The organism is Streptomyces sp. NPDC021096 (assembly GCF_040641275.1).
Taxonomy (GTDB): domain Bacteria; phylum Actinomycetota; class Actinomycetes; order Streptomycetales; family Streptomycetaceae; genus Streptomyces.
The window spans coordinates 1-57,671 of the sequence record NZ_JBFADG010000032.1; the positions used below are offsets into that span (position 1 = coordinate 1).

Sequence of the window (57,671 nt, forward strand, 5' to 3'; positions counted from 1 at the left end):
CACCCTCTCGGGCTTTCCTCCGGGCGCTTCCCTTCGGTATTTCGTGTTTCCAACCTTACCAGATCCGTTTTCCGTTCCGTTTCCGGTTCGGATTTCCGTTTCCGGCTCCCTGTTGGAGCGGGGTTCCGACTTTATCAGACTTATCTGATTCGGATTTCCCTCCGCCTTGCGAGGCCCCGTACACACGAGGTGTTCGGCGTTCCCGCTGCGGTGGAGTCGTAAACGTACTGGACGGCCGCGCCCGGATGCAAATCGGCGCAGGCACGGCCGTCCAAACGGCTGATGTGGCGTCAGACCTCGACGACCACAGGGAGGATCATCGGGCGCCGGCGGTAGCTGTCGGACACCCACTTGCCCACCGAGCGGCGCACGAGCTGCTGCAGCTGGTGGGGCTCGGCGACGCCGTCGGCGGCGGCCTTGGCGATGGCCTCTTCGATCTTCGGGACGACGGCCGAGAAGGCCGCGTCGTCGATGCCCGAGCCACGCGCGTGGACCTGCGGGCCGCTGACGACCTTGCCCGTGGTGCTGTCGACGACCACGTGGACGAAGATGATGCCCTCGTCCCCGAGGATGCGACGGTCCTTGAGGTGGACCTCGGTGACGTCGCCGACCGAGAGGCCGTCGACGTACACGTAGCCGGCCTGGACCTTGCCCACGATGCGGGCCTTGCCGTCCACCAGGTCCACCACGACGCCGTCCTCGGCGATGACGATGTGGTCCTTGGGGATGCCCGTGAGCGCGCCCAGCTCGGCGTTGGCGCGCAGGTGGCGCCATTCGCCGTGCACCGGCATCAGGTTCTTCGGCTTGCAGATGTTGTAGAAGTACAGCAGCTCGCCGGCCGAGGCGTGGCCCGAGACGTGAACGCGCGCGTTGCCCTTGTGGACGACGTTGGCGCCCCAGCGGGTCAGGCCGTTGATCACGCGGTAGACGGCGTTCTCATTGCCCGGGATGAGCGACGACGCCAGGATCACCGTGTCGCCCTGGACGATGCGGATCTGGTGGTCGCGGTTGGCCATCCGGGAGAGCGCCGCCATCGGCTCGCCCTGGGAGCCGGTGCAGACCAGCACGACCTCGTCGTCCGGCAGGTCGTCGAGCGTCTTGACGTCGACGACGAGGCCGGCCGGGATGCGCAGGTAGCCCAGGTCGCGGGCGATGCCCATGTTGCGGACCATCGAGCGGCCCACGAAGGCGACGCGGCGGCCGTACTCGTGCGCGGCGTCCAGGATCTGCTGGATGCGGTGCACGTGGCTGGCGAAGCTGGCCACGATGATGCGCTTCTGGGCGCCCGCGAAGACCTGGCGCAGCACGCCGGAGATGTCGCGCTCCGGCGGGACGAAGCCGGGGACCTCGGCGTTCGTGGAGTCCACGAGCAGCAGGTCGATGCCCTCCTCGCCGAGCTTGGCGAAGGCGGGGAGGTCGGTGAGGCGACGGTCCAGCGGGAGCTGGTCCATCTTGAAGTCACCGGTGTGGACGACCATGCCGGCCGGGGTGCGGATGGCGACGGCCAGCGCGTCCGGGATGGAGTGGTTGACCGCCACGAACTCGCACTCGAAGGGGCCGATCCGCTCGCGGTGCCCCTCCACGACCTCGAGGGTGTACGGGCGGATGCGGTGTTCCTGGAGCTTGGCCTCGATGAGCGCGAGGGTCAGCTTGGAGCCGATCAGCGGGATGTCCGGCTTCTCGCGGAGCAGGTAGGGGACGCCGCCGATGTGGTCCTCGTGGCCGTGCGTGAGCACGATGCCCTCGATGTCGTCGAGGCGGTCCCGGATGGACGAGAAGTCCGGAAGGATCAGGTCGATTCCGGGCTGCTCCTCCTCGGGGAAGAGCACTCCGCAGTCGACGATCAGGAGACGGCCGTCGTATTCGAAGACCGTCATGTTGCGGCCGATCTCGCCGAGACCGCCGAGGGGGGTGACCCGCAGGCCGCCCTTCGGGAGCTTCGGCGGCGGACCGAGTTCAGGGTGCGGGTGGCTCAAAAGACTCTCCTCACCACGCACGCCACATGTCCCCCTGGACACATGGCGCGCATGACATTCGTGCACGTGCGGTTTTCTTCTGCATTCCGTCGGTATTCAGTTGTGAAGTCTGGTGTTACAGCTGTACCCCGCCCGCGGCGAGATCGCGCTTCAGCTGCTCGGTCTGCTCTTCGGTGAGCTCGATGAGCGGGAGTCGCAGCGGTCCGGCGGGCAGGCCCTGGAGGGCGAGGGCGGCCTTGGTGGTCATGACGCCCTGGGTACGGAACATGCCGGTGTAGACCGGGAGCAGGCGGCGGTGGATCTCGGCGGCCTTGACGACGTCGCCGGACCGGTGGGCCTCCAGCAGGGCGCGCAGCTCGGGGGCGACGACGTGGCCGACGACCGAGACGAAGCCCGCGGCGCCGATGGACAGCAGCGGCAGGTTCAGCATGTCGTCGCCGGAGTACCAGGCGAGGCCCGAGCGGGCCATGGCCCAGCTCGCGGCGTCGAGGTCGCCCTTGGCGTCCTTGTTGGCGACGATGCGGGGGTGGTCGGCGAGCCGGACCATGGTCTCGGTCTCGATCTGCACACCGCTGCGACCGGGGATGTCGTAGATCATCACCGGGAGGTCGGTGGCGTCCGCGACGGCGGTGAAGTGCCGGCGGAGGCCCTCCTGCGGGGGCTTGTTGTAGTACGGGGTGACGACCAGGAGGCCGTGCGCGCCCGCCTGCTGGGCGGCGCGGGCCAGCTCGACGCTGTGGTGGGTGTCGTTGGTGCCGGCTCCGGCCACGACATGGGCGCGGTCGCCGACCGCCTCGACGACGGCCCGTACGAGCTGGGCTTTCTCCGCATCGCTGGTGGTGGGCGACTCGCCGGTGGTGCCGTTCACGACGAGGCCGTCGTTGCCTGCGTCCACCAGGTGGGTGGCGAGGCGCTGTGCGCCGTCGAGGTCGAGGGCGCCCTCGGCTGTGAAGGGCGTGACCATGGCGGTCAGGACCCGCCCGAAGGGCGTCTGCGGTGTGGAGGTCGGAGCCATGGGGCCCACGCTACTCGTTGCTCACCGTGAGGTGCTCCCTCGGGGAGTGCGAAAAGGGATCCCGGCACTGCCTGCTCGGGGGTTCAAGCAGTGCCGGGTCCGTCTTTTCAGCCTAGATGAAGGTGATGAAACGCCGCAATACGGACACCTGACCCGATGCTCCGGGTAGCAGCGCGTCACCATCACTTCAGTCACCGTACGGACGCGGTGGGTTACGGGGCGACGCGGCCGTTCTTGTTGAAGGCGGCGTAGGTGAGCGGCATGAGCTTGGCCCACTCCGCTTCCATCTTCTCGCCGACCATCTCGATCTCGCGCTGCGGGAAGGAGGGGACGGCCGCCAGCTCGTGCTGCGTCCGCAGGCCGAGGAAGTGCATCAGCGAGCGGGCGTTGCACGTGGCGTACATCGAGGAGAACAGGCCCACCGGCAGGACCGAGCGGGCGACCTCGCGGGCGACGCCCCCGGCCAGCATGTCCTGGTACGCGGCGTACGCCTGGCGGTAGCTGTCCTCCATGGCGCGGCTGGTCAGCTCGTACTGCTCCTGGCTGCCCTCGACGAAGACGTACTTGCCGGGGCGGCCCTCCTGGACCAGCTTGCGGGAGGCGCCCGGGACGTAGAAGACCGGCTCGAGCTCGCGGTAGCGGCCGGACTCCTCGTTGTAGGACCAGCCCACGCGGTGGCGCATGAACTCGCGGAAGACGAAGATCGGGGCGCTGATGAAGAAGGTCATCGAGTTGTGCTCGAAGGGGCTGCCGTGGCGGTCGCGCATCAGGTAATTGATGAGCCCCTTGGACCGCTCGGGGTCCTTGGTGATCTCTTCGAGGGACTGCTCGCCGGCCGTGGAGACGCGGGCGGCCCACAGCACGTCGGAGTCGGCCGCGCTGTGCTTGACGAGCTCGACGGTCACATCGCTGCGGAACGTCGGCGCGTCGGTCTTCGCGTCCTCGGTGGGGGTGTCGGTCACCGGCGGGGTCCTTCCATCTGCATTGCTAGGCCGCCGCCAAGCCTAAGGGCCGCCACTGACACCCGGCCGACACCGGGCCCGTCGGTCCCTTCCCACAGCGGGGCCCGGGACGCCAGTTGATATTTTTCACAGAAGTTAGGGAAAACGGGCACCTATGGGCGACTTCGCGCGTCCTTATGTGTGACACCGCACTTCGAGGTTCCTAGGAGAGCCCTTCATGTTCCGCCGGCGAGAGCCCGTACCGTTCGCCTTCGTCGCCGAGGCCGAGCGCTACCGCAGCAACGTCGCGCCGCCGCCCCGCAATCGCGCCAGCCGTTCGGAGATAGCCGGGCGGACCCTGGTGGGCCTGACCGTCGCGGCGGGCCTCGTCGGGGCGCTGCTGTTCGGTATGCCGTCCCTGGAGACCGGTCCGCAGAAGACCCAGAACGCCCAGCAGTCCGAAGCGGGCACGGGCCGCTGACGGACGCCCGCTGATCAGCGGGTACCCTCACCCCGCACGCCATTCGAGCGTGCGTGCGTATGAGTGAGGAACCGTCGTGCCCCTGCCCTTCCTGACAGCCGACCGCGACGGCGACGACCTCGCGACTGCGGCTCCGACCCCCAGTACACCCACGACCACGGGCGCGACCGGCACCGCTGCGGCCGCGCCCGCAACCGCCGCGTCCCCCTCCTCCGAGGACCCCGAGGACCCGTACGACACCCGCCACCGCTGGCGGCGTCCGTACTCCCCCGGCCCTCTGCGGGTGGGTGGCGCGGCGGTGGTGCTTCTGCTGGCCGGTTATGTGCTGCTCTCCGCGTTGATCATCGCCCTGGCCGGGTCCTGGATCGGCGCGGGCGTGTGCGGCGCCGTCGGCGCCCTGCTGATCACGCTCGCGGTGCGGCTGGTCCGTACCGGCATCTGGGTGGGTCCCCAGGGGCTGCGGCAGCTGCGACTGCTGTCGGGCACCACGCTGGCGTGGTCCGAGGTCGCGGGCGTGCGCATGGTGCAGCAGCCCGTCCGGCTGTTGGGGCTGCCGCGCACGGTCCAGGGCCAGGTCCTGCTCGTCGAGCGTGCCCAGGGCGAGCCGCTGCCCGCCCTGGTCAGCGACCACGGCGCCGACTTCCTCGGCCGCCCGCTGGCCTTCGCCGCGGCTACCTACGCCGTCGAGGACTGGGTGGCGGAGTTCAAGGGCTGAGCCCCGCCGGCGCCGGCTAGGCCAGGTCGGCCCGTACCGGCTTCCCGTCGTGCAAGGCGATCGCCCGCTGCATCGCCTTGCGCGCCCGCGGGGTGTCCCGGGCGTCGTGGTACGCGACGGCCAGCCGGAACCACGAGCGCCAGTCCCCCGGGGCCCGCTCCGTCTCGGCACGGCGCTTGTCGAAGACGGCGTCCGCCGAGTCCCGGTCGATCCGGCCGCTGGGGGTCCGGACGAGCTCGTCCACCGGAAGCCCGCCCTCGGCCTCCAGCTCCCGCGCCAGCCGGTCGGCGTCCCGCGCGAACTTGGTGGTCTGGTACAGGAACCAGGCGCCGATGAAGGGCAGCACCAGCACGGCGACGCCGAACGCCACCGTGACGACCGTGCCCTGCTGGATGAGCATCACCCCCCGGCTGCCGACCAGGACGAAGTAGACGGCCAGGACGGCGGCCAGGGCGAAGTAGACGACTTTCGCGCGCACGATGATCAGCCCAGATCCAGGAAGTGTTCCAGGCCGAAGGTGAGGCCCGGGGTGGTCACCACGCGGCGCGCGCCGAGCAGGATGCCCGGCATGAAGCAGCTGTGGTGCAGCGAGTCGTGCCGGATGGTGAGCGTCTCGCCCGTGTCGCCGAAGAGCACCTCCTGGTGGGCCAGCAGGCCGCGCAGGCGTACGGCGTGCACGGGCACCCCGTCGACGTCCGCGCCGCGCGCGCCCTCCAGGGCGGTGGTCGTGGCGTCCGGCTGCGGTGCGCAGCCCGCCTCGCGCCGCGCGGCCGCGATGAGCTGTGCGGTGCGGGTGGCGGTGCCGGAGGGGGCGTCGGCCTTGTTCGGGTGGTGCAGCTCGACGACCTCGACGGACTCGAAGAAGCGGGCCGCCTGCTGGGCGAAGGCCATGGTCAGGACCGCGCCGATGGAGAAGTTCGGGGCGATGAGCACGCCGGTGGAGGGCGAGGCCTCCAGCCAGGAGTTCAGCTTCGCCAGGCGGTCCTCGGTCCAGCCGGTCGTACCGACGACACCGTGGATGCCGTTGCGGACGCAGAACTCGAGGTTGTCCATCACCGAGTCCGGGTGCGTCAGCTCGACCGCGACCTGGGCTCCCGCCTCGGTCAGGGCGTCCAGCTTGTCGCCCCGGCCCAGCGCGGCCACCAGCTCCATGTCGGCGGCGGCCTCCACGGCCCGTACGGCCTCGGAACCGATCCGGCCCTTGGCGCCGATCACCGCGACGCGCAGCTTGCTCATCGTCCCTGCTTCCTTCGAACCATCGACTGTGCGGGTTAAGAAACGGCCTCGTGCAGGCGCGCGGCCTGCTTGTCCTTCAGCGGGCCGATGACGGACAGCGAAGGACGCTGTCCCAGTACATCGCGGGCCACCTCGCGGATCTCCTCCGGGGTGACGGCCGCGATGCGCGTCAGCATGTCGGTGACCGACATCTGGTCGCCCCAGCACAGCTCGCTCTTGCCGATGCGGTTCATCAGCGCGCCCGTGTCCTCCAGGCCCAGGACCGTGGAGCCGGAGAGCTGGCCGATGGCACGGCCGATCTCCTCGTCCGACAGCCCCTCGGAGGCGACCCGGTCCAGCTCGTCGCGGCAGATCTTGAGCACGTCGTGGACCTGGTTCGGACGGCAGCCGGCGTAGACGCCGAAGAGGCCGCAGTCGGCGAAGCCCGAGGTGTAGGAGTACACCGAGTAGGCCAGGCCGCGCTTCTCCCGGACCTCCTGGAAGAGCCGGGAGCTCATGCCGCCGCCGAGGGCGGTGTTGAGGACCCCGAGCGCCCAGCGGCGCTCATCCGTGCGGGCCAGGCCCGGCATGCCGAGGACGACGTGCGCCTGCTCGGTCTTGCGGCCCAGCACCTCCACGCGGCCGGCGGTACGGATCGTCTTCGCGCCGGAGCGCGGGACGACGGGGGTCGCGTCCGGGCGGCCCAGGGCGCCGGCCTTCTCGAACGCGGCCCGGACCTGGCGGACGACCTTGGCGTGGTCGACGTTGCCCGCGGCGGCGACGACCAGGTGGGTGGGGTCGTAGTGCTTCTTGTAGAAGCGGGCGATCTGGTCGCGGGTGAGCGCGTTGATCGTGTCGACCGTGCCGAGCACCGGGCGGCCGAGCGGGGTGTCGCCCAGCATGGTGTGCGCGAACAGGTCGTGCACGCAGTCGCCGGGGTCGTCCTCGGTCATGGCGATCTCTTCGAGGATCACCCCGCGCTCGGCGTCGACGTCCGAGGCCTCGATCAGCGAGCCGGTCAGCATGTCGCAGACGACGTCGATGGCGAGCGGCAGATCGGTGTCGAGCACACGTGCGTAGTAGCAGGTGTACTCCTTCGCCGTGAACGCGTTCATCTCGCCGCCGACCGCGTCGATGGCGGCGGAGATGTCCAGCGCGCTGCGCTTGGCCGTGCCCTTGAAGAGCAGGTGCTCCAGGTAGTGCGTGGCGCCGTTGAGGGTCGGCGTCTCGTCGCGGGAGCCGACGTTCGCCCAGATGCCGAACGTCGCGGAGCGCACGGACGGCAGCGTCTCGGTGACGATGCGCAGACCACCGGGGAGGGTGGTCCGGCGGACCGTGCCGATGCCGTTCTCGCCCTTGAGAAGCGTTTGGGTACGGGCGACGGCCCGCCCCTCCGTGGTGGTGCGGGCCGTCTTCCGTGTACTACGGGACGTCACTTGTCGGACTCGTCCTTGGTCTCGTCGGCGTTGCCGTCCTCGCCCTCGATCACGGGGATGAGGGAGAGCTTGCCGCGCTGGTCGATCTCGGCGATCTCGACCTGGACCTTGGCGCCCACGCCGAGCACGTCCTCGACGTTCTCCACGCGCTTGCCACCGGCGAGCTTGCGGATCTGCGAGATGTGCAGCAGGCCGTCCTTGCCCGGGAGCAGGGAGACGAACGCACCGAAGGTGGTGGTCTTGACGACCGTACCCAGGTAGCGCTCGCCGACCTCCGGCATGGTCGGGTTGGCGATGCCGTTGATCGTGGCGCGGGCGGCCTCGGCGGCCGGGCCGTCGGCGGCACCGATGTAGATGGTGCCGTCGTCCTCGATCGTGATCTCGGCGCCGGTGTCCTCCTGGATCTGGTTGATCATCTTGCCCTTGGGGCCGATGACCTCACCGATCTTGTCCACGGGGATCTTGACGGTGATGATCCGCGGGGCGTTGGGGGACATCTCGTCCGGGGTGTCGATCGCTTCCATCATCACGTCGAGGATGTGGAGGCGGGCGTCACGGGCCTGCTTGAGGGCCGCGGCCAGGACGGAGGCCGGGATGCCGTCCAGCTTGGTGTCGAGCTGGAGGGCGGTGACGAACTCCTTGGTACCGGCGACCTTGAAGTCCATGTCGCCGAACGCGTCCTCCGCACCGAGGATGTCGGTGAGGGCGACGTAGTGCGTCTTGCCGTCGATCTCCTGGGAGATCAGGCCCATGGCGATACCGGCGACGGGGGCCTTCAGGGGCACACCGGCGTTCAGCAGCGACATGGTGGAGGCGCAGACCGAGCCCATGGAGGTGGAGCCGTTGGAGCCGAGGGCCTCGGACACCTGACGGATCGCGTAGGGGAACTCCTCGCGCGTCGGCAGCACGGGCACGATGGCCCGCTCGGCCAGGGCGCCGTGGCCGATCTCGCGACGCTTCGGCGAACCGACGCGGCCGGTCTCACCGACGGAGTACGGCGGGAAGTTGTAGTTGTGCATGTAGCGCTTGCGCGTCACCGGCGACAGCGTGTCGAGCTGCTGCTCCATGCGGAGCATGTTCAGCGTGGTGACACCCAGGATCTGGGTCTCGCCGCGCTCGAACAGCGCCGAGCCGTGCACGCGCGGGATGGCCTCGACCTCAGCGGCGAGGGTACGGATGTCCGTCACCCCACGGCCGTCGATGCGCTTGCGCTCCTTGATGACGCGCTCACGGACCAGGGACTTGGTCAGCGAGCGGTACGCCGCGGAGATCTCCTTCTCGCGACCCTCGAACTGCGGCAGCAGCTTCTCGGCGGCGAGCTCCTTGACGCGGTCGATCTCGGTCTCGCGCTCCTGCTTGCCGGCGATGGTGAGCGCCTGCGAGAGCTCGGTGCGGACCGCGGCGGTCAGGGCCTCCAGGACGTCGTCCTGGTAGTCCAGGAAGACCGGGAACTCGCCCTCGGGCTTGGCGGCCTTGGCGGCGAGCTCGGACTGGGCGCGGCACAGCACCTTGATGAAGGGCTTCGCGGCCTCGAGACCGGCGGCGACGACCTCCTCGGTGGGGGCGTCGGCGCCGTCCTTGACCAGCTGGATGGTCTTCTCGGTGGCCTCGGCCTCGACCATCATGATCGCGACGTCGCCGTCCTCGAGGACGCGACCGGCCACGACCATGTCGAAGACGGCGTCCTCGAGCTCGGTGTGGGTCGGGAACGCGACCCACTGGCCCTTGATCAGGGCGACGCGGGTGGCGCCGATCGGGCCGGAGAAGGGCAGGCCCGCGAGCTGCGTGGAGCAGGAGGCGGCGTTGATGGCGACCACGTCGTAGAGGTGGTCGGGGTTGAGCGCCATGATCGTCTCGACGATCTGGATCTCGTTGCGCAGGCCCTTCTTGAAGGAGGGGCGCAGCGGCCGGTCGATCAGACGGCAGGTGAGGACCGCGTCCTCGGAGGGGCGGCCCTCACGGCGGAAGAAGGAGCCGGGGATCTTGCCGGCCGCGTACATCCGCTCCTCGACGTCCACCGTCAGGGGGAAGAAGTCGAGCTGGTCCTTGGGCTTCTTGGAAGCGGTGGTGGCCGACAGCACCATGGTGTCGTCGTCCAGGTACGCCACGGCGGAGCCGGCGGCCTGCTTGGCCAGGCGGCCCGTCTCGAAGCGGATGGTGCGGGTGCCGAAGGCGCCGTTGTCGATGACGGCCTCGGCGTAGTGGGTCTCGTTCTCCACCAGGGATATCTCCTCTTGTGCGTCCCCGCCCGTGTGGCGGGGACGGTGGTGGAGGGCGCCGCGGTGCGCTGTGCGGGAGCCGGTCTTCGATCGAAGCACCCGGAATTCCCTGTTCCGGGGGCCACTACCGAGGACCGGCGGAGCGCCGGCGTCCCTCCTCGTCAGGTGTTTCGTTCTGTATGCCGTTGTGGGACCAGACTACAAAGCTTCTGCTCGTCTCTGCTTCCCGTGAGCTGCGCGAAGGGGCGCGCGGCCGCGGCATGCACGAAGGGAGCGGCCCCCGGGCTGGGAACCGCTCCCTTCATGACGTCTTACTTGGCGCCGGCGGCACCGCGGCGGATGCCGAGGCGCTCGACCAGGGCGCGGAAGCGCGTGATGTCCTTCTTGGCCAGGTACTGCAGCAGGCGGCGACGCTGGCCGACCAGGAGCAGCAAACCACGACGGGAGTGGTGGTCGTGCTTGTGCTGCTTGAGGTGCTCGGTCAGGTCCGAGATGCGGCGGGTCAGCATGGCCACCTGGACCTCGGGGGAACCGGTGTCGCCCTCCTTGGTGGCGAACTCGGCCATGATCTGCTTCTTCGTAGCGGCGTCGAGCGACACGCGGTACTCCTCAAATTCTCTGTTTCGGCCACCGAGTGCCCCTGGTCTATGTCTCAGGGGAGCTTCCGTTACTCGGGAGGCGGGGTCCGCTGGGCGCTGTCCCCAGAACCCTGATCGGCTGACCGGGGCGGTCCGGAGGCGCGTACACAAACGGCCACCACACACAGTACCAGCCCCGTGGCCGGGCCCCGCCGGGGGTCGCGGTCAGCCGCCGGCGAGGCCGCGGGCGGTGGAGTACAGGTCGAGGACCGCGAGGCACAGGGGCACGAGGGCGAGGAGGAGGGCACTCTCCGTCACCTCGGACGCTCTCGCCCAGAAGGGTGACAGCCCCTTGCGGGGGATGATCAGCGCGACGCAGGTGAGCAGGGCCGCGACGGCGGCGACGGCGGCGGTGAGCCAGACCGTGCGGACGTCGGAGACGGCTGCCGAGGGGTGGACGGCCATGCCCAGGACGAGCAGGGCGAGGGTGGCCACGCCCGCGCCGAGGACGGCGGCGACCTGCGTGGTGTAGCGGAAGAGGCGGGCGCGCAGCGGCATGCTCAGGCCGGCGGCCAGGGCGAGGGCCTGGGCCCAGGGGTCGGCGGAGAAGGCGAGCACGGCGGCGGAGCCGGTCACGACGGCGGCGCAGCCGCCGACGAGGCCGAGCAGCAGCTCGTGGCCGCGGCGGGCCTGGGCGGCGATGCGCTCGGCGTCCACGGGCTCGGTGCCGGCACCCCGGGGCGCGTCGAGGTCTTCGTCGCCGGCAGCCGCGCGGGGTGCGGCGTAGCCGACGGGGAGGCGGGCGACGCGGGCGGAGAGGGCGGGCAGGAAGGCGATGGCGCCGATCGCGACGACGGCGCAGACGGCGGCGGCGTCGGCCGGCTCGGCCCCGCCGAGGATGGCGCCGAAGGTGGCCAGGACGCCGGTGGCGGACGCGACGACGGTGGCGACGAAGGGGGCGTCGCCGCCGGGCATCAGGGCGACCAGGACGACGGCGGCGATCAGTACGGTCGCGCAGCCCAGCAGCAGCTGCAGCCGGCCGGCGCCCTCGCCCGCGCCGGGGCCGAGCACGCCGGACCCGGCGATCAGCAGGTGCGGCACGGCGGCCAGGCCCAGGGCGACGGCCGAGGCGCGGTCGTCGTAGACGCGGGCCCGTACGCCCGCGAAGGCGGTGAGGAAGACGGCGACGACGGCGGCGACGATGCCGGGCACGCCGTGCATGTCGTGGCGGACCGGGTCGGCGAACCAGAGCACGAGGCCCATGAGGACGAGCAGCAGGGCGCCGGCGAAGAGGCCGGTGCCGCGCAGGAGCCGGGCGTCCCACAGGGCGCGCTCGCCGGTGACGGCGGAGGCGACGGCGTCGGAGACGTCGTCGTGGACGGCGGGCGGCAGGGATTCGGAGAAGGGCCGCAGGCAGAGGATCTCGCCGTCGAGGACGCGCTGGGCGGCGAGGGTGCGGGCGCCGTCGAGGACGGTGCCGTCGCGGCGGACGAGGTGGTAGCCGGTGGGGCTGCCGGGGGCCTGGGTCCGGCCGGTCAGCCGCAGGATCTCCGGGTTGACGTCGGCGACGGGCAGGTCCTCGGGGAGGGCGACGTCGATGCGACTGTCGGGCGCGACGACGGTCACCCTGCAAAAGCCGGTCGTGGCGGGCGTACTCACCCGGATTGCCCCCTGATGTGGTTCTTCGGCGTTGTTCTCGTGCTCGACGGCCCGTGCCGCACGGCGCGCGGCTGGTCACCCTACCGGGGGCGAACGCCCGTACGCCGATAGGATCACCGTCTCGCGAGGGGAGGCCGGGGCCACAGGGGTGCCGGAAGGGAACTGGCCCTTCGCTCAGAGGGGTTGAACCGTTCCGTGAGCCAGGTCGTCGTCAAGCGCCCGCCGCGGGTCCTCCCACCCGAGGTGCCGAGCGCGGAACTACGGCTGGAGGCGCCCCCCGAGCTGCCGCGCGGCCGTCAGGACGGCATCCTGATGCAGCTGTTGCCGACCGTGGGCATGGCCTCGTCGATGGTCTACTTCTTCATGCCGGGCGCGCAGCCCATGATGAAGATCATGGGCGTCCTGATGATGGTCTCGACGCTCGGCATGACGATCGCCATGATCGTCCGGCACCGCCAGGGCTCGCAGGGCCAGATGGCCGACGCGCGCCGGGACTACCTCAGGTACCTCGCGCAGACCCGGCGGACGGTGCGGCGCACCGCGCGGGCGCAGCGGGACGCGCAGTTCTATCTGCACCCCGCGCCCGACCAGCTGTGGTCGGTGGTCGCCGAGGGCGCCAGGGTCTGGGAGCGGCGCTCGGGCGACGACGACTTCGGGCAGGCGCGCATAGGGCTCGGCGCCCAGCGGCTCGCGACGCCCCTGGTGGCCCCGGAGACGGCGCCCATAGACGATCTGGAGCCGCTGACGGCGGGCGCGATGCAGCGCTTCCTGGCCATACACGGTTCGCTGGACGGCCTGCCGATGGCGGTGTCGCTGCGCGCCTTCTACCACGTCACCCTCTCGGGTGAGCCGGAGACGGTGCACGGCACGGCGCGGGCGCTGGTGGCCCAGCTGGCCACGCTGCACTCGCCGGAGGACCTCGTCATCGCGGTGGTCGCGGGGCGCGGGGCGGCCGCCCACTGGGAGTGGACGAAGTGGCTGCCGCACGTGCAGCTGGCGGGCACGGTCGACGGGGCCGGGACGCGGCGGCTGATCGGCGACGACCTGGAGGAGCTGGAGGAGCTGCTGGCGCCGCGCCTGGAGGGCCGGCCGCGGTTCAGCCGCGAGGGCCGGCCGCTGCACGAGCAGCCTCATGTGGTGGTCGTGCTGGAGGGCGCGGCGGTGCCGCAGGACTCGGTGTTCGCCGCGCCGGAGGGCCTGCAGGGCGTCACCGTCGTGGAGGTCGTGCCGGGCGAGCTGGACGAGCTGCGCGGCGGGCTGGCGGTGACGGTGCGGCCGGGCAGGCTGCGGCTGCACTCGCAGGTGGCGGCGTACGACGGCGTGCCGGACACGCTCTCGCCCGAGGCGGCGGAGGCGCTGGCGCGCCAGCTGGCGCCGCTGCGCATGGGCGGGGGCGACGACGACGAGCCGCTGCTGGCCAACTGGGACTTCACGGAGCTGCTCGGGCTCGGCGACGCCGCCGCGGTGGACGTCGCCCGTACGTGGCGGCCGCGGACGCCGGCCGAGCGGCTGCGCGTGCCGATCGGGGTCGGTGAGGACGGCTCGCCGGTGATGCTCGACCTCAAGGAGGCCGCGCAGGACGGCATGGGCCCGCACGGCCTGTGCGTCGGCGCGACCGGCTCGGGCAAGTCCGAGTTGCTGCGGACGCTGGTGCTGGGGCTGGCGGTCACGCACTCCTCGGAGACGCTGAACTTCGTGCTCGCCGATTTCAAGGGCGGCGCGACCTTCGCCGGCATGTCCTCCCTGCCGCACGTCGCGGCGGTCATCACCAACCTCGCGGACGACCTGACGCTGGTCGACCGCATGCGCGACTCGATCACGGGCGAGCTGCAGCGCCGCCAGGAGCTGCTGCGGTCGGCGGGCAACTACGCCAACATGCACGACTACGAGAAGGCGCGGGCCGCGGGCGCCGCGCTGGAGCCGCTGGCTTCACTCGTCCTGGTGATCGACGAATTCAGCGAGCTGTTGACGGCCAAGCCCGACTTCATCGACATGTTCATCCAGATCGGCCGCATCGGCCGCTCGCTGGGCGTGCATCTGCTGCTGGCCTCGCAGCGCCTGGAGGAGGGCCGGCTGCGCGGCCTGGAGACCTATCTGTCGTACCGCATCGGTCTGCGCACCTTCTCGGCGGCCGAGTCGCGGACGGCGCTGGGCGTGCCGGACGCGTACCACCTGCCGACGGTGCCGGGCTCGGGGTACCTGAAGTTCGGTACGGACGAGATGACGCGGTTCAAGGCCGCGTACGTCTCCGGTGCGCACCGCGCGGGCGCGGCCGCGGGCACCGGGGACGGAAGGCTGCCGGCCGAGCGCCGTCCGGTGCTCTTCACGGCGGCGCCCGTGCCCGTCACCCATGCCGCGCCGGATCCGGTGCCGGCTCCGGACCGCGGCGAGGACGACACGTTCGCCGACACAGTCCTGGACGTGGTCGTGCGCCGGCTGGAGGGCCAGGGCCCGCCCGCCCACCAGGTGTGGCTGCCGCCGCTGGACCGGGCGCCGTCGCTGGACCAGCTCCTGCCGCAGCTCTCGCAGGTGGGCGGGCGCGGCCTGACGGCCCCCGAGTACCCGCGCCCCGGCCAGCTGGTGGTGCCGATCGGTCTGATCGACAAGCCCTTCGAGCAGCGGCGCGACGTGCTGTACCGCGACTTCTCGGGCGCGGCCGGCCACATGCTCGTCGTGGGCGGCCCGCAGTCCGGCAAGTCGACGCTGCTGCGGACGCTGATGGCGGCGTTCGCCCTCACCCACACCCCCGCCGAGGTGCAGTTCTACGGGCTCGACTTCGGTGGCGGCGGCATGAGCGCCGTCAGCGGGCTGCCGCACGTGGGCGGCGTCGCCTCCCGGCTCGACCCGGAGCGGGTGCGCCGTACGGTCGCCGAGGTGGCCGGCATCCTGGCCCGGCGCGAGGAGTACTTCCGGGCGAACGGCATCGACTCGATCACCACCTACCGCCGGCAGCGGGCGGCCGGCCGTCTGCCGGACCAGGACTGGGGCGACGTCTTCCTCGTCGTCGACGGCTGGGGCAATTTCCGGCAGGAGTACGAGCTGCTGGAGGGCGTCGTCACCGATATCGCGGCGCGCGGCCTCGGGTACGGCGTCCACGTGGTGGTGACCGCCTCCCGCAACATGGAGGTGCGGGCGACGCTGAAGGACCTGCTCCTCAACCGCCTGGAGCTGCGGCTGGGCGACACGATGGACTCCGAGTTCGACCGCAAGGTCGCGGCGAACGTCCCGGCGGGCGTCCCCGGGCGCGGCCAGCTCCCGGAGAAGCTGCACTTCATGGGCGGCCAGCCGCGGATCGACGCCGGCAGCGACCCGGAGACGATGACGGACGCGACCGCCGCGCTGGTCACCGCGGTCCAGGAGGCGTGGTCCGGTCCGCAGGCGCCGCGGGTGCGGCTGCTGCCGCGCAGGCTGCGCGCCGACGAGCTGCCCAAGGGCGGTGAACACCCGGAGCTGGGCGTGGCCATCGGCATCGACGAGACCGGCCTCGAGCCCGTCTTCGTCGACTTCGAGACCGACCCGTTCTTCCTGGTGTTCGGTGAGAGCGAGTCCGGCAAGACGGCGCTGCTGCGCCTGCTGGCCAAGCAGATCAGCGAGCGCTACGGCCCGGACGAGGCGAAGATCGTGGTCGGTGACTACCGCCGGACGCTGCTGGACGTCGTCCCGCAGACGCACCTGCTGGAGTACGCCCCCATCGCCTCCTCCCTGACGGTGCACGCCGAGGCCCTCAACGGCCTGATGGAGCGGCGCGCCCCGCAGCCGGGCATCACGCCGCAGCAGCTGCGCGACCGGAGCTGGTGGTCGGGCCCGCAGCTCTTCGTCATCGTCGACGACTACGAGCTGGTCGCCGCGAGCGGCGGCAATCCGCTGGCGGTGCTCACGGACAATCTGCCCTTCGCCCGCGACGTCGGCATCCGCTTCATCATCGCGCGGAGCTCGGCGGGTGCGTCGCGCTCGATGTTCGAGCCCTTCATGCAGCGCGTGAAGGAGCTCGGCGCGCAGGGCGTCGTGCTGTCGGGCGACCCGGGCGAGGGCGACGTCCTGGGCGGCGTCCGGCCCCGCCCGATGCCGCAGGGCCGCGGCTATTTCGTCTCGCGCAAGCGCGGGACGCCGCTGGTGCAGCTGGGGTGGCTGCCGGCGGAGTAGGGCGCCGAAGGACGGACATGCGCATGGGGCGGGCGACCGGTTTCTTCCGGTCGCCCGCCCCATGCGTGTGCGGTCGGTGGCCTCAGTGGCCGAAGAGCCCCGCCGACTTGCGGTCGGTGGCCTGGTAGTTGTCGCCGCCCGAGACGATGCGGCGGGAGACGTCTTCCAGGATCTGCTTGATGTGATCGGCGCGCTGCTGGAGCTGATTCTGCGCCTGCACCATCGCGGTGTTCGCCTCGCCCTGCCAGCCTTCGGCGACCTTGCCGACGGCCGACTTCATCGCCTCGATCTCGCGCTGGATCACCGCCGCCGCACCCTTGATGTCGCTCGCGGTCGCCTGCAGCGAGCTGTAGTGGACGACGAGTTCGCCGTGTCCTGCCATGGTTCCCACTCCCCGTGGTGCTGACGTCAATGGTCGCCGGGCGGTCCGCCCGGCGGTGCGGGCGCTCGGCCCGTCGGCTCAGAGGCCGCTGATGGCGCTGGCCGACCCGGACGCCGCGTGGGCCCGCTTCATGCTGGCGGCGATGTCCGCGTCGTTGGCCTTGCTGTTCTTGTGCGTCTCGGCCACCGCGCGGCTGAACTCGTCGATCAGCTTCCGCACGGCGTCGTGGTCCATGTTCAGCTCCCGCTGCGCCTGCTTGAAGGCGAGGGCGGCCTCGCCCTCCCACCGGCCCGAGACGTTGTCGATGGCGTTCACCAAGGTGCGCAGGTTGGCCGAGAAAGCCGCGCTGGATTCCTCGATGGCATTCTTGAATGCCCGGAAATGAGCGTCATCGACTTTCTGAGTGTCAGCCATGCTCTACCTTCCCCCATGAGTTGGTGCAAATCGAACGGCCGCTCACACGGAGCGGCGCACGTGTCACTGTAGTCACTCGCCGCCCCTGCCCCAACCGCACATCAAGCCCCGCGACTTGACGGGCCGACCGAATTCCGTCGTCGGCTAGTCGGCGACGACGGCGACCACGACGTCGCTGTCCTGGGATTCCAGCGCGCCCTCGTTGACGAGCAGCAGCACCCCCGCCTTGAGATGCGCGACCGCGCTCCTGGCGCGCTCCAGGCGCCACTCGGTCGTGCGCAGGTCCGGGGAGAGCCGGGTGGTGCGGCCCGCCCGGCCCGTGCCGGTGGAGACACGGGTCAGCTCGCCGACCCGCTCCGGGGTCCCGGCGACGTAGACGGCGAGCTGTCCGTCCTGCACCGCGACGGGGAACGCCATCCGGTTGGTGTCGGCCTTGTACGTCCACTTCTCCCGGCCGTTCGCCAGGCCGTAGGCGGTCGTCGAGCCCTTCCGGGCGACGTAGACCGTGTCCCCGTCGACCAGGTATGCCGGGCACTTGCTCACTCCCGACGCGCAGACGTGGCCCTCGCGGTCGGCCGGGAGCTCGAAGCGGGAACGCTCCTTGCCGTCGTCGGCGAGGGCTACCAGTTGCGCGGGCCGGCCCTGGCCGGTGCCGGTCAGCAGCACGACGGGGCGTGTGGAGAGGACGGCCAGGACCTCCTCCCCCTCGCGTCCCTCCCACGTCCACCGCGGACGGTCGGGGGCGCCCGGGTCCTGCGCCCGCACCGTGGTGCGCTCTCCGCAGCGGCGCAGGGCCAGCAGCTGCGCTCCCCCGGCCGCGCCGACCCAGCGGCACTCCTTCTCGGGCGTCTCCCCCACCGCCTTCCCGTCGTCGAGGCGGACGGTCTTCGCGCCCGTGGCCCAGGTGATCAAGCCGTGGCCCGCGCCGACCGCCACCTCCAGCTGTGCCGGCCATTTCTCGGGCCGGAAATTGTCCGCATCCGGATCGTCGGCCTTGTAAAGGGCGATGGGCTGCGACCAGAGCAGACTGCCGTGGCGGATGTCGACGGCCGCCATCGTCTCGCACATGCCCGCGGTCTTCAGGGCGATGAGCACGCGGTCCGCGTCGGCTTCCCTCGAGGCGGCGCACAGGACGCCGTCGAGGATCAGGGACCACTGCTTCCTGCCGGTCTTCAGGTCATAGGCCGTCATCATGTCGGGCTCGGCCTTGACCACCGTGTTCCCGGTGAACCAGGCTCCCGGCGCGTCCTTGGCGGTCTTGGACGGCTCGGTGCGGGCGGTCTTCTTCCAGGCCGCCGCACCGGCCGCGACGGCCCGGGGACCGCCGGCCGCGGAGCGCTTGCCGTCGCCTTCCCCGCCGCCCCACACGGCGTACGCCCCGCCGCACGCGAGCAGGAGGACGAGCACCAGGGCGATGCCCCATGTCGTGCGGCGGCGGCCTCCCCAGCCGGGTCCGGGGGCGTCGTCCGGCAGGTGCGCGGACATGGGGGGCGGGGGCTGGAGCGGGGGCATCGGGTACTGCGGTGGCTGGGGCACAGGAGGGCTCCGGTGAGTTCTCGGCTGAGGCAAGGGCTGGACGTCGTGGCTCAGCCGAACGACATCATCAGGTTCTTGGGTCTGAGCTCCGCGGCGGCGACCACGAAGACCTTGTCGTCGTGGAAGTACACCTCGCCCAGGGCGGCGACTTCGGCTTCCTCCGCGGAGCTCTCCGACGGCATCCGCTTATGGACGGTCGGCGCACCGTCACGCGGGTCGAGGGTGACGAGCCGTCCGCCCTCCCCCGACTGGGCTCCCTGGTAGAACAGGGGCTTGTCGCCGACGAAGCCGACCGGCGTGCCGACCCGGTTGCCGCCGGCGTTGGTCTCCCAGCGCTTCTCCCCCTTGGCCAGGTCGATGGCGACGATGCGGTTCTCCTTGGTGCTCGCGGCGGTCTCCTTGTCCCCGCTCGCCAGATAGACCGTGTCCTTGCCGACGATGGCGTCGATCGCGCCTCCGTGGTCCGTAAGGGAGATGACGGCCCGCGTCCGGCCCTGAGGACTGATGCTGATCAGGTTCGTGGAGGTGTCCGAGGAGTCCGTTCTGCCGACCGTCACGACGACGGGGTCCACGGAGAGCACGCCCCGGATCGTGAGGCCTTCCGGCGCCTTCCACGTCCAGTCCTCCCTGCCGGTGCCGGGGTCGATCCGCTGGACGAACTCGCGGTCGCTGCCCAGGGAGCACCGGACCACGGAGAGCAGTGTCTTGCCGTCCGTAGAGGCCCGGTTCTCCATGCAGTTGTCGGCCGGGTTGAGCCTGGGGTGTTCCAGGACCTTTCCGTCGGCGGCCGCGAAGGTCGCCGACTCGCTGCTGCCCATGACCTTGACCCTGCCCCTGAACACCAGGACCTGCGGGTCGCCGTAGTCCGAGGTGCGCTCGTCATGGAGCGGTACGCGCCGGTCCCACTTCTGCCGCCCGCTCTTGACGTCCACGGCCATCAGGCCGGTGCAGGTGTTCCCGTCCTGCTTGTACATCACGGCGGCCGTGTCGTCGTCGAGCCTTCGCGAAGCCGAGCACAGCTCACCGGGGAGCGCGATCCGCCACTGCTCCTTGCCCTGACGGACGTCGAGTGCGGTGATCTGCCGGGACCAGGTACGGATGACGTTGCCGTGCGCGAACCAGGTGGCGGGGCGCTTGGGGCTGGGGAGTGCCTTGTCCTTGTCGGGGTTGGCGACGATCCAGTCGAGGCGGGTGTCGACACGCGGCGGCGCGGACGGCTCGGCCCGGTGCCGAGGGTCCTTCTGCGTCCTTCCCCACAGCAGCCATCCGCCTGTGCCCAGGCCCGCGACGAGAGCGAGCGCCAGGACGACGATCAGTGCCTTGCGCCGGCCGCGCGGTGCTCCGCCCCCTCCGCCGGGGTCCGCGCCGAACGGCTGGGGCGGCGGCCCGAAGCCCGGCGGTGCGGTGCCGCGACGAGCGATGTCGGTGTCCCAGATCTGGGGCGTACGGGCGGGGCCGCCCGGCGGGGGCGGCGGTGATGCGGTCATGGAGTGAACGGCTTTCTGTCCTACGGAAATAGAGTCGATCGGTGGGCAGGTGGCCGAACTCCCGCCGCCGTCCGGGTGCCGGTTGCTAGCGTCGACTTCGGTGCCTCGCACCCGTACCGTCGGATGATCGGAAGAGGAGCCCTGCCCAGTGGCCACTGAAGAAGAGAAGGAAGCGCTCTACGCCATGGACATCTCGGGGGCGGAGTGGCACAGCGCCCCGGGTGACACCTCGGCGGAACGCGTGGAGATCGCGTATCTGGAGGGCGGGGCCGTGGGGATGCGCTCGTCCGCCGACCCGGACACGGTCCTGCGGTACACCAAGAGCGAGTGGGACGCGTTCGTACTGGGCGTGCGGGACGGCGAGTTCGACATCGAGGTCGAGGAAGCCTGAGGGGGACGGTCCGGAACGGGGGCGTGCGGTGTGCACGCCCCCGTGCGGTTCAGTCCTTCTTCGCCGGGGCGCTGATCGCGAAGATCATCCCTGCCTGGTCGTCCTCGAAGCCGCCGTCGTTGATGAGCAGGAGGCGGTCGTTCACCAGGCGGGGGAAGCCCTCGATCCTGTTCATCATCGCTTCGTTCTTGCGGTCGCGTTCGACGTCCGAGTGCTCCACCGTCCGGATGGCCTTGCCCGTCGACTTGTCGGCATAGGTCATCCGGCCGCGGCGGTCGGGGGTGGCGACGGTGTAGAGCGCGATCTGGCCGTTCTTCCCGGCCAGCGGCATGGTGTAGCGGTTCTCGTCGGCCTTGAAGGCCCAGCGCTCCTTGCCGGTGGCCAGGTCGTAGGCCATGGTGACGCCCTTGCCCGCCACGTAGAGGGTGTCCTTGTCCGTCATCACTCCGGTGCAGCCGGACATCCGGAGGGTGCAGGTCCCCACCTGCCAGCGGCTCTGGAAGGTGACACGGGTCTTCTCCTTGCCACTGTCCGGGTCCAGCACGACGAAGTCGTAGCCGTTGGGCCCGCTCTTGGAGGGGTGCTGCGAGAGGACCAGCGGATCGGTGGAGATGATGGAGAGGAAGCCGTCGTTGCGCGAGAGCGTCTGGTCCCACTTGGGCTTGTCCAGCTTGGTGGGGTCCAGCGAGCGCACCTTGATGTCGCGGGCGCCGTCGCAGTAGGTGAGGGAGATCAGCCGGGCGCCGCCCGCGCTGCCGACCCTGTCGCACTTGTCGCGCTTGGCCTCGGCGACGCGCTTGCCGTCCGAGAGGCGGCGGGTCTGCTCGCCCTGGGCCCAGGTCATGTAGACGTGGCCGTCGTACAGGGCGATCTCCGGGGGCGCCTTGTCCCACTTCTTGGGGTTGAGGGAATCGCCGGCTTCCTTCTCGTCGACGAGCAGCTCCTCCCAGGTGCGGTGCCCGTCGCGCAGGTCGAAGGCCATCAGGTGCGTGCAGACGTCGGCGTACTTGACGGAGATGACGGCGATGTTCCCCTCCGACTCCCGGGAGGCCGCGCAGAGCTCCTTGGTGAGGAGGAAGGACCACTTCTTCTTGCCGGTCCTGATGTCGTAGGCCGTCACCATGTCCGGTTCGGCCTTGACGACGAGGGAGTCGGTGAACCAGGTGCCCAGCGCCTCCTTCTGCCCCTTCTCGTCCGGCTTGGTGCGGGAGTCGGCCATCCAGACGACGGAACCGGCGGCGGAGCCCTGCGCGGTGCCGCCCGGCTTCTTCGGCCCGGACGGGTCGTCACCCGTGAACGACCACAGCGCCCAGCCGCCGGCTGCGAGCAGCAGCGCGAGCACCAGGCCGATGAGGGACGGCTTGCGCCACGCCGGCGGTCGCGGAGCGCCGCCCGCGCCCGCGGAGAAGGGCGACAGGGGTGCGGGCTGGACGGGCGGCTGTGCGGCGGGCGGCAAGGGGGCCGAGGGCCCCGACGGCGACTGGGGCGGATAGCCGTACTGAGGCGGTTGTGACACTGACATGACTCCTGGGTTCTCGTTGCTGGACTTCGTGGGGGGCCAGGTCAGTGGAAGACCATCATCATCGAGGGATCGGTCATGCCGTAGTTCGTGACCAGGTAGAGGCGGCCGTCACGGAAATAGACGTCTCCGCCGCGGGCCAGATTGGACTCGCGTTCCGCGGACTCCTGCGGCAGCTTCATGAAGACCTGCGCCTTGCCGTCCGCCGGGTCGACCGAGAGCAGCTTTCCGCTCTCCTCCCGCGTGGCCTCCTGGTACACCAGCAGACGTCCCTCGTGCATGGCGACGGGCCGGTGCGTCCGGTCGGCGCCGAAGTCGGAGGTCCAGCGCGGCTTGCCCGTGGTCAGGTCGATGGCGACGACGGTGTTGCCCGGGCCCTTGGGGTGGCTCGTCGGCAGGAAGAGCGTGTTGCCGTCGGCCACGGCCCTGCGGCACGTGTCGTACTGCCTCGGCTTGCAGTCGTCGAGGTCGTACGGTCCGGAGGAGACGGACACGAGGTGCTTGAGGCGGCCCTTGTCGTCCAGGACCACGATGTCCGACGCGTTGGTGTCGCTTTCCCGGGCGACCGTGAGGACCGCGGGATCGACGGACAGGACGTTCTGCACCTTGAGGCCGTCCAGGATCTTCCAGGTCCACTTCTCCACGCCCGTCTTCGGGTCCACGCTCATGGCGAAGAAGCGGTCGAAGATCTGGCACTGGGCGATCGTCAGCTGCTCGGAGCGGCCCACGACCGTGCCCTGCTCCGGGCATCCGAAGTCGAAGGGCTTGCGGCGCTCGCCGGTGCGGATGTCGAAGACGCGCGGCTCCAGCACCTCGGTGATGGTCACGGCGCCGTTGGAGAAGGAGATGTTGGCTGCCGCGTGGCTGTCCTTGCGTCCCTTGGAGTCCGTCAGCTCCTTGTTCCACAGGGCACGGCCGCGCTCCAGGTCCACGGCCATGGCCATGTTGCACTCGAACTCGCCCTTGCCGTAGACGACCACCGCGACGTCCCCCTCCGACCGCGGGGAGCTGGTGCAGCCGATTCCGGGGATGGGGAGGGTCCAGCGGGGCTTTCCGCTCTCGGGCTCGTAGGCCGTCACCGCGGTGCGCGTGGGCATCACGATGGCGCCCTTGGCGAACCACGGCCTGGCCATGCGGTCGGCCTTCTCCTTGTCCGCGTCCGGCACCGGCGCCATCCAGGCGAGCTTGGCGTCGACGGCCTGGACGGGGCCCTTCTTCTTCGGCGCGGGATCGTTTCCTCCCCGCCCCCACAGCAGCCAGCCGCCCGTGCCCGCGCCGGCCACCAGCAGCAGGCCGAGCCCGATGGCCAGGGCCTTGCGGCGCTTGCCGGGGCCGCGCTCCGGCAAGCCGTCGCCGGGGCCGCCCGGGGGCGGGCCGAAGACGGGCGCCGGGCCGAAGCCGGGCGGCGCCGTCTGCCGCTGGTCGAAGCGCGTGTCCCAGACCTGGGGCGGGCGCTGTGGGCCGTGTGGGGGTATTGGCTGGCTCATGGGTTCCTTCGTGCGGTGCCGCCGGCTCAGGGCAGGCGGCGGCGATTACGGTCTCGTACGACCACGGCCGAACCCGCGATCGCGGCGACCAGGGCGGCCGTGCCGCCCAGGGTGTACGTGGCCAGGCGCGTCTGTCGCTCCCGCGGCGTCTCCCCCTGGGGGAAGGCGGCGGGTCGGGGGGCGGCGACAGCGTGGGCCGGGCCCTGGGGGCTGGAGACGCGGTCCGGGGGGTGGTCGTCCTCGGTGAGCGCGCGGGCGGGATCGACGACGCCCCAGCCGATGTACCGGTCGCGGCCGTCGGAGGGACGCTCGGCGGTCTGCTCGATCTGGGCGACGACCTGGTGCTGCTTCCAGTCGGGGTGCTTGGCCCGGATGAGGGCGGCGACCCCGGCGACGTAGGGCGCGGCGAAGCTGGTGCCGTGGTCGACGCACTGGCCGCCGCCGGGGACGGTGGAGACCATGTCGACGCCGGGGGCGGCGACGCCGACGAAGTCGCCGGACTGGGAGAAGGGCGCCCGCTCGTTGTTGCGGTCGGAGGCGCCGACGGCGAGGACGCCGCGGTAGGCGGCCGGGTAGGTCGCCTTGGTCTTGCCGTCGGCGCCGTCGTTGCCGGCCGAGGCGACCACGACGACGTCCCGGGCGAGGGCGTCCTCCACGGCGCGCTCCAGGTCGGAGTCGGGGCGCAGCGGGGTGGTGGTGTCCTGGGAGATGTTGATGACGCGGGCCCCGGCGTCGACGGCCTGCTTGATGCCCACGGCGAGGGTGCGCGAGGTGCCGGCGCCCTTCTCGTCGTTCTGCCGGATCGGGATGACGACCGACTCCGGGGCGAGGCCCACGAATCCGCTCGTGGCGGCGGGTCGGGCGGCGATGATGCCGGCGACCTTGGTGCCGTGGCCGACGGGGTCGACGGTGGGGCCCTTGCCGGCGTCCTTGGCGTCGGAGAGCAGGTCGGTGCCGGCCTTGGCGTCGACGGCGTCCTTCAGCTGCGGGTTCTGGATGTCCACGCCGGTGTCGATGACGGCGACGCGGACGGGGCGGCCCTGGGCGTCCTTGCCCTTGGTGTCCTGCCAGAGCTGGTCGAGGAGGACGCGCTGGAGCGACCAGGGCGTGCCCTTGATGGGCTTGGCGGGGTAGGTGCACTCGCCGCTGCCGTCGAGGACCGGGTGGCCGGCGGCGGGGACGTCGGCGGTGCCGTCCGCCGCGGCGGCGGGGGCGCCCGCGGTGAGCGTCGTGAGGAGCGCTGCTGTCAGCATGGCTGTGGTTCGCATCCGGGCGTTCCCCTACGAACCCTGCGGCTGCTTGGCGCTGTTGGTGTCCAGCCGGGGTCCGGTCGGCAGGAACTGGGACCAGTTCGCGGGGACGGGGACGGGCTTGACGGCCTGGTAGCCGAGCCTGGCGCGGGCCTGGTCCGCCTCGCGGGTGGCGGCCGTGGCGGCCGGGTCCGAGGCGGTGTCCGGGGACGGGTCGGGCGAGGGGCCTTCGCCGATCTTCGACTTGGCGGTGGCGCTGTCGTTGTTGGACTGGACGGCGTAGCGCAGCCCGGTGTCGGTGACGAGGAACACGGCGCCGCTGTGCGTCTGGCGCCCGGTGACCTGGCGGTACAGCAGGCCGGAGCCGGGCGTGACGTAGGCGCTGGTGGCGCCGTCGGGGATGGTCGCGGGGTAGTCCTTGCCGGCCCATACGGCCAGGTCGGGGGTGCCGTCGTCGTCGAGTCCGCCGAAGAGGCTGCAGACGGTGTCGCTGGCGTCGCCGCCGGCCAGGGGGTCCGCGGAGTTGGCCTGGCGGGGCACCTGCGTGGGCCAGTGGTTGCGGCCGTAGAACTCGTCGGCGTCGGGGGTGAAGTCGGCGGCGCTGACCCGCTCGGGTGCGCCGGCCTGGCCGAGGGAGGTGAGGGTGCGGCTGCTGAGGAGGAGCTTGGCCACGAACTCCGAGACGCGGGCGACCTTTCCGGGCAGCACGACGTAGTGCTGGGTGGTGGTGCCGGTGGGGGCCTGGAGGATCATGCCGACGCGGTTGGCCTTGGCGCTGAGCGTGGAGATGCCCGCCGGGGCGCCGACGCTGCCCTTGATCTCGGGGAAGGTGATGGGGGCGCCTTCGTTGAAGGTGCCGAGCCATTCCTTGGTGACCCGCTGCGGCTGGGCGCCGTCGTGGAAGAGGGCGCGCAGCAGGAGGTTGCGGTCGGCGCTGTCCTGGGTGCGCCAGTCGGGGCCGCCGAGGAGGTAGCGGTTGCCCTTGGGGTCGATGAGGTAGCGGGCGTCGTCGGGTCCCTGGACGTACAGGGCCTGGCCGCCGCGCAGGCGTTGGGAGCCGGTGAGCCGCTTGGCCTTGGGATCTCCCGCCGAGAAAAGGAAAACCGCCTTTTGCGTGGTTTTACCGTTGCCGCCCGGTTGTTGGCAGACTGCCCATTGCTTCTCTTTGCCCGCCTGGGCGGCGGTGGGCATTCGGTCCGGTGCGTACGGAATGCCGAGAGTGGGGCCGCGCGGAATATGGCCGTTGTCGAGCTCGGATTCCCGGACCTTGATCACTTTTCCCTTGCCGGGGGCGAGAAGGAGCCTGGCGGAAGCGAGATTGAGGACGGGGTGCAGCTGCTTGCGACCGTCCGTCGTGAGCACCACGTAGCGGGTGGTGGAGTCGCTGCCGACGATGACGTGCGCCTCCGCGTCGTCCCACCCCTTGGGGGCCACGGGCTTGAACACGCCCCACGCGCCGAACCCGGCCACGAGCAGCGCCCCGACGACGATTCCGGGAAGGACCGTGCGCAGCGGCCGCGGCGCACCCTCTTCCGAACCACTGGGCGAGGGCTGCAGAAAGGCGGCAACTGTCCGTTTCTTCGCGAAAGTGTAGGCGTTGAGTTCATCCCGCCGTGATGCCATGTCGAGCCGTTTCTCCCCCGTTTTCGCTGCGGCCTCGCCTCGGTCGACCGGAGCCGCCCTATCGGGCCCGGTGTCATACCGAGCCTCTACTATGCCCGTAGGTGATCGGCACGTGGCGCCGGGGGACGGTACCGGACGGGGCGTCGGCCGATTCCCGAGTGTGCATTCCGGGATATTTGAGGGGGCTTGACGGTCATGGCTGCCGCGACGCGCGTACGGGCCTCGAACGGCCCGGGGGCCGGTGCGGACGTGGTCGTCCCCCGGTCCGCTCCGGGACGGGGCGCGCTGGGGCCGGTGCGGCTGCAGCAGCTCGTGCTGGTCGAGGTGGCGGCGGCCGCGGTGCTCGCCGGCTGGGTCGCCGGGGGGCTTCTCCTCGCTCCCGCGGTGGCGTTGGCGGTGCTGCTGCTCCTGCTCGCCCTCCTGCGCCGGGGAAGCCGGCCGATCACGGAGTGGCTGACGGCCGCGGCGGCGCTGCGACGGCGCCTCCGCCGGGCCGCCGCCGAACCGGTGCCCCCGGGCACCGATCCGCGCCTGGCGCCCGTCGTGGAGTGCGAACCGGCGCTGCGCACCGATTCCTTCACCGACCGCGAGCGGCGCTCGGTGGGGTTCGTCGGCGACGGCACCTTCCTGACGGCCGTGCTGCGCCTGGACGCCGTGGACCGGCCGTTGCGGGCGAACCGGCTGGACAAGGCCCTGCCGCTGGCCCTGTTGCGGGACGCGATGGACGTCGACGGCATCGCGCTGGAGTCGGTGCAGGTGGTGCAGTCCACCCTCCCGGCGCCCGCGCCGCATCTTCCCGGCCAGGCGCTGGCCGCCCGCAATTACGCCCCGCTGCAGGCCCTTACGGGCTCTCCCGCCGTCCGGCAGACGTGGGTGGCGCTCAAGTTCGACCCCGAGCTGTGCCCGGACGCCGTCGAGGCGCGGGGCGGCGGCACCGAGGGCGCGCAGCGGTGCGTCCTGCGGGCCGCCGACCAGCTGGCGAGCCGGCTGCGGGGGGCGGGGTTCGCGGCGACGCTGCTGTCGCAGGAGGAGCTGACGGCCGCGCTGGCCATGGCCGCCGACGTCAACCCCGCCGCGACGACCCAGGCCGGCCGTTCGGGCACGCCCGCGCGGCGCACGGTGGAGAGCTCCCGCACCTGGCGGTGCGACGACCGGTGGCACACCACGTACTGGGTGAGCCGCTGGCCCCGGCTGGGTACGGGCGGCACCGCCCTGCCGCAGCTGGCCGCGCTGCTCACCTCGCTGCCCGCACTGTCCACGACACTGAGCCTCACGCTCGGCCGCGGCCGGATGCTGGACGGACGGCATGCGGCGACGATGACTGGACATGTACGGATATGCGGGCGCAGTGCGGATGAATTGGGTACGTTCCGGCGCGAGTTGGAACGGGCCGCGCGGGCGGTGAAGGTCGGCCTGGTCCGGCTGGACCACGAGCAGGTGCCCGGCGTCCTGGCCACGCTGCCTCTGGGAGGGACCCGTTGATGAGTACGCCCGCTACGACGCCGGCGCCGGGTGGGCGGGGGGCGCCGACGATCTCGCCGCAGGCTGCGGCACCGATGCCGGGGCATGTGCCGGGGGGCGCGCCGGCCGGTGTTCCGGACGGGGCGGGGCAGGCGCCGGGTTCCGCGGGTGACGGTTCCGCGGGCGCGGCCCGGCGGCCGCGGTTCGGCTTCGGGCTGATCGGGCCGCGACGCGGGCGGCACGAGGTGACGCCCGAGCAGCTCGAGGCGCTGGCGCTGCCCGTCGGGGACGACGGCGTCGTCATCGGCACCGACGCGCAGGGCGCACCGGCCGTGCTCGGGCTGGGCCGTCCCACGGCGTTCGACGTCGTCCTGGTCGGCGGCGCCTGGACGGCGCAGGTCATCGCGCTGCGCACGGTCGGCACGGGCGCGCGGGTCGCGGTCGAGACCGGCCGGCGTCAGCTGTGGACCTCCCTCGCCCAGTCGGCCGACACCGGGCAGCACTCCATCACCCTGCACGACGTCGGCCGGATGCCGCCGCAGGGACCGTCGGTGCACAGCCCCGTGCTCCTCGTCCGCGACTGCGGGGCACGCCCCCCGCGCGGGCGGGTCGGCGCGGCGCCCTGGCAGTCGGTCCTGACCCTGCTCCCGTACCCCAGCCCCATGACGCCGCGTCTGATGGACCGGGCGGACCTCGTGGGCGTCCAGCGGGTCGCCCCGGACGAGGCACGGCAGATCGGGCGGGCGATGAACCTGCCGCCCGACGACGTCGAAGCGCTGTCGACCCTGCCGGACGGCGTCACGCTGTGGTGCACCCGTTCGGCACGGACGTACGTCACCACGCAGCCGACCGAACCGGAAGCCGGACTCCTGGGTGCGGCCCGGCGCATGGAGTGACAACACCTGGGCAGCGGAGGGGGAGAGCGCGGTCACGGTGTCGTGGGAGCGGCGCGGGGAAGCCTTGTTCCACAGGGGGCGACGGGTGGGGCGGGGCGGGCCTGCCGCAGCGATGCGGATGACGATTAGTCTGTATGAACGTACGCACGGGAGAACCCGATGCCGGTCCTGTCGCGTGACAGATCACGCGACAGCGGGGAAACCCGGGCGATCGGGGCGTCAAAAACGGTCGGCCCCACCAGATGAGTCCAAGGGCGCCGGACCACACCAGCAGGAGGCATTGTGAGCAGCGATCGGGACGAGATCCGCGCGGCCGGGAAGACAGCCGGCGAGGACCGGTCCGACACCGCGCACGCACAGGACCACGAGCACGAGCCCGAGCACACGGGTGAGTTCACGATCGATTACACGCCGCCGGCGTGGTACACGCAGAGCACGCCTTCGGCCGGCGGGGCGGCGCCCGCGCCCGTCACGCCTCCGCCGCCGTCGGGCGAGCCGCTGTCGGCCGCTCCGGCACCGGCGGCTCCGGCACCGGCGGTTGTGCCCGCTCCGTCCGTCGCGCCCGTTTCGGCCGAGGACGAGGTGAAGAGCCCCGACCCGATGCTGCCCTCCTTCGCGACGGCGCCGGAGGCTTCCGGCGAAGGCGGTTCCGGGTCGGCTCCGGCCGCGCCGGAGCCCGCGGAGGCGTGGAGCCCGCCGTCGGCGCCCCAGGTCTCCCTGCCGCCGCTTCCGCCGAACTTCCCGCCGGCCGCGCCCGCCGCCTGGCCGCCGGCGCCGCAGACCCACGGCCTTCCGCACCCCGAGGCGACGGCCGACGCTCCCGCGTCCGAGGGCGGTGACGACTACCCGGCCCCGGGTGCCGTGGCGGCGGAGCCGCAGGACGAGGGCCGCGCTCCCGGGGCGGCCGATGCCGCCGAGGCGTCCGGCGATGCCGCGACGCCGGTCGCCGCGCCCGCCGGCGGGGACGCCCCGCAGGATGACGACCACTACCTCGCGCGCCCGGACGCGCAGGAGAAGCCCGGCGACGAAAGCCCCGCCGCGGTCACGGCCGCGCCGGAAGGCGACGCCCCCGCGCCCGCGCCCGTCGCGGAGCCGGCACCCGCCGCCGCGCCCGCCCCGCAGGGCGGCTACGGCTACCCGGGCCTGGCCGACACCGCCACGCCCCCGGCCCCGCCGGCCCCGCCCGCCGCGCCCCAGGGCGGCTACGGCTACCCGAGCCCCGCCACGCCCGCCCCCGCCCCCGCGCCGCAGGACGGCTACGGCTTCCCGCGCCCGGACGGTTCCGGCGCGCCCGCATCCGCACCCGCGCCCGCCACGCCGGCTCCCTCTCCGCAGGACGGCTACGGCTACCCCCGCCCCGACGCGACCGCGCCCGCCCCTCAGGACGGCTACGGTTACCCGCGCCCGGACGGTTCCGGCGCGCCCGCACCCGCACCCGCACCCGCGCCCGCCACGCCGGCTCCCTCTCCGCAGGACGGCTACGGCTACCCCCGCCCCGACGGTTCCGGCGCACCCGCACCCACGCCCGCCCCCGCCCCGCAAGACGGCTACGGCACCCCGCACCCGCCGGCCGCCGACGCACCCGGCGCACCCGCCACGTCGGCCCCGTCGGCCCCGAACGCCATGGCGCCGCAGGGCGGTTACGGCTTCCCGCAGCCCGGCGCCGTACCGCCCGCCGCTCCCATGGGCTCGCCGGAAGCGGCCTTCGGCCACCCCGCACCGGGCGCGGCCGTCCCTCCCGCGTACCCCGGCATGCCCACCGCCCCCGCCCCGCACGGTGGTTACGGTTTCCCGGCACCCGGCGCACAGGAGGCCGGCGCGATGCCCCCGGCCGCGGCCCCCGGGCAGCCGATGCCCGGTCAGCAGCCCCTGCCCGGCGGCCCGGACGCCGGCGCCCCCGGCCCGTACGCCCCGCAGCCCGGCATGCCCTTCCCCGGTCAGGACGGCGCTCCGCAGGGGCCCCAGGCCCGGCAGGCGCCCCCCGGGGCCCTCCCGCCGGCCATGGGCCCCGGGGCGGACTCGGCGCACCCGGGTGCAGTGCCCGGCGACCCGAACGCTCAGCCCGGCCCGTACGCCCCCTACCCGGGCGCGGCCCCGGGCGGCGCTCCGGTCGACCCCCGCGCGGGCGGCTGGCCGAGCGTGACGCCCGAGCAGCGGCAGCGGTCCGTGCACGGGGCTCCGCTCGGGTTCACGGCCGCGGTCGAGCTGTCCTCGGAGCGGCTGCTCAAGGGCAAGCCCAAGCCGAAGAAGCAGAGCCCCGCGGGCCGGTTCAAGTTCGGCGGCAAGAAGGAGGAGGCCGAGCGGCAGCGCAAGCTGGAGCTGATCCGCACACCGGTGCTCTCCTGCTACCGCATCGCGGTCATCTCCCTCAAGGGCGGCGTCGGCAAGACGACGACCACCACCGCCCTGGGCTCGACGCTCGCCACCGAGCGCCAGGACAAGATCCTCGCGATCGACGCCAACCCCGACGCCGGCACCCTCGGCCGCCGCGTACGACGCGAGACGGGCGCGACCATCCGCGACCTCGTGCAGGCGATCCCGCACCTCAACAGCTACATGGACATCCGCCGCTACACCTCGCAGGCGCCCTCCGGGCTGGAGATCATCGCCAACGACGTCGACCCGGCGGTCTCCACGACGTTCAACGACGAGGACTACCGGCGCGCCATAGACGTGCTGGGCAAGCAGTACCCGATCATCCTCACCGACTCGGGCACCGGACTCCTCTACAGCGCGATGCGCGGCGTCCTGGACCTCGCCGACCAGCTGATCATCATCTCCACGCCGTCCGTGGACGGCGCGAGCAGCGCCAGCACCACGCTCGACTGGCTGGCCGCGCACGGCTACGGCGAGCTGGTCTCGCGCAGCATCACGGTCATCTCGGGCGTCCGTGAGACCGGCAAGATGATCAAGGTCGAGGACATCGTGTCGCACTTCGAGACGCGCTGCCGCGGCGTCGTCGTGGTGCCGTTCGACGAGCACCTGGCGACCGGCGCCGAGGTCGACCTCGAGATGATGCGGCCCAAGACCCGCGAGGCGTACTTCCACCTGTCCGCCATGGTGGCCGAGGACTTCGTCCGGGCCCAGCAGCAGCAGGGGCTCTACGCGGCGCCGCACCAGGCGCCCCCGGTGCCCGGCGGTTACGCGCCCGCCCCCGAGGCGCCGTACAACCCCTACGGCGTCGCCCAGCAGCAGGCCCAGCACCAGCCGTACCCGCCGCAGGACGGCGGCTGGTCGATGCCTCCGCAGCAGTAGGCAGGCACGAACGGCGAAGGGCCCCGGGCGCGACGTACGCGCCCGGGGCCCTTCGCCGTGATGATCGTCAGCCGGCGACGACGGCGGCCTCGTGCGCCGCCACCAGCTCCCGTGCCCGCTTCACGTCGTCCGCCATGCACGCCAGCAGCGCCTCGATGGACTCGAACTTCTCCATCCCGCGCAGGTACGCCAGGAAGTCCACGGCCGCGTGCAACCCGTACAGCTCGAGGCCGACGCGGTCGATGGCGTACGCCTCCACCGTCCGCTCGGTCGCGTCGAACTGCACGTTCGTGCCGACCGAGATCGCCGCCGGCATCGCCTCGCCGCCGACGGTCAGCCAGCCCGCGTAGACGCCGTCCGCCGGGATCGCGGTGTGCGGCAGCGTCTCCACGTTGGCGGTGGGGAAGCCCAGTTCACGGCCGCGCTGCGCGCCGCGCACCACGATGCCCTCGACGCGGTGCGGGCGGCCGAGGACCTCCATCGCGCCCGCCATGTCGCCCTCGGCGACCAGGCGCCGGGTCAGGGTGGACGAGAACGGCAGCCCGCCGCCGGCCTCACCGGTCACATACAGGTCGATGACCTCGACGCCGTAGTCGTACGTGGCGCCGAGCTCCCGCAGGAAGTCGACGGTGCCCGCGGCGCGGTGGCCGAAGCGGAAGTTGGGGCCCTCGACGACGAGCTTGGCGTGCAGCTTGTCGACCAGGACCTTCACCACGAAGTCGGCGGGCGAGAGCTTGGAGAACTCCGCCGTGAACGGCAGGATCAGCAGCGCGTCCACGCCCAGCTCCGCCATCAGCTCCGCGCGCCGGTGGTGCGGCGCCAGCAGCGGCGGGTGGCTGCCGGGGCGGACGACCTCGCTGGGGTGCGGGTCGAAGGTCACCACGACCGCGGGGACGCCGAGCTCACGGGCCCGGTCCACGGCGCGGCCGATGATCAGTTGATGCCCGCGGTGCACGCCGTCGTACGAGCCGATGGTGACGACGCTGCGCCCCCAGTCCTGGGGGATGTCCTCCAAGCCACGCCAGCGCTGCACTGTGCCCGCTCCTCGCCCGAACCCGAACCTTTGTCTGTCTGATGACGCAGGACTAAGAGTGCCATGCCGGTTGGCGGCGTCCCGCATCGGCCGGTGCACCGGCTGCCAGGTCGGCCGGGTCCGCGGGGTCCGTTCCGTCCCCCTCGCCCCGCGCGCCCCCCTTCTCCCGCCCGGCGGTCAGCCTGATCCGAGCGCTCGGACCCACCACCACGGCCCACTGGGCGGGCGCCGACTTCAGCCACCCGCGGACCTGGGCGCCGAAGACCGGGACCTCGCGGGCGAGCTGGGTCAGCCGCCGGTCGAAGCACGCGGCGCCCTCCGTGGTGCGGGCCATCAGCAGGCCGGTGCGGTGGACGAGGTCGCGGGTGCGGCCCTCGGAGCGCTCCGCGGCGCCCGCCGCCACGGCCCGCAGCAGCGCGTCGAGGACCGTGACCTCACGCTCGTAGGGCCCGTACTCCTCCCGCTCCATCAGCACCTCCAGCAGCTCCTGGCGCAAGGGGCGCGACAGCGGCGTGCCGGGGTCGGCCAGTACGGGCGCCAGGGCGCGGCGGACCTGGGCGGGGCAGGTGCGCAGCAGGTCCACCACGAGGGGGAAGAGCACGGCCCGGGCGGCGGGGCCGTGCTCCAGGCGCCGGTCGACGAAGGCGGCGGCGTTCTCGGCGCCCTCGGGGCGGTGCTCGACGTGCTCGCGCACGAGCGTGGCGATGCGGCGGGCGAGGGTGGCGGGCGCGGAGACCTCGGCGAGGGTGCGCAGGACGGCCGCGGGCCGCTCCCCCGGCTCGTACAGCCGGGCCTGGAAGGCGCCGAGCACGAGGTCGGGGTGCGTGGTCAGGGCGGGCGCCAGCACGCCGGGCGGCAGGTGCGCGTCGCCCGCCGCGAAGCGCGCGAGCGCCTGCGGGAGGTGCTTGGCGCGGGTGTCGTGGTCGCGTACGAGGAGGGCGAGCGCGGTGCCGTGCAGGGCGCCCTCGGCGGGGCGGGCGAGGAGGGCGAGGGCGGAGAAGCGCAGCAGTTCGCGGTCGGCGTCCGTGGTGACGTGCGGTGCCGTCAGCAGCCCGTACGCGGCGGCGGCCACGTGGCGCTCGACGCGCTCGTCGTGGGCCCAGCGGTCCACGGCCCGGCAGAGCGCGGAGGGCTCGTCCTCGGCGAGGGCCGTCAGCAGCTCGTCGGCCCGGGGGTGGCCGGCCTCGACGAGCGCCTCGGCGAGGTCGTCGATGGCCCGCCGGCGGTGGGTGTGCAGCAGGGCCTGGGCGACCGTGGCGACCGTGGGCCGCACCCTGCCGCCGACCGGGACGGTCTGCAGGGCCCGCTCGTCCGTGAACCAGCGGCACAGCAGGGGCTGTGCGGCACAGGGGTGCTCGGCCATGATCGCGGCGACGGCGGTCAGGAAGCGGTCCGTGGCCGACGGCACGGACGGCGAGCCGGCGTCGGCGCCCCCCTTGCGCCCCCGCCCCGTCGTGGCCCCGCGCCCCCGCCGCCACGAGCCCCCCTCCGCGCGCCGGTCCCCACCGCCCCCGGCTCCCGCCGCGTGAGCCGCCCCCACCGGCCGGGCACCGGCACCACCGGCGGAGCCCACGTCCCCGGCCCGGCCGACGCCTTCCTCCCCGGCGAAGCCCCCCGGCCGCCCGAGGCGCTCGGCACCGGCACCGCCGGCCGCGCCCCCTACCCGGCCGACGCCATCGGCACCCTCCGCCCCGGTACGGCCCTCAGCCTGCCCGGAAGCACCGACCGCGCCCGCATCCTCCGACCAGCCGGAATCCGAACGTTCCGCCCCGGCACGAGTCCCCGCCGCGGCAGAGTCCCCGGCCCGGCCGGCGCCATCGGCACCCTCAGCCCCGGCACGGCCCTCCGGCTGCCCGACACCACCGGCCGCACCCGCATCCCCCGACCAGTCGGAATCCCAGCGTTCCGCCCCGGCACGAGCCCCCGCCGCAGCGGAGTCCCCCGCCCGGCCGACGCCATCGGCACCCTCAGCCCCGGCACCACCCTCTGACCGCCCGACACCACCGGCCGCACCCGCACCCTCCGACCAGCCGGAATCCGAGCGTTCCGCCCCGGCACGAGTCCCCGCCGCAGCGGAGTCCCCGGCCCGGCCGGCGGCCGGGCGTCCGGCCGCCTCGCCGTCCGCCGCCCCGGCAGGACCGCCCGCCCGCACGGACCCCTCCGCCGGCCCGGCAACCGAGCCGCCGTCCACCGAGCCGTCACCGCGCGGCACCGCGGCCCCCCGGCATTCGTCCTCGGCACCCCGCGACTGCCCGGGCACCCACGCCCTCCCGGTGCCCCCGGTGTCCCCGGGCACCCACGGCGCACGGGTCCCACGCGCCCCCTCGTGCCCGTCCGCACCGCCCCCGGCGCGCGAGCCCCCGTCCGCCCCTCGCGCCTGCCCGGGCACCCGGCGGCCGCCACGGGCCCCCTCCGCCCAGCCCGGGACGGTTCCCGCGCCCGGGGTTTCCGCCCGGCCCGGGACGCGTGCTCCGGCTGTGTCCTCCGGGGAGGCGGCGTCGTGGGCCTCGGCCACGTCGTCGGGGACGGCTTCGGGGCCTCCCCCGGCTCGGCCGTGGTGTTCCGGGGCCATGGGCTCGTCCTGGGCCGGGCCCGCTTCCAGGGCCGCGGTGGCGGCCTCCTGGGCCGCGCCCGGGGGCGGGCCGTCGGCGGGGATCAGGATGCGCAGGAGTTCCAGGCGCTCGGCGAGGCCGAGCGGCAGGCGGAGCCAGAACCAGGGGCCGAACTCGGCGAGGCCGCCCAGCGTGCGCCAGGCCGCGCTGTCGAAGCCTCCGATGGCGACGGAGCGGGCGGTGACGCGCTCGGCGAGCAGGCGCAGCACGCCCATGTAGGGCGTGGCGTCGGGGACGCGCAGCAGCGCCTCGCCGAGCAGGTGCGCGGCCCACCAGGACGGGTCGCTGGTCCGGCGGCTGCCGCCGGCCTCCTTGGCCTCGGCGGCCGCCGCGCGCTGCGAGAGCGTCTCGACGGCGTGGACGAGGGCGCTGAGGCGACGGGAGAGCTCGGTGGGCCCGGAGCGCCGGGCGAGCAGGAGCAGGGCCTGCAGGACGGGTCCGATGCGGTGGCGCGGCACCGGCAGGGGCCGGGGCGGTTCCTGCGGGGCCGTGCCGCCGCGCTTGCGGCGGCGGGCGGCTCCCCGGGCGCTGCCGGAGCCGGGCGGCGGCGGTACGTGGCCCTCGGCCGCGGGCATGGGCCCGCCGCCCGCGCGGGACGGCAGCCGGACGGCGGCCTCGGCGGGCGGCCCCTCCGGTTCGTACCAGCGGTGGACCAGCGCCTGCAGCGCGGCGTCGAGGTCGAGGTGGGTGCCCTGCAGCCAGTCGGCGAACTCCTCGTGCGCGAAGCGGTAGCCGGAGCCGGCGGGTACGAGCAGTCCCTCGGTGAGCACGGCGGAGGCCCAGCCCGTGCGCCAGGGGAAGAGCTCCTCGAAGGCCTCGCGCTCCAGCTCGCCCTGGCCGGGCCCCAGGCAGCGGCGGGCGGCCTCGTGCACCTGTCCGGCCACGCGGGCGGCGAGCCGCCGTACGGCCGGGCCGCGCAGGGGCGGCCGACGGGAGGCGGCCAGGCGTACGGCGATGCGCAGGCAGACCAGGTCCAGGTAGGCGGCGAAGACGTCCCAGCGGCCGGGGGCCGCCTCGCCGGTGCCGCCGATGCCCTCGGTGCCGTCCGGGAGCGCGGCCCGGACCTCGGCGAGCAGCCGGAGGGCGAGCGGATGGGCGGCGTCCGCCGGGTCGATCGCCTCGGGGGCGATGCCGTAGGACGCCCGGACCTCGGCCGCCTGGCCGGGGGTGAGGCCGGGCAGCCGGGAGCAGGGCGGCAGGGCGCGCCGCCCGGGCGCCGGGGGCGGCGCGCAGGGGCCGCCGGGGGTGTGGAGGACCTCGGGCGGGAAGAGGGCGCCGGCGCTCTCCCAGTGCTCCGGGCGGCAGGCGACGATCAGGCGGGCGGAGGTGTCCCGCAGCCACCGCGTGCTCGCGGCGGTCCACTCGGGCAGGCCGTGGGCGAGGACGGGCGGCATCTCCTCGGGCCCGTCCAGGAGCACGAGCAGGGGGCGGCCCATGCGGCGGGCCAGCTCCGCGACGCCCTCGGGGGTGGCGGCCGAAGTCTCGCCGATGGTGCCGGCGGGGCCCGCCGAGGCGGTCACGATGCGCCCGGCGGCCGCCAGGGCCCGCGCGACGGCGTCCCGTACGCTCTCGTCGCCCACCTGCAGGTCGGCGCCGCGCAGCCAGAGGGTGGGCGCGGGCTCGGCGCCGCGTGCCCGCCGTGCGGCCAGGGCGCCCAGCTCGGTGGTGCGGCCGGTGCCGGGGTCGCCGACCAGGCCGAGGACGCAGGTCCTGGTGCCCGGGGCGTCCGGCTCCACGTCGAGGAAGCGGGCGAATTCCCGCTCGGTCTCCGGACGCTCGACGGGCTCGCGCCATACGCGCGGTGTGACGACCGAGCCGAGGGCGGTGGCCGTGAGCTGCAGGGCGCCCGCGAGGTTGAGGTCGGGGCCGAAGGCCGGGACGGTGGCGGAGTTGCGGTCCAGGAGGGCGGCCAGCGGCCCGTCGGGGGCGGTCGCGGCGGCGGCGCGCAGGGGGATCGCGAAGCCGGCGGCCCTGCGGTCGGCCTGCAGCGCGGTACCGACGACGGCGACGACCGCCCCGGTGCGGGCGTCGAAGACGGGCCCGCCCGTGGCCTCGTCGCCCAGCCGGAGCCCGGCGCGCTCGGACAGCGACAGCTCCAGGGCGGCGCCCAGCAGGTGGAAGCGGTCGGTGGCGGTGTAGGTGACGGGGACGTCGCCGACGATGCGGGCGGTGTGCCAGCGGCCGGTGCGCAGCCGGACCTCCTGGCCGCCCTCGAAGCGCACGGCCGCGGCGACGGGCAGCGGGGGGACGCAGAGCCCTTCGGTACGGACCAGGGCGAGGTCGAACTCGGGCAGCGGCGTCACGCTCTCGGCGCCGACGACGCAGGTCAGCTCGCCGGCCGCGTGCAGGACGAGGCGGGCCAGGCCGTCGACCGCCTCATGGCTGGTGATCAGGGTGCCGCGGTCGTCGGCGAGGAATCCCGTGCCCCGCGCGCGCCCCGCGAGGTCGCGGATGCGCACCAGCGACTCTTCCGCGTCGGCCCGCCGACCGTTCATCTCGTCGAACCTCCCCGCCGTGCTCGTACACACGACGGTAGGCAGCGGATGATCGGCGAAACCAGGTCCCACCCTGAACGCGCCCCCTTCCACCCCCCTGGTTCACTCCGAGCGCCTGCCCGTTGGGGTGAATCACCCGTCCCGGATGGATAGAGACCAGTGGGAGGGGGATCGTGGGGCGGGGAACGCGTGGAATGACGCGCTCCCCGCCCCACGGTGGGAAAGCCCCGCGACGGCCTGCCGGCCGGTCGGCTAGGCGAAGACGGCCAGGCTCTTGGCCTTGCCGCCCTGGTTCTCCACGAGCACCAGGAAGCGGCCGTCGGGTCCGAAGACCGCGAGGGGGCCGGTGGTCTCGAACAGCGGCACCTTGATCCGGACGCCGTTGCCGAGCAGCCGGGCCTGCTCCTCGTTCACGTCCCAGCGCTGGAACGCGGCGGCGGCCGCCTCGGCGACGGGCATCACGGTCAGCTCCTCCTGGAGCTGGTCCAGGGTGCGGGCGTCGCCGATGCCGTACGGGCCGACGCGGGTGCGCCGCAGGGCCGTCAGATGGCCGCCGACGCCCGTGTCCGCGCCCAGGTCGCGGGCGAGGGCGCGCACGTACGTGCCGGACGAGCAGACGACGGAGACCAGCAGGTCCTGCACCGGGGTGCCGTCCGCCGCCTCGGCGGGGATCACGGCGTGCACGGTGAAGGAGGAGACCGTCACCGGCCGGGCGGGGATCTCGAAGTCCTCGCCCTCGCGCGCCCGCTTGTAGGAGCGCACGCCGTTTATCTTGATCGCGCTGACCTTGGAGGGCACCTGCATGATGGCGCCCGTCAGCTTGGCCACCCCGGCGTCGATCGCCTCGCGGGTGACCCCGGAGGCGTCCGCGGACGAGGTGATCTCGCCCTCGGCGTCGTCGGTCACCGTGTTCTGGCCGAGCCGGATGGTCGCCACGTACTCCTTCTCGGTCAGCGCGAGGTGACCGAGGAGCTTGGTGGCGCGCTCGACGCCGAGGACGAGCACACCGGTCGCCATCGGGTCGAGCGTCCCCGCGTGGCCGACGCGCCGGGTGCGGGCGATGCCCCGCATCTTGGCGACGACGTCGTGCGAGGTGAAGCCGGCGGGCTTGTCGACGATGACCAGCCCGTCCGGGGTGGTCGGTGCCTTGTGCTTCATCAGGCTCCGGCGCCCTTTTCGTCGGCCGCCTCGTCGTCCTCGCCCGGCTTGCGGTACGGGTCCGCCTCGCCGGCGTACGTGGCGCCCGAGGACGCCTCGCGCACCTGGGCGTCCGAGGCCCGCGCCCGGTCGAGGAGGTCCTCGATGGTCCGGGCGTTCTCCGGCAGGGCGTCCGCGACGAACGTCAGCGTCGGGGTGAACTTGGTGCCCGCGGCGCGGCCGACCTCGGAGCGCAGGATGCCCTTGGCGCTCTCCAGCCCGGCGGCGGCGCTGGCCCGGTCCTCGTCGTCGCCGTAGACCGTGTAGAAGACCGTGGCCTCCCGCAGGTCGCCGGTCACGCGGGTGTCCGTGATCGTCACGTGAGAGCCGAGCCGCGGGTCCTTGATTCCGCGCTGCAGCTTCTGTGCGATCACCTCGCGGATGAGGTCCGCCAGCCTCTTCGCACGCGCGTTGTCGGCCACTGGTCCGTCTCCTTCTCGTCTTCCATCATTGTGCTCTCGGCGCTGACGCACTCAGTCGTCATGATCGCCGTGGAACCGCCGCCGAACCGACAGCAGCTCCACTTCCGGACGTGCGGCGACCATGCGCTCGCAGCGGTCCAACAGGTCTGTGAGGTGCCCCGCGTCCCCGGACACCGCCGCCACGCCGATCGTGGCCCGGCGGTAGAGGTCCTGCTCGCCGACCTCCGCCACGCTCACCGCGAATTTGCGGTGCAGCTCGGCGACGATCGGTCGGACGACGGAGCGCTTCTCCTTCAGCGACCGTACGTCGCCCAGGAGAAGATCGAAGGACAGAGTCCCTACATACATGTGGTGCGGGTGAAGCCCACCCGGGAGGCGTGAGGGTCACCCGTGCGTCGTGCACGGGCCTCTTCGAACCGTACACGCAACGGCCGGGGCCGATCGACGGAAATATTCTTCCGCCGACCGGCCCCGGTCGAGCTATGCCGTTCAGCCTCGCGGCTTCTCGCGCATCTCGTACGTCGCGATGACGTCGTCGATCTTGATGTCGTTGAAGTTTCCGAGGTTGATACCACCCTCGAAGCCTTCGCGGATCTCGGTGACGTCGTCCTTGAAGCGACGCAGACCGACGATGTTGAGCTCCTCCGCGATGACCTTGCCGTCGCGGATGAGGCGCGCCTTGGTGTTGCGCTTGACCTCGCCGGAACGGATGAGGACACCCGCGATGTTGCCCAGCTTGGACGAGCGGAAGATCTCGCGGATCTCCGCCGTACCGAGCTCGACCTCTTCGTACTCCGGCTTCAGCATGCCCTTGAGGGCCGCCTCGATCTCCTCGATCGCCTGGTAGATGACCGAGTAGTACCGGACGTCGACGCCCTCGCGCTCGGCCATCTGCGTGGCACGGCCCTCGGCGCGGACGTTGAAGCCGATGACGATGGCGTCGGAGCCGGTCGCCAGGTTGATGTCCGACTCGGTGACCGCACCCACACCGCGGTGCAGCACGCGGATCTCGACCTCTTCGCCGACGTCGAGCTGGAGCAGCGAGGACTCGAGAGCCTCCACCGAACCGGACGCGTCGCCCTTGATGATGATGTTGAGATCCTGCACCAGACCGGCCTTGAGCACCTTGTCGAGGTCCTCGAGGGACACCCGGCGGGTGCGCTTGGCGAAGGCGGCGTTGCGCTCACGCGCAGCGCGCTTCTCGGCGATCTGGCGAGCCGTGCGGTCCTCGTCGACGACGAGGAAGTTGTCGCCGGCGCCCGGGACGTTGGTCAGACCGAGGACGAGGACCGGGGTCGAGGGACCCGCCTCTTCCACGTTCTGGCCCTTGTCGTCGAGCATCGCGCGGACACGGCCGTAGGCGTCACCGGCGACCATCGTGTCGCCGACGCGGAGGGTACCGCGCTGGACGAGGACGGTGGCCACGGCGCCGCGACCGCGGTCGAGGTGGGCCTCGATCGCAATACCCTGCGCGTCCTGCTCCGCGTTGGCGCGCAGGTCGAGCGAGGCGTCCGCGGTGAGGACCACGGCCTCCAGCAGGCTGTCGATGTGCAGGCCCTGCTTGGCGGAGATGTCGACGAACATGGTGTCGCCGCCGTACTCCTCGGCCACCAGACCGAACTCGGTGAGCTGACCGCGCACCTTGGTCGGGTCGGCGCCCTCGACGTCGATCTTGTTGACCGCGACCACGATCGGCACGTCGGCCGCCTTGGCGTGGTTCAGCGCCTCGATCGTCTGCGGCATGACACCGTCGTTGGCCGCCACCACGAGGATCGCGATGTCGGTCGACTTGGCACCACGGGCACGCATGGCGGTGAACGCCTCGTGACCCGGGGTGTCGATGAAGGTGATCGCGCGCTCTTCGCCGTTGACCTCGGTGGCGACCTGGTACGCACCGATGTGCTGCGTGATGCCGCCGGCCTCGCCCGCGACGACGTTCGTCTTGCGGATCGCGTCCAGCAGTCGGGTCTTACCGTGATCGACGTGACCCATGACGGTCACGACCGGCGGACGGGAGACGAGCATCTCCTCGCCGCCCTCGTTCTCACCGAACTCGATGGAGAACGACTCGAGCAGCTCGCGGTCCTCCTCCTCGGGGCTGACGATCTGAACCTGGTAGTTCATCTCGTCACCGAGGAGCGTCAGCGTCTCGTCGGACACCGACTGGGTCGCGGTGACCATCTCGCCGAGGTTCATCATCACGGCGACGAGCGACGCCGGGTTGGCGCCGATCTTCTCCGCGAAGTCGGTGAGGGAGGCACCGCGCGACAGGCGGATGGACTCGCCGTTGCCGCGGGGCAGCATCACGCCGCCGACGGACGGGGCCTGCATGGCCTCGTACTCCTGGCGCCTCTGCCGCTTCGACTTGCGACCACGACGCGCCGGACCGCCGGGACGGCCGAACGCACCCTGCGTGCCACCACGGGCACCGGGACCGCCGGGACGGCCACCGAAGCCGGGACGACCGCCGAAGCCGCCGCCGCCACCGGGAGCGCCACCGCCACCGGGACGACCGGCGAAGCCGCCGCCGCCACCGGGACGACCGCCGCCACCGGGACCGGCCGGACGGCCGGCGAAGCCGCCGCCACCGGGACGACCGGCGCCACCGGGACGACCTGCGCCGCCACCGGGACCGCGACCGCCGCCACCGGGGCCCGGACGCGGGCCGGCAGCCGGACGCTGCGGCATCATGCCCGGGTTCGGGCGGTTACCGGCGGGAGCGCCACCGGGACGCGGGGCGCCACCGGGGGCACCCTGCGGACGGGGCATGCCGCCCGGGGTCGGACGGGCGCCGCCCTGACCCTGGGGACGCGGGGCGCCACCGGGGCCGCCCTGCGGACGCGGGCCGCCGGGGCCCGGACGGTCGCCGCCGGGACGCGGGGCGCCACCGGGACGGGGGGCCTGCGGACGGGCCATACCGGTGGAGCCACCGGAGGTGAAGGGGTTGTTGCCCGGACGGGGACCGGCCGGACGTGCGCCACCGGGGCGCGGGGCACGCTCGCCACCCGGGCGCGGGGCGCGCTCGGGACGGCCACCGTCACGCTGACCGGCCGGACCACCCGGACGCGCGCCGGGGCGCGGGCCGGGAGCGCCGCCACCGGGGCGGGGCGCGGGACGGTCCTGGGACGGGGCGGCCGGAGCCGGCGCGGAGAACTCCGCGGCGGGCACCGGGGTGACCGGGGCAGGCTTGGCCGGAGCCGCCGGAGCGGGCTTCGGACCGGGGCGCGGACCGGGGGTCGGCGCGGCACCTGCCGGCTTGGGGGTGCTGGGGGTCTCCGCGGCGGCCGGCTTGGGGGCCGGGGCAGCGGGACGGGGGGCGCCCGGAGTGGGGGCACCCGGCTTCGGCGCAGCCTTACGCGGCGCCGCGGGCTTCGCAGCGGACTTGCCGGCGTTGCCGCCGGGCCCCTGCAATGCGTCAGTCAACTTGCGGACGACCGGCGCCTCGATAGTCGAGGACGCCGAACGGACGAATTCACCAAGTTCTTGGAGCTTGGCCATGACGACCTTGCTCTCCACTCCGAACTCCTTGGCGAGTTCGTATACCCGGACCTTAGCCACTTCGCTCCTTCTAGGTCCGGGTGTCCACCGGACCGTCGCTACTTCATGGGCGTACTCATCGCGTACTCATCGAGTGCTCATCGCAATCTCGACCTACTTCCAACTCGCGAGGTACCTGACCGCACGGTCGCCCGTGCCGTTCTTCTTACGGTGTTGCCTGGCAGTGCTGCCGGTACTAGCCGATCTGCTCGATGAAGCGGCGCAGTGCCGCGGTATCGAGCGGCCCCGGGCTTTTGAAGGCCCTGGGAAACGCCCGGCGGCGTACCGCCAGATCGAGACAGACCAGTGTGGGATGCACGGAGGCACCCCGGCCGGGCAGCGTACCGCGCGGATCGGGGACGCAGACGCCCTCGATCATCACGGTCCGCAGCAGTTCGCCCTTGGCCGCTCGCTCCCGGCACCCCACACAGGTGCGCTCAGGGCATGCGCGGGCATGCGTCCGGCCAGACACTGATTAAGTCTACCTCCCCACGCCGACCTCACCCCTTCGGGGCACTGATCGTGCGCGTATGCGTTTCGGCCATGATCGGCCAGGATTCGGGGCCCCTACCGGGGCCCACCGGGGGGATGCGGCCCCCTCATGGTCGTTTTACGGACCAATCGGGGCCGCTCGGGGCGGGCTGCCGCACGCCCCCCGTCACTACTGTGCGCTGCGCGAGGATCAGTCGCGCTCCGGCTGCTGCTGCTCGGTGTCCGGACGGATGTCGATCCGCCAGCCGGTGAGCCGCGCCGCGAGCCGGGCGTTCTGGCCTTCCTTGCCGATGGCCAGGGAGAGCTGGTAGTCCGGCACGGTCACCCGTGCGGAGCGGGCGGCGAGGTCCACGACCTCGACCTTGCTCACCCGTGCGGGGGACAGCGCGTGCGCCACCAGCTCCGCCGGGTCGTCCGACCAGTCGACGATGTCGATCTTCTCGCCGTGCAGCTCGGCCATGACCGCGCGGACGCGGCCGCCCATCGGGCCGATGCAGGCACCCTTCGCGTTCAGCCCGGAGCGGGTGGAACGCACGGCGATCTTGGTACGGTGACCGGCCTCACGGGCGATGGCGGCGATCTCCACCGAACCGTCCGCGATCTCCGGGACCTCCATGGCGAACAGCTTCTTCACCAGGTTGGGGTGGGTGCGCGAGAGCGTCACGGACGGACCGCGGACACCCTTGGCCACCCGCACGACGTACGTGCGCAGACGCGTGCCGTGCTTGTACTCCTCGCCCGGCACCTGCTCCTGGACCGGCAGGATGGCTTCCAGCTTGCCGATGTCGACCAGGACGTTCTTGGGGTCCTTGCCCTGCTGCACGATGCCCGCGACGACGTCGCCCTCACGGCCGGCGAACTCACCGAAAGTGATCTCGTCCTCGGCGTCGCGCAGACGCTGGAGGATGACCTGCTTCGCGGTGGTCGCGGCGATCCGGCCGAAGCCGGAGGGGGTGTCGTCGAACTCGCGGGGCTCCTCCCCCTCGGCGAGGTCCTGCGGGTCCTCCTTGGCCCACACCGTCACATGGCCGCTCGAGCGGTCCAGCTCCACGCGGGCCCGGCGGCGGCTTCCCTCGGTGCGGTGGTACGCGATGAGGAGGGCCGACTCGATCGCCTCGACCAGCAGGTCGAAGGAGATCTCCTTCTCTCGCACCAGACCCCGCAGGGCGCTCATGTCGATATCCACGGCTACGCCTCCTCTTGAATCTCGTCTTGAATCCCGGACTGGTCTCCGGCGGATTCGACTGCGGCCTTCTCGTCGGCCTTACGGTTGAACTCGATCTCGACACGCGCCTTGGCGATCTCGGCGAAGGCCAGCCTGCGGGCGGTGGGCTTGCGGCCCTTGACGCCCGGCACCTCCAGGTCGAGCCCGTCCTCGTCCACGGCCATGATCCGCGCGACGAGCTCCCCGCCGTCGGTGAGCTGCGCCTTGATCAGCCGGCCGGTGGCACGGACGTAGTGACGGTGCTGCGTCAGGGGGCGGTCGGCGCCGGGAGAGGTGACCTCGAGGACATAGGGGGCGCCACCCATGGCGTCCGTCTCGTCGAGCATGTCGGAGACATCGCGGCTCAGCTCCGCACACGTGTCCAGCTGCACACCCGCATCGGAATCCACCACGATGCGCAGGACGCGCCGCTTCCCGGCCGGCGTCACCTCGACCTCTTCCAGTTCCAGCTCTCGCGCGCTCACGAGAGGGGCGAGGAGCTCGCGCAGCCTCTCGCTCTGGGTGGTGCTCATCCGGGTGACTCCTCGGCCGCGTGTGCTGTTGTGGGAAAGTCGCGTGTCAGGTCAAAGCCTATCTGTTCCGGCAGGCGGCTGACGATTCGGTGCCCGGTCCGCTGCGACGTGGCCGCGCGCCGGTACGCTCGCGTGCGGTGATCATGCCCCGACGAGGCGGAAAGAGGATCGTGCCGCTCACGACGACGACGCGGGGCGCCGACGGCCCGCGCAGACGCAGGGTACTGGCCGGGGCGACGGCGGCCCTGCTGACCGGCGGCGCCACGGCGCTGCTGGCCGGATGTTCCTCCGACGGGGACGGCGCCGACGGGCGTGCCTCGGCCGAGCGGGGCCTGCGCGAGAGCGCCGGCCGGGACTCGGCGCGGCTGCTGGAGCGCTACGACGCGACGATCGCCGCGCACGCCTCGCTGGCGCAGCGGCTGCGGCCGTTGCGGGCCGAAGTCGCCCGGCACGCCGAGGCCTTCGGCCCGGACCCCCAGGCCTCCCCCTCGGCCTCGGCGACGGCCCCGCCCGCGGCCCCCGAGGTGCCCGGCGACGAGAACGCGGCCCTCGCCGCCCTCGCCGACGCCGAGCGCCGCACCGCCGACGCCCGTACCGCCGCCCTGGGTTCGGCCCCGCCCGACCTCGCCCGCCTGCTCGCCTCGGTGGCGGCGGCGGGCGCGGCCCACGCCTATCTGCTCACCGGAGGTGGCGCATGACCAGGACCTCCCGCTCCGGCGGCGCACCGCGCGAAGTGGTGGCGGCCGCGCAGGCCGCGCTCGCCGCCGAGCACGCCACCGTCTACGGCTACGGGGTGGTCGGCGGGCGCGTCGACGACGCCCGCGCGACCGAAGCCCGCGAGGCGCACGACGCCCACCGGGCCCGGCGGGACGCGATGAGCCGCGCCGTACGGGACTTGGGCACCGAGCCCGAGGCCGCGGCGGCCGCGTACACCCTGCCGTTCCCGGTGCCGGACGAGGCGGCCGCCGTGCGGCTGGCGGCGGAGCTGGAGAGCCGGCTCGCGGCCGTCTACGCCGATCTCGTACGGGCGGCCACGGGCGGTCTGCGCGGCGAGGCGGCGGCGGGCCTGCGGGAGGCGGCGGTGCGGGCGGTGCGCTGGAGCGGCGGCAGCGTAGCCTTCCCTGGGCTCGCCGAGCGGGCCGCGCAGGCCGGGCCCGGTGGCTCGCCGGGCGGTCCGTCCCAGCGGGCCTGATCAGCGAAAAGACGAAAGGGACCCCTCAGGGATGGCCAACGCTCACGACCGCCTCGAACCGCCGCAGCGGCTGGTTCGGACCCTGGGCTCGGACCCCGGCCGCGGCGCCGCCGCGCAGCAGTGGCTCACGGCGCTGCCGGACATCGCCCGGGAGTGCCTCGCCCGGTGGGAACTGACACCCGAACGGGTGCAGATGCCCGGCGGACGGACCGGCATGGTCGTCCTCGTCCGGCAGGCCGACGGCACGCCGGCCGCGCTCAAGCTCTCCCCGCCCGACGGCACGGCCGAGCGCGAACACGCCGCGCTCGCCCACTGGGACGGACGCAGCGCGGTGCGCGCGCTGCGCGTGGACCCGGCGGCCGGGGCGCTGTTGCTCGAACGGCTGCACGCCGACGTCAGCCTGCGGTCGCTGGCCGAGGCCAAGGCCCAGCTGGAGGCGGCCGCCACGCTCCAGCGGCTGTGGGTGCCGCCGGCCGCCGGTCATCCGTTCGCGACCGTCGCCGAGCACACGGCGGCGCCGGCCGACGCGTTGCGCTCGTACCGCGAGGAGCCGTGGGCGGCGGAGGTGCGCGGCGTGCTCGACGAGGCGCTGGAGCTGCGCGACGGCCTGGTGGCGGCCGGCGACGAGGAGGCTCCCGTGCTGCTGCACGGCGACTACCACCAGGGCAGCGTCCTGGCCGCCGACCGCGCGCCCTGGCTGGCCATCGCCCCGCGCCCGCTGGTCGGCGAACGGGCCTACGACCTGGCCTGGCTGGTCCGCGACCGCGCCGACACGCTGCTGGCCGCGCCGGGGGCAGCCGCGGCGGCCCGGCGGCGGGTGGCGAAGCTGTCGGAGTCACTGGACGTCGACGCCGGGCGGCTGCGGGGCTGGACGCTGTTCCGGGCGACGGAGGCGGGGGCGGTGGCGCTGGCGCGGGGGGAACGGAGGCAGGGGGAACTGCTGCTGGAGTTCGCGGGGTTGCTGTAGGTCCGGGGGCTCCGCCCCCGAACCCCCGGTCCTCAAACGCCGGACAGGCTGGAATTAACCGCCTCCGTCAGCCTCGACACCGCCTCGTCCACCGGCAGTTCCTCCTTCTCGCCCGTGCGGCGGTCCTTCAGCTCGACCACGCCGTCGGCCGCGCGGCGCCCCACGACCAGGATCGTCGGCACCCCGATCAGTTCCGCGTCCGTGAACTTGACGCCCGGTGAGACGCCCGCCCGGTCGTCCAGCAGGACGCGCACCCCCGCCTCGGCCAGGCGCGCGGCCACCGCGTCGGCCAGTTCGGTCTGTACGGCCTTGCCGGCGGCCACCACGTGGACGTCCGCCGGGGCGACTTCGCGGGGCCAGCACAGACCGGCGGCGTCGTGGGTCTGCTCGGCGAGGGCGGCGACGGCGCGGGAGACGCCGATGCCGTACGAACCCATGGTGACGCGGACGGGCTTGCCCTGCGGGCCGAGCACGTCGAGGCCGAACGCGTCGGCGTACTTGCGGCCGAGCTGGAAGATGTGGCCGACCTCGATGGCCCGCCCGATCTCCAGGCCCGCGCCGCAGCAGGGGCACGGGTCGCCGGGCTCGACCACGACGACGTCGACGTAGCGGTCGACGGTGAAGTCGCGGCCGCAGACGACGTTGCGGGCGTGCGTGTCCGGCTTGTTGGCGCCGGTGATCCAGGCGGTGCCGGGCGCCACGCGCGGGTCGGCGAGGTAGAGCACGTCCTCGGGCAGCCCCTGCGGGCCGACGTAGCCGCGCACGAGGGCGGGCCGGTCCGCGAAGTCCTCGGCCGTCACCAACTCCACGACGGCCGGGGCGAGGTGCTCGCCCAGCTTGCCCAGGTCGACCTCGCGGTCGCCGGGCACGCCGACGGCGGTGATGCGGCCGTCGACCTTGACGAGCAGGTTCTTGAGCGTGGCCGAGGCCGGCACGGCCAGGTGCTCGGCGAGGGTCTCGATGGTGGGGGTGTCCGGGGTGTCCACCTCCTCCAGCGGGCCGTGGCCCACGGGGTCGGCGGGGGTCACGACCGTGGTGACCGCCTCGGTGTTGGCGGCGTAGTCGCAGCTGGGGCAGTCCACGAAGGTGTCCTCGCCGGCCGCCGCCGGGGCCAGGAACTCCTCGGACGCCGAGCCGCCCATCGCGCCGGAGACGGCGGAGACGATCCGGTGGTCCAGGCCCAGGCGGGCGAAGACGCGGGCGTAGGCGGCGCGGTGCAGCCGGTAGGACTCGGCCAGGCCCTCGTCGGTGGTGTCGAAGGAGTACGAGTCCTTCATCTGGAACTCGCGGCCGCGCAGCACGCCCGAGCGGGGCCGCGCCTCGTCCCGGTACTTGGTCTGGATCTGATAGAGGATCACCGGCAGGTCCTTGTAGGACGTGCACTGGTCCTTGACCGTCAGGGTGAAGATCTCCTCGTGCGTGGGCCCGAGGAGATAGTCCGCGCCCTTGCGGTCACGCAGCCGGAAGAGCTGGTCGCCGTACTCCGTCCAGCGCCCGCTCGTCTCGTACGGCTCCCTGGGCAGCAGCGCGGGCAGCAGCACCTCCTGGCCGCCGATGGCGTCCATCTCCTCGCGCACCACGCGCGTGACGTTCTCGAGGACCTTCTTGCCGAGCGGCAGCCAGGTCCACACGCCCGCCGAGGAGCGGCGTACGTAGCCGGCGCGGACCAGCAGCTTGTGGCTGGCGGTCTCGGCGTCGGCCGGGTCGTCGCGCAACGTCTTGATCATCGTCTTGGACATGCGCTGGACATGGGCCATGGTTGCTCCTGCGTACCGTGCGGGGTGATCTCCAGGAGACTAGCCTCCGGCGCCGAGGGCCGGGAAACGCTTTCTCAGGCCGCCAGCGGCAGCGGCGCCCCCATGACGGCGTACGGGCTGGGCGCGCTGGGGAAGATCACGTTCCGGGCGAGGTCCCGGTAGCCGAGCTTGCGGTAGAGCGCCCGGGCGGGGCTCTCGCGGTCGATGGCGGAGAGGATGGAGCGGGGCTCCCGGGCGGTGGCCGTGATGGCGGTGATCAGGCCCCGGCCGATCCGCCGGTTCTGGAACGCGGGGTGGACGTGCAGCTCGGTGATGACGAAGGAGTCGTCCAGCCAGGCCTCGCAGCCGTTGGCGCGCAGATACGGTTCGACCACCGTGGACCACCAGTGCGTGCGGTCGTTCGGCATCCCGTAGACGAAGCCCACGAGCCGGCCCTCGGGCGTGGTGGCGCCCAGGGCCCGTGCGCCGGGGCAGGCGAGGTGCCGGAGCACGATGTGGCGCCGTACGCCGACTTCCTCGGGCGTGAGCCCGAAGGCGACGGCCTGCACGGCCAGCGCTTCGTCCACCCGTGCGGCGAGGTCGAGCGGTCCGACCGCGATGTCATTCATGCGGGGAGGCTACCCGTCCGTAGGTCCGTCGGTCGCCTCAGAACAGCACGCTCATGAAGGCGCCGACCTCTTCGAAGCCCACCCGGCGGTACGCGGCCCGCGCGGCGGTGTTGTAGTCGTTGACGTACAGGCTCACGACCGGGGAGACCTCGCGCAGGGCGTGGCGCAGGACGGCGGCCATGCCGGTCACGGACAGGCCGCGGCCGCGGTGCTCGGGGGCGACCCAGACGCCCTGGATCTGGCAGGCCCGGTCCGTGGCGGCGCCGATCTCGGCCTTGAAGACGACGCGGCCGTCCTCCACGCGGGCGAAGGAGCGGCCGGAGCCGACGAGCTCGGCGACGCGGGCCTGGTAGAGCAGGCCGCCGTCGCCGGCGAGCGGGGAGACGCCGACCTCCTCGGTGAACATGGCCACGCACGCCGGCATGATCACGTCCATCTCGTCCCTGCGGACGCGGCGGACCAGCGGGTCGGGCTCGACCTCCGCGGGCATGGACCGGGTGACCATGAGGGGCTGGTGGGCGCGGACCTCGCGGGCGGGGCCCCAGTGGGGTTCGAGGAGGGACCACAGCTCGGCGGTGGCCCCGGCCGGCCCGACGATGGAGGAGCAGCGACGGCCGGAGCGGCGGGCGCGGTCGGCGAAGGCGCGTACGGCGTCGGGGCCGGCGCAGATGGGGACGAGGTTGGCGCCCGCGTAGCAGAGCGATTCCAGACGGCCGCCCGCGTACCAGCCCCACATCTCGCCGCCGAGCCGCCAGGGGTCGAGCCCGGCGACCTGGACGCGCGCCGCGACGAAGGCGTTGGCGACGGGGTCTCGGTCGAGGACGGCGAGGGCAGCGTCGAGTTCGCCGGGCTCCAGGACCTTGGTGGTGGTCGTCGTCAGCACGTGTGGGATTGCCTCACCGTCGCGGGCCGGGGGCCATGGGGGAACAGGTCCTGGCACTGTACCTCCAGCCTTGGACGGGTACCTGTCTCGCGGGCGGATATGGCGCTGCCCCGTCCCTTGCGGGGGCGGGGCAGCGGTGGTGCGGGGTGGAACCGGCCGGTTCCGGCCGGGTCAGCCGGCGACGCTGATGGTGGGCTCGCCGGAGGCGATGCCGTCCTTCTGCATCTGCTCGGCGATCTTCAGGGCCTCTTCGATGAGGGTCTCCACGATCTTGGACTCGGGGACGGTCTTGATGACCTCGCCCTTGACGAAGATCTGGCCCTTGCCGTTGCCGGAGGCGACGCCCAGGTCGGCCTCGCGGGCCTCGCCGGGGCCGTTGACGACGCAGCCCATGACGGCGACGCGCAGCGGGACCTCCATGCCCTCCAGGCCCGCCGTGACCTCCTCGGCCAGCTTGTAGACGTCGACCTGGGCGCGGCCGCAGGAGGGGCAGGAGACGATCTCGAGGCGGCGCTGGCGGAGGTTGAGCGACTCCAGGATCTGGATGCCGACCTTGATCTCCTCGGCGGGCGGGGCGGACAGCGAGACGCGGATGGTGTCGCCGATGCCCTCCGAGAGCAGCGCGCCGAAGGCGACGGCGGACTTGATGGTGCCCTGGAAGGCCGGGCCGGCCTCGGTGACGCCCAGGTGCAGCGGGTAGTCGCACTGGGCGGCCAGCTGGCGGTAGGCGTTGACCATGACGACCGGGTCGTTGTGCTTGACCGAGATCTTGATGTCGCGGAAGCCGTGCTCCTCGAAGAGGGAGGCCTCCCACAGGGCGGACTCGACGAGCGCCTCGGGGGTGGCCTTGCCGTACTTCTGCAGCAGGCGGCGGTCCAGCGATCCGGCGTTGACGCCGATGCGGATCGGGGTGCCGGCGTCGCCGGCGGCCTTGGCGATCTCCTTGACCTTGTCGTCGAACTGCTTGATGTTGCCCGGGTTGACCCGGACGGCCGCGCAGCCGGCGTCGATGGCGGCGAAGACGTACTTCGGCTGGAAGTGGATGTCCGCGATGACCGGGATCTGGGACTTCCGGGCGATGATCGGCAGGGCGTCGGCGTCGTCCTGCGTGGGGCAGGCGACGCGGACGATCTGGCAGCCGGAGGCCGTCAGCTCGGCGATCTGCTGCAGCGTGGCGCCGATGTCCGAGGTCCGGGTCGTCGTCATCGACTGGACGGACACGGGGGCGTCGCCGCCGACGGCCACGGATCCGACCTGGATCTTGCGGCTGACCCGGCGGTCGGCGAGCTTGGTCGGAACGGAAGGCATTCCCAGCGAAATCGCAGTCATCTGGCGAGCAACCCCAAGGTCTTAAATCATGGTCCCGAGATCGGCGGGCTCCGGTCTCCGAGGTTACGGCAAACGCCGGACGGGCTGGAAATTCAGCGCGTCCGGCATGGGTGTGTGCCGGGGGGGGCGGGGGCCGGGGGGCGGCGCCCCGGCTCAGGTGAGGCGTACGGGATTCACCACGTCCGCGATGAGGACGAGGATGGTGAAGCAGACGAAGATCCCCGCCACCACATAGGCGACCGGCATCAGCTTGGCCACGTCGAACGGGCCCGGGTCGGGGCGCCGGAAGACCTTGGCGAAGGCGCGCCGCACCGACTCCCACAGGGCGCCCGCGATGTGTCCGCCGTCCAGCGGCAGCAGCGGCAGCATGTTGAAGAGGAACAGCGAGAGGTTGAAGCCGGCGACCAGGAAGAGCATGGTCGCGATCTGCTGCGACGGCGGGATGTCGAGGTTGAACACCTCGCCGCCGACGCGGGCGGCGCCCACGACGCCCATGGGCGAGTCGGCCTTGCGCTCGCCGCCGTCGAAGGCGGCGTTCCACAGGTCCGGGATCTTGCCGGGCAGCGCGATCAGGGACTCCACGCCGGACTGGACCATGTCGCCCATCCGGTCGACGGACTGGCCGAAGGACTGCTGGACGACGCCGGTGGCGGGCGTGAAGCCGAGGAAGCCCGCGGTGACGTACTGGCCCTTGAGGGGCGCGCCCTTGCCGTCGTACTTCTGGACCTGGTTGGAGATGAGGTCCGCGCTGAGGGTCTTGTGCTGACCGTCCCGCACGACGGTGATCGTGGCCGGGCCGGTGGTCTTGCGGATCTCCTTCTGCAGGGTCGTCCAGTCGGTGGCCTTGTGGCCGTTGAACGCGACGATCCGGTCCTTGGGCTGCAGGCCCGCGGCCTTGGCCGGGGAGTCCTTGGCGCCCGTGGGGCACTTGTCGGTGGCGGCGCTGGCGGAGACGACGCACTCGGAGACGGCGGAGACGGTCGTGGTCTGGGTGTTGACGCCGAACGACATCATCACGCCGAGGAAGATCACCACCGCGAGGACCAGGTTCATGAACGGTCCCGCGAACATCACGATCACGCGCTTCCACGGCTTGCGCGTGTAGAACATCCGCGTCTCGTCGCCCGGCTGCAGCTCCTCGAAGGCCGCCGAGCGGGCGTCCTCGACCATGCCGCGCCACGGGGAGGTGGAACGGGCGCTGATGCGGCCGTCCTCGCCGGGCGGGAACATGCCGATCATGCGGATGTAGCCGCCGAGCGGGATGGCCTTGATGCCGTACTCCGTCTCGCCCTTGCGGCGGGAGAAGACCGTCGGCCCGAAGCCGACCATGTACTGCGGCACCCGGATGCCGAACATCTTGGCGGTGGAGAGGTGGCCCAGCTCGTGCCAGGCGATGGAGAACAGCAGGCCCACCACGAAGACGACTATCCCCAGGACGGTCATCAGTGTCGTCATGCGCGGGCCTCCGAGGTCGCTTTCGCCGTACGGGCGCCCGTACGGGCCGCCAGTTCGCGGGCCCGGGCGCGCGCCCAGGTCTCCGCCTGCAGGACGTCCGAGACGGTCAGGCGGGTTCCCGCGGCGGGGGTGCCGTGTTCCGCGACCACCTCGGCGACGGTGTCCACGATCCCATTGAACGGCAGCTGCCCGCTCAGGAACGCATCGACGCACTCCTCGTTGGCGGCGTTGAAGACGGCGGGCGCGGTGCCGCCGAGACCGCCGACGTGCCGGGCGAGGCCGACCGAGGGGAACGCCTCCTCGTCGAGGGGGAAGAACTCCCAGGTGGAGGCCTGGGACCAGTCGAAGGCGGGGGCCGCGTCGGGCACCCGCTCGGGCCAGCCGAGGCCGATGGCGATGGGGCCGCGCATGTCGGGCGGGGTGGCCTGGGCGAGCGTGGAGCCGTCGGTGAACTCCACCATCGAGTGGACGTAGGACTGCGGGTGGACGACGACCTCGATGCGCTCGAAGGGGATGTCGTACAGCAGGTGGGCCTCGATGACCTCGAGGCCCTTGTTGACCAGGGTGGCCGAGTTGATCGTGATCACCGGGCCCATGGACCAGGTGGGGTGCGCCAGGGCGTCCTTCGGGGTGACGGACGCCAGCTCGGCCTTGGTGCGGCCGCGGAAGGGGCCGCCGGAGGCGGTGACGACCAGCTTGCGGACCTCGGCGCGGGTGCCGCCCAGCAGGGCCTGGAAGAGGGCCGCGTGCTCGGAGTCGACGGGAATGATCTGCCCCGGCTTGGCGACGGCCTTGACCAGCGGGCCGCCGACGATCAGGGACTCCTTGTTGGCCAGGGCCAGCGTCCGGCCCGCCTCCAGGGCGGCGAGGGTGGGCGCCAGGCCGATGGAGCCCGTGATGCCGTTGAGGACGGTGTGGCACTCGCTGCGCGCCACCTCGGTGGCCGCGTCGGGCCCCGCCAGGATCTCGGGCAGCGGCTCGCTCCCGTACCGCGCGGCGAGCGCCTCGCGCAGCGCCGGCACCTTGTCGGCCTGGGCGACGGCGACCGTGCGCACCCGCAGCTGCCGGGCCTGCTCGGCGAGGAGGTCCACCCGGCCGCCGGCGGCGGACAGGGCGGTCACCGTGAAGCGGCCGGGGTTGCGCAGCACGAGGTCGATGGCCTGGGTGCCGATCGAACCGGTCGAGCCGAGGATCACGATCTCGCGCGGTCCGTCGCCCGCCGGAACGGCGGCGGAGTAGCGCAGGTGCGGGTCAGCGAGGGAGTCCGTCATCCCCCCATTGTGGCCGCACCGCCGGGCCGGCCCGACAGGGGCGTCTCGGTGATGCGGCCATCGGGTGATCCGATCAGCGGATCGGGCGGTGGACGTTCTCGGCCTTGGAGGGCCCGGGGGTGGCGTCCGCGATCCAGGGGCCGTCGCCGCTGGGGTCGACGATGCCGGCCTCCAGCCACTCGTAGGAGCCGGACATCACGCCCGAGACGACCTTGCGGTCGAGCTCGTCGGTGTTGGTCCACAGCCGCCGGAAGAGCTCTTCCACACGGATGCGGGACTGGCGGCAGAAGGCGTCGGCGAGCTGGTACGCCTCGGTACCGTGGTCGCCCCGGCTGCGCAGGTGCTCGGCCCGTACGCAGGCGGCGCTCATGGCGAACAGCTCGGCGCCGATGTCGACGACGCGGCCCAGGAAGCCCTGCTTGGTCTCCATGCGGCCCTGCCAGCGCGACATGGCGTAGAAGGTGGAGCGGGCGAGCTTGCGCGAGGAGCGCTCGACATAGCGCAGGTGGCCGGAGAGGTCGCGGTGGCCGGCCGGGTGGAACTCGGAGTAGGTGCGCGGCAGCGCTCCGGGCCCGGTGACGAGCTTGGGCAGCCAGCGGGCGTAGAAGCCGCCCGCGCGGGCGCCGGCCCTGGCCTTGTCCCCGAGGGACTTGTCGGGGTCGATGAGGTCGCCGGCGACGGAGAGGTGGGCGTCGACGGCCTCGCGGGCGATGAGCAGGTGCATGATCTCGGTGGAGCCCTCGAAGATGCGGTTGATGCGCGAGTCGCGCAGCATCTGCTCGGCGGGGACGGCCCGCTCGCCGCGGGCGGCCAGCGAGGCGGCGCTCTCGTAGCCGCGGCCGCCGCGGATCTGGACCAGTTCGTCGGTCATCAGCCAGGCCATCTCGCTGGCGTAGAGCTTGGCGAGCGCGGCCTCGATGCGGATGTCGTTGCGGTCCTCGTCCGCCATCTGGCTGGACAGGTCGAGGATGGCCTCCAGGGCGAAGGTGGTGGCGGCGATGAAGGAGATCTTCGCGCCGACCGCCTCGTGCTTGGCGATGGGCTTGCCCCACTGCTCGCGCGCGGTGGACCACTCGCGGGCGATCTTCAAGGCCCATTTGCCGCCGGAGACGCACATGGCGGGGATGGACAGCCGGCCCGTGTTCAGCGTCGTCAGGGCGATCTTCAGGCCGGAGCCCTCGGGGCCGATGCGGTTGGCGGCGGGGACGCGGACCTGGTGGAAGCGGGTGACGCCGTTCTCGATGCCGCGCAGGCCCATGAAGGCGTTGCGGTTCTCCACCGTGACGCCCTCGGCCGCCGCCTCGACGACGAAGGCGGTGATGCCGCCCTTGTGCCCCTCGCTCCTGGGCACCCGGGCCATGACGACGAGGAGGTCGGCGACGACGCCGTTGGTCGTCCACAGCTTCACGCCGTCGAGGACGTAGTCGTCGCCGTCGGGCACGGCGGCGGTCGCCAGCCGGGCCGGGTCGGAGCCGACGTCGGGCTCGGTGAGCAGGAAGGCGGTGATGTCGGTGCGCGCGCAGCGCGGCAGGAAGGCGTCCTTCTGCTCCTGGGTGCCGAAGAGCTTCAGCGGCTGCGGCACCCCGATGGACTGGTGGGCGGAGAGCAGGGCGCCCACGACGGGGCTGGCGGAGCCCACCAGGGACAGGGCCTTGTTGTAGTAGACCTGGGTCAGGCCCAGGCCGCCGTACTTGATGTCGATCTTCATGCCGAAGGCGCCGAGCTCCTTGAGCCCGGTGACCGTCTCGTCCGGGATCTTCGCTTCGCGCTCGATGCGGGCGCCGTCGATCCGCGTCTCGCAGAAGTCGCGCAGCTTGGAGAGGAACTCCTCGCCGCGCCTGACGTCCTCCGGGGCGGGGGTGGGATGCGGGTGCAGCAGGTCGAGTCGGAACCGGCCGAGGAAGAGCTCCTTGGCGAAGCTGGGCTTCTGCCATCCCTGCTCCCGGGCCGCTTCGGCGACCTGGCGCGCCTCGCGCTCGGAGACCGGTCGTACGGATGGTGCGGTCATCTGGCACCTCACCGCTTCAGTCGGGGCGGTTGTCCCGGTCGACTACCGACCGGTGCTACTCGTCCGTATGTACCTACCCGATCCGTACGGCGTCTACCAGCCCCCGGGCAAGGTTCCGGCCCGGGCGCGTGGGGCGTGTGCGGCGGCGCGCGTCAGCGGGCCGCGCCGGGGGTGACCAGGCCGCTCTCGTAGGCGACCACCACCGCCTGGGCGCGGCTGCACAGGCCCAGTTTGGCCATGGCGCGGTTGAGGTGGGTCTTGACCGTGGCCTCGCTGATGACGAGCTCGGAGGCGATCTCGACGTTGGACAGCCCGCGTCCGGTCAGCCGCAGCACCTCCGTCTCCCGGCCGGTGAGCCCCTCGAGCGCGGGCGGCTCGGGCTCGGGGTCGGGCTCGCGCCGGGCGAAGGCCTCGATCAGGCGGCGGGTGACGGTCGGCGCGAAGAGCGTGTCGCCGCCTGCCACGGCCGTCACGGCGGCGAGCAGGCGCTGCGGGCCCGCGTCCTTCAGCAGAAAGCCCGAGGCTCCCGCGCGCAGCGCCGCGTACACGTACTCGTCGAGGTCGAAGGTGGTCAGGACCAGCACCCGGGGTGCGGGG

General features: G+C 72.7%; 44 protein-coding genes (1 of these 44 running past the window's edge). 10 read left to right on the forward strand and 34 right to left on the reverse strand.

Going from position 1 to position 57,671, the window contains the following annotated elements; all coding sequences use genetic code 11:
• Nucleotides 1–290: 290 nt before the first annotated feature.
• From AB0G59_RS26435 to thyX, 3 genes are all read right to left on the reverse strand, one after another.
• Nucleotides 291–1,976 (reverse strand): ribonuclease J, encoded by a 1,686-nt coding sequence (locus tag AB0G59_RS26435; protein WP_071965962.1) that lies wholly within the window; start codon nt 1,974–1,976, stop codon nt 291–293.
• 115 nt (nt 1,977–2,091) lie between these two features.
• Entirely contained in the window at nt 2,092–2,991 is a 900-nt protein-coding gene (dapA, locus tag AB0G59_RS26440; RefSeq protein WP_360916412.1) for a 4-hydroxy-tetrahydrodipicolinate synthase, read from the reverse strand.
• A 212-nt stretch (nt 2,992–3,203) separates the two neighbouring features.
• Complete coding sequence (gene thyX, locus AB0G59_RS26445) at nt 3,204–3,953, reverse strand: FAD-dependent thymidylate synthase (RefSeq protein WP_360916415.1); 750 nt, start codon at nt 3,951–3,953, stop codon at nt 3,204–3,206.
• A 217-nt stretch (nt 3,954–4,170) separates the two neighbouring features.
• On the opposite strand from thyX, the gene AB0G59_RS26450 reads away from it, so the two are divergent.
• Both AB0G59_RS26450 and AB0G59_RS26455 read left to right on the forward strand, forming a co-directional pair.
• Nucleotides 4,171–4,413: a hypothetical protein gene (locus tag AB0G59_RS26450; RefSeq protein ID WP_360916418.1), complete on the forward strand. Its 243-nt coding sequence runs from the start codon at nt 4,171–4,173 to the stop codon at nt 4,411–4,413.
• A gap of 76 nt (nt 4,414–4,489) precedes the next feature.
• Nucleotides 4,490–5,128: a hypothetical protein gene (locus tag AB0G59_RS26455; RefSeq protein WP_360916421.1), complete on the forward strand. Its 639-nt coding sequence runs from the start codon at nt 4,490–4,492 to the stop codon at nt 5,126–5,128.
• A gap of 16 nt (nt 5,129–5,144) precedes the next feature.
• Here the strand turns inward: AB0G59_RS26455 and AB0G59_RS26460 are convergent, their stop codons facing one another.
• The 6 genes from AB0G59_RS26460 to eccD all read right to left on the reverse strand — a co-directional run bounded on the left by AB0G59_RS26460 (nt 5,145) and on the right by eccD (nt 12,235).
• Entirely contained in the window at nt 5,145–5,606 is a 462-nt protein-coding gene (locus tag AB0G59_RS26460) for a hypothetical protein (RefSeq protein ID WP_360916423.1), read from the reverse strand.
• Between the two features lie 5 nt (nt 5,607–5,611).
• Nucleotides 5,612–6,364, reverse strand: a complete 753-nt coding sequence (gene dapB / locus AB0G59_RS26465) for a 4-hydroxy-tetrahydrodipicolinate reductase (RefSeq protein WP_360916426.1) — start codon at nt 6,362–6,364, stop codon at nt 5,612–5,614.
• A gap of 35 nt (nt 6,365–6,399) precedes the next feature.
• Entirely contained in the window at nt 6,400–7,779 is a 1,380-nt protein-coding gene (locus tag AB0G59_RS26470; protein ID WP_360916429.1) for a pitrilysin family protein, read from the reverse strand.
• On the reverse strand, nt 7,776–9,998 hold the full coding sequence (locus AB0G59_RS26475) for a polyribonucleotide nucleotidyltransferase (RefSeq protein ID WP_071963941.1): 2,223 nt from the start codon (nt 9,996–9,998) through the stop codon (nt 7,776–7,778). Before AB0G59_RS26475 ends, AB0G59_RS26470 begins: the two co-directional genes overlap by 4 nt.
• A gap of 311 nt (nt 9,999–10,309) precedes the next feature.
• Nucleotides 10,310–10,597: a 30S ribosomal protein S15 gene (rpsO, locus tag AB0G59_RS26480; protein WP_045934183.1), complete on the reverse strand. Its 288-nt coding sequence runs from the start codon at nt 10,595–10,597 to the stop codon at nt 10,310–10,312.
• A gap of 204 nt (nt 10,598–10,801) precedes the next feature.
• The gene (gene eccD, locus AB0G59_RS26485; RefSeq protein WP_360916432.1) at nt 10,802–12,235 is read right to left on the reverse strand and encodes a type VII secretion integral membrane protein EccD; all 1,434 of its coding nucleotides are present in this window, start codon (nt 12,233–12,235) and stop codon (nt 10,802–10,804) included.
• A gap of 195 nt (nt 12,236–12,430) precedes the next feature.
• Between eccD and eccCa the strand changes: the two genes are divergently transcribed.
• Nucleotides 12,431–16,378: a type VII secretion protein EccCa gene (gene eccCa / locus AB0G59_RS26490; RefSeq protein ID WP_360916435.1), complete on the forward strand. Its 3,948-nt coding sequence runs from the start codon at nt 12,431–12,433 to the stop codon at nt 16,376–16,378.
• A gap of 82 nt (nt 16,379–16,460) precedes the next feature.
• Here the strand turns inward: eccCa and AB0G59_RS26495 are convergent, their stop codons facing one another.
• The 4 genes from AB0G59_RS26495 to AB0G59_RS26510 all read right to left on the reverse strand — a co-directional run bounded on the left by AB0G59_RS26495 (nt 16,461) and on the right by AB0G59_RS26510 (nt 20,197).
• The gene (locus AB0G59_RS26495) at nt 16,461–16,760 is read right to left on the reverse strand and encodes a WXG100 family type VII secretion target (RefSeq protein WP_360916438.1); all 300 of its coding nucleotides are present in this window, start codon (nt 16,758–16,760) and stop codon (nt 16,461–16,463) included.
• 78 nt (nt 16,761–16,838) lie between these two features.
• On the reverse strand, nt 16,839–17,174 hold the full coding sequence (locus tag AB0G59_RS26500) for a WXG100 family type VII secretion target (RefSeq protein ID WP_360916441.1): 336 nt from the start codon (nt 17,172–17,174) through the stop codon (nt 16,839–16,841).
• 144 nt (nt 17,175–17,318) lie between these two features.
• Complete coding sequence (locus AB0G59_RS26505) at nt 17,319–18,710, reverse strand: PQQ-binding-like beta-propeller repeat protein (RefSeq protein WP_360916444.1); 1,392 nt, start codon at nt 18,708–18,710, stop codon at nt 17,319–17,321.
• A gap of 50 nt (nt 18,711–18,760) precedes the next feature.
• Entirely contained in the window at nt 18,761–20,197 is a 1,437-nt protein-coding gene (locus AB0G59_RS26510) for a PQQ-binding-like beta-propeller repeat protein (RefSeq protein ID WP_360916447.1), read from the reverse strand.
• 184 nt (nt 20,198–20,381) lie between these two features.
• Between AB0G59_RS26510 and AB0G59_RS26515 the strand changes: the two genes are divergently transcribed.
• Nucleotides 20,382–20,588: a DUF397 domain-containing protein gene (locus AB0G59_RS26515; RefSeq protein ID WP_079274010.1), complete on the forward strand. Its 207-nt coding sequence runs from the start codon at nt 20,382–20,384 to the stop codon at nt 20,586–20,588.
• A 49-nt stretch (nt 20,589–20,637) separates the two neighbouring features.
• Here AB0G59_RS26515 and AB0G59_RS26520 read toward each other — a convergent pair whose 3' ends face one another.
• The 4 genes from AB0G59_RS26520 to eccB are packed head-to-tail and all read right to left on the reverse strand — an operon-like array spanning nt 20,638 to nt 26,467.
• The gene (locus AB0G59_RS26520) at nt 20,638–22,104 is read right to left on the reverse strand and encodes a PQQ-binding-like beta-propeller repeat protein (RefSeq protein WP_360916450.1); all 1,467 of its coding nucleotides are present in this window, start codon (nt 22,102–22,104) and stop codon (nt 20,638–20,640) included.
• Between the two features lie 47 nt (nt 22,105–22,151).
• A complete protein-coding gene (locus AB0G59_RS26525) occupies nt 22,152–23,594 on the reverse strand; it encodes a PQQ-binding-like beta-propeller repeat protein (RefSeq protein ID WP_360916453.1) in 1,443 nt (480 codons plus the stop codon).
• A 26-nt stretch (nt 23,595–23,620) separates the two neighbouring features.
• Nucleotides 23,621–24,862, reverse strand: coding sequence for a type VII secretion-associated serine protease mycosin (mycP, locus tag AB0G59_RS26530; RefSeq protein ID WP_360916456.1), 1,242 nt, complete (start codon nt 24,860–24,862; stop codon nt 23,621–23,623).
• Nucleotides 24,863–24,874: 12 nt separating this feature from the next.
• Nucleotides 24,875–26,467: a type VII secretion protein EccB gene (gene eccB / locus AB0G59_RS26535; RefSeq protein ID WP_360916459.1), complete on the reverse strand. Its 1,593-nt coding sequence runs from the start codon at nt 26,465–26,467 to the stop codon at nt 24,875–24,877.
• A 195-nt stretch (nt 26,468–26,662) separates the two neighbouring features.
• On the opposite strand from eccB, the gene eccE reads away from it, so the two are divergent.
• The 3 genes from eccE (at nt 26,663) to AB0G59_RS26550 (ending at nt 32,079) form a co-directional block, all read left to right on the forward strand.
• Complete coding sequence (eccE, locus tag AB0G59_RS26540; protein WP_360916462.1) at nt 26,663–27,949, forward strand: type VII secretion protein EccE; 1,287 nt, start codon at nt 26,663–26,665, stop codon at nt 27,947–27,949.
• Nucleotides 27,949–28,824: a hypothetical protein gene (locus tag AB0G59_RS26545; protein ID WP_360916465.1), complete on the forward strand. Its 876-nt coding sequence runs from the start codon at nt 27,949–27,951 to the stop codon at nt 28,822–28,824. The genes eccE and AB0G59_RS26545 overlap by 1 nt, the downstream gene beginning before the upstream one ends.
• 282 nt (nt 28,825–29,106) lie before the next feature.
• Nucleotides 29,107–32,079, forward strand: a complete 2,973-nt coding sequence (locus AB0G59_RS26550; RefSeq protein ID WP_360916468.1) for an SCO5717 family growth-regulating ATPase — start codon at nt 29,107–29,109, stop codon at nt 32,077–32,079.
• Between the two features lie 67 nt (nt 32,080–32,146).
• Here AB0G59_RS26550 and AB0G59_RS26555 read toward each other — a convergent pair whose 3' ends face one another.
• The 9 genes from AB0G59_RS26555 to rimP form a co-directional block, all read right to left on the reverse strand.
• The gene (locus tag AB0G59_RS26555) at nt 32,147–33,112 is read right to left on the reverse strand and encodes a bifunctional riboflavin kinase/FAD synthetase (protein ID WP_071963973.1); all 966 of its coding nucleotides are present in this window, start codon (nt 33,110–33,112) and stop codon (nt 32,147–32,149) included.
• A gap of 52 nt (nt 33,113–33,164) precedes the next feature.
• The gene (locus AB0G59_RS26560; protein WP_360916471.1) at nt 33,165–38,219 is read right to left on the reverse strand and encodes a hypothetical protein; all 5,055 of its coding nucleotides are present in this window, start codon (nt 38,217–38,219) and stop codon (nt 33,165–33,167) included.
• A 252-nt stretch (nt 38,220–38,471) separates the two neighbouring features.
• Entirely contained in the window at nt 38,472–39,377 is a 906-nt protein-coding gene (gene truB, locus AB0G59_RS26565) for a tRNA pseudouridine(55) synthase TruB (protein WP_360916474.1), read from the reverse strand.
• A complete protein-coding gene (gene rbfA, locus AB0G59_RS26570) occupies nt 39,377–39,838 on the reverse strand; it encodes a 30S ribosome-binding factor RbfA (protein ID WP_071963980.1) in 462 nt (153 codons plus the stop codon). The genes truB and rbfA overlap by 1 nt, the downstream gene beginning before the upstream one ends.
• 51 nt (nt 39,839–39,889) lie before the next feature.
• A complete protein-coding gene (locus AB0G59_RS26575; RefSeq protein WP_071963984.1) occupies nt 39,890–40,186 on the reverse strand; it encodes a DUF503 domain-containing protein in 297 nt (98 codons plus the stop codon).
• A gap of 141 nt (nt 40,187–40,327) precedes the next feature.
• Nucleotides 40,328–43,396: a translation initiation factor IF-2 gene (gene infB / locus AB0G59_RS26580; protein ID WP_360916479.1), complete on the reverse strand. Its 3,069-nt coding sequence runs from the start codon at nt 43,394–43,396 to the stop codon at nt 40,328–40,330.
• Nucleotides 43,397–43,571: 175 nt separating this feature from the next.
• Nucleotides 43,572–43,847, reverse strand: a complete 276-nt coding sequence (locus AB0G59_RS26585; protein ID WP_071963986.1) for a YlxR family protein — start codon at nt 43,845–43,847, stop codon at nt 43,572–43,574.
• Between the two features lie 210 nt (nt 43,848–44,057).
• Nucleotides 44,058–45,053 carry a transcription termination factor NusA gene (gene nusA / locus AB0G59_RS26590; protein WP_071963987.1) on the reverse strand — a complete coding sequence of 332 codons (996 nt, stop codon included), beginning with the start codon at nt 45,051–45,053 and terminating at the stop codon, nt 44,058–44,060.
• Nucleotides 45,054–45,055: 2 nt separating this feature from the next.
• On the reverse strand, nt 45,056–45,604 hold the full coding sequence (rimP, locus tag AB0G59_RS26595) for a ribosome maturation factor RimP (protein WP_360916483.1): 549 nt from the start codon (nt 45,602–45,604) through the stop codon (nt 45,056–45,058).
• A 224-nt stretch (nt 45,605–45,828) separates the two neighbouring features.
• Here rimP and AB0G59_RS26600 point away from each other — a divergent pair, with 224 nt between their 5' ends.
• Genes AB0G59_RS26600 through AB0G59_RS26610 form a run of 3 tightly spaced genes read left to right on the forward strand, consistent with a single transcriptional unit; the run spans nt 45,829 to nt 47,763 of the window.
• Nucleotides 45,829–46,302 carry a hypothetical protein gene (locus AB0G59_RS26600; protein ID WP_360916525.1) on the forward strand — a complete coding sequence of 158 codons (474 nt, stop codon included), beginning with the start codon at nt 45,829–45,831 and terminating at the stop codon, nt 46,300–46,302.
• A complete protein-coding gene (locus AB0G59_RS26605) occupies nt 46,299–46,796 on the forward strand; it encodes a ferritin-like domain-containing protein (RefSeq protein ID WP_360916486.1) in 498 nt (165 codons plus the stop codon). Before AB0G59_RS26600 ends, AB0G59_RS26605 begins: the two co-directional genes overlap by 4 nt.
• 31 nt (nt 46,797–46,827) lie before the next feature.
• Nucleotides 46,828–47,763 (forward strand): aminoglycoside phosphotransferase family protein, encoded by a 936-nt coding sequence (locus AB0G59_RS26610; RefSeq protein ID WP_360916489.1) that lies wholly within the window; start codon nt 46,828–46,830, stop codon nt 47,761–47,763.
• A gap of 32 nt (nt 47,764–47,795) precedes the next feature.
• Here the strand turns inward: AB0G59_RS26610 and AB0G59_RS26615 are convergent, their stop codons facing one another.
• The 8 genes from AB0G59_RS26615 to AB0G59_RS26650 form a co-directional block, all read right to left on the reverse strand.
• Nucleotides 47,796–49,520, reverse strand: a complete 1,725-nt coding sequence (locus AB0G59_RS26615; protein ID WP_360916492.1) for a proline--tRNA ligase — start codon at nt 49,518–49,520, stop codon at nt 47,796–47,798.
• Nucleotides 49,521–49,594: 74 nt separating this feature from the next.
• Nucleotides 49,595–50,128, reverse strand: a complete 534-nt coding sequence (locus AB0G59_RS26620; protein WP_360916495.1) for a GNAT family N-acetyltransferase — start codon at nt 50,126–50,128, stop codon at nt 49,595–49,597.
• A gap of 37 nt (nt 50,129–50,165) precedes the next feature.
• On the reverse strand, nt 50,166–51,011 hold the full coding sequence (locus AB0G59_RS26625; protein WP_360916498.1) for a GNAT family N-acetyltransferase: 846 nt from the start codon (nt 51,009–51,011) through the stop codon (nt 50,166–50,168).
• Nucleotides 51,012–51,182: 171 nt separating this feature from the next.
• The gene (gene ispG / locus AB0G59_RS26630; protein ID WP_360916501.1) at nt 51,183–52,340 is read right to left on the reverse strand and encodes a flavodoxin-dependent (E)-4-hydroxy-3-methylbut-2-enyl-diphosphate synthase; all 1,158 of its coding nucleotides are present in this window, start codon (nt 52,338–52,340) and stop codon (nt 51,183–51,185) included.
• 153 nt (nt 52,341–52,493) lie between these two features.
• Nucleotides 52,494–53,795 carry a site-2 protease family protein gene (locus tag AB0G59_RS26635; RefSeq protein ID WP_360916505.1) on the reverse strand — a complete coding sequence of 434 codons (1,302 nt, stop codon included), beginning with the start codon at nt 53,793–53,795 and terminating at the stop codon, nt 52,494–52,496.
• Nucleotides 53,792–55,066 (reverse strand): 1-deoxy-D-xylulose-5-phosphate reductoisomerase, encoded by a 1,275-nt coding sequence (gene dxr, locus AB0G59_RS26640; protein WP_360916508.1) that lies wholly within the window; start codon nt 55,064–55,066, stop codon nt 53,792–53,794. Before dxr ends, AB0G59_RS26635 begins: the two co-directional genes overlap by 4 nt.
• Before the next feature lie 73 nt (nt 55,067–55,139).
• Nucleotides 55,140–57,074, reverse strand: a complete 1,935-nt coding sequence (locus AB0G59_RS26645; RefSeq protein ID WP_360916511.1) for an acyl-CoA dehydrogenase family protein — start codon at nt 57,072–57,074, stop codon at nt 55,140–55,142.
• A gap of 152 nt (nt 57,075–57,226) precedes the next feature.
• Nucleotides 57,227–57,671: the 3' portion of a response regulator transcription factor gene (locus AB0G59_RS26650; protein ID WP_360916514.1), read on the reverse strand. It continues 257 nt past the right edge of the window; the window shows 445 of its 702 coding nt (coding positions 258–702); its start codon lies off the right edge, out of view — the gene reads right to left on this strand; the stop codon is at nt 57,227–57,229.

What these genes read in the sequence shown, in the direction of transcription:
- dapA (WP_360916412.1), bottom strand. Translation starts at nt 2,991, where the DNA reads ATGGCTCCGACCTCCACACCGCAGACGCCCTTCGGGCGGGTCCTGACC.
- AB0G59_RS26450 (WP_360916418.1), top strand. Translation starts at nt 4,171, where the DNA reads ATGTTCCGCCGGCGAGAGCCCGTACCGTTCGCCTTCGTCGCCGAGGCC.
- dapB (WP_360916426.1), bottom strand. Translation starts at nt 6,364, where the DNA reads ATGAGCAAGCTGCGCGTCGCGGTGATCGGCGCCAAGGGCCGGATCGGT.
- AB0G59_RS26495 (WP_360916438.1), bottom strand. Translation starts at nt 16,760, where the DNA reads ATGGCAGGACACGGCGAACTCGTCGTCCACTACAGCTCGCTGCAGGCG.
- AB0G59_RS26500 (WP_360916441.1), bottom strand. Translation starts at nt 17,174, where the DNA reads ATGGCTGACACTCAGAAAGTCGATGACGCTCATTTCCGGGCATTCAAG.
- AB0G59_RS26510 (WP_360916447.1), bottom strand. Translation starts at nt 20,197, where the DNA reads ATGACCGCATCACCGCCGCCCCCGCCGGGCGGCCCCGCCCGTACGCCC.
- AB0G59_RS26515 (WP_079274010.1), top strand. Translation starts at nt 20,382, where the DNA reads ATGGACATCTCGGGGGCGGAGTGGCACAGCGCCCCGGGTGACACCTCG.
- AB0G59_RS26525 (WP_360916453.1), bottom strand. Translation starts at nt 23,594, where the DNA reads ATGAGCCAGCCAATACCCCCACACGGCCCACAGCGCCCGCCCCAGGTC.
- mycP (WP_360916456.1), bottom strand. Translation starts at nt 24,862, where the DNA reads ATGCGAACCACAGCCATGCTGACAGCAGCGCTCCTCACGACGCTCACC.
- eccB (WP_360916459.1), bottom strand. Translation starts at nt 26,467, where the DNA reads ATGGCATCACGGCGGGATGAACTCAACGCCTACACTTTCGCGAAGAAA.
- eccE (WP_360916462.1), top strand. Translation starts at nt 26,663, where the DNA reads ATGGCTGCCGCGACGCGCGTACGGGCCTCGAACGGCCCGGGGGCCGGT.
- AB0G59_RS26545 (WP_360916465.1), top strand. Translation starts at nt 27,949, where the DNA reads ATGAGTACGCCCGCTACGACGCCGGCGCCGGGTGGGCGGGGGGCGCCG.
- AB0G59_RS26560 (WP_360916471.1), bottom strand. Translation starts at nt 38,219, where the DNA reads ATGAACGGTCGGCGGGCCGACGCGGAAGAGTCGCTGGTGCGCATCCGC.
- truB (WP_360916474.1), bottom strand. Translation starts at nt 39,377, where the DNA reads ATGAAGCACAAGGCACCGACCACCCCGGACGGGCTGGTCATCGTCGAC.
- AB0G59_RS26575 (WP_071963984.1), bottom strand. Translation starts at nt 40,186, where the DNA reads ATGTATGTAGGGACTCTGTCCTTCGATCTTCTCCTGGGCGACGTACGG.
- rimP (WP_360916483.1), bottom strand. Translation starts at nt 45,604, where the DNA reads ATGAGCACCACCCAGAGCGAGAGGCTGCGCGAGCTCCTCGCCCCTCTC.
- AB0G59_RS26605 (WP_360916486.1), top strand. Translation starts at nt 46,299, where the DNA reads ATGACCAGGACCTCCCGCTCCGGCGGCGCACCGCGCGAAGTGGTGGCG.
- AB0G59_RS26610 (WP_360916489.1), top strand. Translation starts at nt 46,828, where the DNA reads ATGGCCAACGCTCACGACCGCCTCGAACCGCCGCAGCGGCTGGTTCGG.
- AB0G59_RS26615 (WP_360916492.1), bottom strand. Translation starts at nt 49,520, where the DNA reads ATGGCCCATGTCCAGCGCATGTCCAAGACGATGATCAAGACGTTGCGC.
- AB0G59_RS26620 (WP_360916495.1), bottom strand. Translation starts at nt 50,128, where the DNA reads ATGAATGACATCGCGGTCGGACCGCTCGACCTCGCCGCACGGGTGGAC.
- ispG (WP_360916501.1), bottom strand. Translation starts at nt 52,340, where the DNA reads ATGACTGCGATTTCGCTGGGAATGCCTTCCGTTCCGACCAAGCTCGCC.
- AB0G59_RS26635 (WP_360916505.1), bottom strand. Translation starts at nt 53,795, where the DNA reads ATGACGACACTGATGACCGTCCTGGGGATAGTCGTCTTCGTGGTGGGC.
- dxr (WP_360916508.1), bottom strand. Translation starts at nt 55,066, where the DNA reads ATGACGGACTCCCTCGCTGACCCGCACCTGCGCTACTCCGCCGCCGTT.
- AB0G59_RS26645 (WP_360916511.1), bottom strand. Translation starts at nt 57,074, where the DNA reads ATGACCGCACCATCCGTACGACCGGTCTCCGAGCGCGAGGCGCGCCAG.